Here is a 57,671-nt window from a genome sequence, read left to right on the forward strand (position 1 = left end):
CTGGTTGATACTTTAGAAGAACACTTCAAATTAGAAGTCGAATATCACACGGAGTCTTTCGATTTCGCTTAATTTGGTTGTTTTCATTTAATACCAAACAAAAAGGTGCGAAAACGCACCTTTTCTCTTGTTAATTCCCTATTTGATTGTTAAAACATCCTCTCTTTATTTGTTTTTCACTTCAGAAGACATCATGACAACGAATCAACAAAATGCAGTTGTTTCACAACCACAAACTGTCGTTGTGAAACTGGGTACAAGTGTGCTGACAGGCGGCACTCTGGCACTCGACCGTGCACACATGGTTGAGTTAGCACGCCAGTGTGCTGAGCTTAAAAAACAAGGCCATTCAATCGTAATGGTTTCGTCTGGTGCGATTGCAGCAGGCCGTGAGCATCTTGGTTACCCCGCATTGCCCAACGAGATGGCGAGTAAGCAGTTACTTGCCGCGGTGGGGCAGAGTCGCTTGATTCAAACATGGGAGTCTTTGTTTGGTATTTATGGTATCAAGATCGGCCAAATGCTACTAACCCGTGCCGATTTAGAAGATCGTGAGCGATTCCTTAACGCGCGCGACACTATTAATGCGCTCGTTGCGAACGATATTGTTCCTATCGTAAACGAAAATGATGCCGTTGCGACTAGCGAGATTAAAGTTGGCGATAACGACAACCTTTCCGCTTTGGTAGGCATTTTATGTGGTGCAGATAAGCTCTTGCTTTTAACTGACCAAAAAGGTCTGTTTACTGCTGACCCTCGTAAAGATCCGAACGCAGAGCTTATCAAGGAAGTAAAAACCATCGACGATACGCTGCGTAAAATCGCAGGTGGAAGCGGTACAACATTGGGTACTGGTGGTATGGCAACGAAGCTGCAAGCCGCAGACATCGCTCGCCGCGCAGGTATAGAGGTTATTATTGCTGCTGGTAGTGCGCCGAATGTTATCTTTGACTCTTTAAGTGCTGAACCTCAGGGCACGCGCTTCCTACCTTGCGCTGAAGCCTTAGAGAATCGTAAACGCTGGATTCTAGCGGGACCTGCGGCATCGGGCGACATCGTTATTGATGATGGTGCAGTCAATGCTGTGGTCGGCAAGGGCAGTAGCCTACTTGCTAAAGGGGTCATCAAAGTTAGTGGTGACTTCGCACGAGGCGAAGTGGCGCGTGTAACAAACACTCACGGTAAGTTGGTGGCTCGTGGCATCAGCGCCTACTCAAGTGATGACCTAACTAAAATTACTGGTAAGCACAGTAAAGATATCATCTCTATTTTGGGTCATGATTATGGCTCTGAGGTGATTCACCGCGATGATTTGGTCGTCATTCAGGAATAGAATTAGAGGGAAGCAAAGTGGATTTAACGAATATGGGTAAAGCTGCTAAAGATGCAGCTTTCGAATTAGCGACAGCGTCAACTGCGCAAAAGAACCAAGCATTAGCCATCATCGCTGATGAGCTAGAAGCAAACTCCGCTGCTATTTTGGCGGCAAACGCTAAAGACATCGAACTTGGCCGTGAAGCGGGTTTAACCGATGCGCTGCTCGATCGCCTTTTGCTTAATGAAGAACGATTGACTGCAATTGCGAATGATGTTCGCAACGTCATTAGCTTGAACGATCCTGTAGGCAGCGAAATAGACAGTAAGGTACTGGAAAATGGGATGTCACTGTCTCGTCGTCGCGTGCCGCTTGGTGTCGTAGGCGTAATTTATGAAGCGCGTCCAAACGTAACCATTGATATCGCAGCGTTGTGCTTGAAAACCGGCAACGCAAGCATTTTACGTGGTGGCAAAGAGACCTTTTTCTCGAATATGGAATTAGTGAAGGTTATTCAGTCTGCGCTCGCAAAGGCGAACCTTCCAGCCGCTTCTGTGCAGTACATTGAAAAACCAGATCGTGAGCTTGTTTCTCAATTGCTTAAGTTGGACGATTACGTCGACATGATCATTCCACGCGGTGGTGCTGGCCTACACAAAATGTGTAAAGAAAACAGCACGATTCCGGTGATTATTGGTGGCTTTGGTATCAGCCATATCTTTGTCGACGAATCCGCTGATCTAGAGAAATCCCTGAATGTGGTTGAAAACTCTAAAGTTCAACGTCCATCTGCGTGTAACTCATTAGATACGCTGCTCGTGCATGAAAAAATTGCAGCGCAATTCCTACCAATGATCGTAGAGCGCATGAACGATAAAGTGACCTTCGTGACAGAGCCTAAGGCAAAAGCACTGATGGCTCAAGCAACACAAATTCGCGATGCTGTTGAAGGTGACTTTGATACTGAATGGTTGAGCTACACTCTTGGTGTAAAAGTTGTGTCTGATGTGAAAGATGCCATTGATCATATGCGTGTCCATAACGCGAGCCACTCAGATGCGATCATGACCAATAGTTTGGAAAACTCAGAACTGTTCATCAATTCTGTCGGTTCGGCGGCGGTTTATGTGAATGCTTCAACGCGCTTTACAGACGGTGCGCAATTTGGCCTTGGTGCAGAAGTCGCAGTATCTACGCAAAAGCTACATGCACGCGGTCCGATGGGCTTAGAAGAGCTAACTAGCTACAAGTGGGTTGGTAAAGCGAACTACTTAGCACGCAGTTAACACATTCGACGAGATCTTGAGTGAAAAAGGGGCCTTTGCGCCCCTTTTTGTTTTGTCTAACATACCAATTCCGCTACACTACATGAGCTTTTATTTCGGTTTGAAAGCGTTATACCCAAATAGCTTTAATAGAGTCCGTATAACCATGAACGCGTGGTTATCCGTGATTGCTCATGAGGTTATTTTGGTATAGATATGGAGGTGATATGCATTGTCCTTTTTGTTCCGAGAACGATACCAAAGTTATTGATTCCCGCTTAGTGGCTGATGGCCATCAAGTTCGACGTCGCCGTCAGTGCTTGGCGTGTAGCGAGCGTTTCACTACGTTTGAAAGCGCAGAGTTAGTGATGCCTAAAGTGATCAAATCGAATGGCAACCGTGAACCATTTGATGAAGATAAAATGGTTGGCGGTATTCAACGCGCTTTAGAGAAACGCCCAGTGAGTGCCGATTCTATAGAGTTAGCGATCAGTATGATCAAATCACAACTGCGTGCGACGGGTGAGCGAGAGGTTCCGAGTGAAATGATTGGTAATTTAGTCATGGACCAGCTCAAAGAGCTCGATAAGGTGGCTTACATTCGTTTCGCTTCCGTTTACCGCAGCTTTGAAGATATTCGCGAATTTGGCGAAGAGATTGCCCGCCTAGAAGACTGAGTAGCTCATGACTCAACACACTCCTGAAAGAGCGTTTTCTGATTTAGATTTCGCCATGATGTCACGAGCTATTAAGTTAGCGAAACGTGGCATTTACACCACCGCCCCTAATCCAAATGTAGGGTGTGTCATCGTTCGTGATGAAGAAATTGTCGGTGAAGGCTATCACCATCGTGCTGGTGAGCCGCATGCCGAAGTGCACGCGATGCGCATGGCGGGTGAAAAAGCAGCTGGTGCAACCGCTTATGTGACGCTAGAACCTTGCTCTCATTACGGCCGTACACCGCCATGTGCCGAAGGGCTGATTAAAGCCAAAGTGGCACGTGTGGTTTGCGCCATGGTAGACCCAAACCCGAAAGTTGCAGGTCGCGGCATCCAGATGTTACGTGATGCCGGAATTGAAGTACAAATCGGCTTGTTAGAGCAAGATGCCCTTGCCCTTAACCCTGGTTTTATAAAGTACATGCGCACAGGCATGCCGTTTGTTCAATTAAAAATGGCAGCCAGTTTGGATGGGCAAAGCGCACTCAATAATGGTCAGAGCCAATGGATCACCTCCCCAGCGGCCCGCCAAGATGTGCAGCGTTATCGAGCAATGAGTGGTGGCATTCTTTCTACTAGCAAAACGGTGATTGATGACAATGCATCACTCAACGTGCGCTGGGATGACTTACCTAATAGTGTTCAAGCGCAGTATTTACAAGAAGAGCTTCGTCAACCAGTACGTGTAATCTTAGATCGTCAGAACCATTTAACTGATGCGCTCAAGCTGTTCCATACCGATGGAGAGCGAGTTATTGTTCGCTCTGATGGAGACTGTATCCCTCTATTGGACAGCGCTGACCAAATTGACTTATCAACGACATTAAAACGTATCTCTGATGAGCACCATATCAATCACTTATGGGTTGAAGCTGGAGCTACGCTAGCGAGTGCGATGATAAAGGCTAACCTTGTAGATGAGCTCATTGTTTACCTTGCGCCAAAACTCATGGGCAGCGATGGTCGGGGGCTTATCGGTGCTTTAGGGTTAAGCGCTATGGCTGACGTCATAGATTTAAACATTACAGACGTTCGTATGGTTGGGGTAGACATTCGCATCACCGCCACCATAAAACGCAATGAAATTAGATAAGAAATAGTATGTTTACAGGAATAGTAGAAGCAGTTGGCAAGTTAGCTGCGATTACGCCGAAGGGCGAAGACATCACCGTCACGGTTGAAACGGGTACGCTTGATATGTCAGACGTTAAGTTAGGCGATAGCATTGCGACCAATGGTGTTTGCTTAACGGTAGTTGACTTCGGAAGCCACTATTACAGTGCTGATCTGTCATTAGAAACCTTGAAGAAAACTGGGTTTGCTGATTACCAAGTAGGCGATAAGGTGAATCTAGAAAAAGCCATGTTGCCAACAACGCGATTGGGTGGACATATCGTTTCTGGCCATGTCGATGGGGTTGGTGAAATTGTCGAACGCAATTCAGTTGGCCGTGCGATAGAGTTTTGGGTTGCAATGCCTGCGGAAATTAGCAAGTACGTTGCAGAGAAAGGCTCGATTACTGTTGATGGTATTAGCCTAACCGTCAACGACTTACGTAAAAATGCTTTTAAGCTGACGATCGTTCCTCATACGAGTGAAGAAACTACGATTGACCAGTTTCAAGTGGGGCGCAAAGTCAACTTAGAAGTTGATGTACTTGCGCGTTATATGGAGCGTTTACTGCAAGGACAACAAGAAGATAAGGCCGAGTCTCGTATCACGATGGACTTTTTACAGCAAAACGGTTTTGCATAAGTCTTGGGAGTGGCTGCGTGAGGCATGCGATAAAGAGCAGACTCACAGAACACCGCGAGATTCATTGACTTGCTTGATGCAAAGCTCAAACTATTGACCTAACTAGCATTCACTGCAACGTAATTTTTCATTGCTGTCGCAATAACAAATTTAGAATAACGGGATAACAGACTATGCCAATCAGTACGCCACAAGAAATTATTGATGATATTCGCGCAGGCAAAATGGTCATTCTAATGGATGATGAAGACCGCGAGAATGAAGGTGACTTGATCATGGCTGCCGAGCATATTACGCCGGAAGCCATCAACTTTATGGCAACCTATGGCCGTGGCCTGATTTGTTTAACCATGACCAAAGATCGTTGCGAAAGTCTAGGTCTGCCACCAATGGTGCAAGACAATAATGCGCAATACACCACCAACTTTACTGTTTCGATTGAGGCAGCAGAAGGGGTAACGACGGGTATTTCAGCCGCAGATCGCGCACGTACCGTTCAAGCAGCAGTCGCGCCAAACGCTAAAGCTGCGGATTTGGTGCAGCCTGGTCACATCTTCCCTCTCGCAGCTCAAGACGGCGGTGTACTGACTCGTGCAGGTCACACTGAAGCTGGCTGTGATTTGGCTCGTCTTGCTGGTTTAGAGCCAGCATCGGTGATTGTTGAGATCTTAAATGACGACGGCACGATGGCTCGTCGCCCAGATCTAGAGATCTTTGCAGAGAAGCACGGTATTAAATTGGGCACTATTGCCGACCTAATAGAGTACCGCAATAACACTGAGACAACGATTGAACGTGTGGCAGAGTGCAAGTTACCGACAGAGTTTGGCGAGTTCACGTTAGTCACGTACAAAGACACCATTGATAACCAAGTGCACTACGCAATGTGCAAGGGCGATTTGAAAGAAAAAGCGCCACTGGTTCGCGTTCATCTTCAAGACGTTTTTACCGACTTACTACGTAGCGATCGTAATGCAGAGCGCAGCTGGACACTAGATAAGGCAATGAAACGCATTGGTGAAGAAGGCGGTGTGCTGGTTGTTCTTGGCCATGAAGAATCGACCGATCTACTTATTCATCGCGTGAAGATGTTCGAAGCGCAAGACAAAGGTGAAGCCCCAACGCTTGCTAAAAAACAAGGCACGTCTCGCCGTGTTGGCGTTGGTTCACAGATTCTTGCGGATCTCGGTGTACATGATATGCGCCTTCTGTCATCGACCAACAAAAAGTACCACGCGTTAGGTGGTTTTGGTCTGAACGTTGTTGAGTACGTCTGCGAGTAACAACCGAACAATAAGTTCCTAGTCTTTGACGTGCTTAACTCGTCAATGGCTAGGAACCGGTGATTTGCCTCCAATTTCCATTAGATATTGCTCACAAATTTGTGCTAGAATCCGGCGATTCTCACTTGATGAACATATTTCACTTATAAATAGAGTTAAAGGAAAGCTTATGAAAGTGATCGAGGGTGGCTTCCCAGCGCCAAATGCAAAAATTGCTATCGTTATTTCTCGTTTCAACAGTTTTATTAACGAAAGCCTACTTTCTGGTGCGATCGATACACTAAAGCGTCACGGACAAGTAAGCGAAGACAACATCACGGTTGTGCGTTGTCCAGGTGCCGTAGAACTACCTCTAGTAGCTCAGCGTGTTGCTAAAACTGGCAAATTCGACGCTATTGTTTCTCTAGGGTCTGTTATTCGCGGTGGAACGCCTCACTTTGACTATGTTTGTAGTGAAATGAACAAAGGTCTAGCACAAGTGTCTATGGAATTCAGCATTCCAGTAGCATTTGGTGTTTTGACTGTTGATACGATCGATCAAGCGATTGAACGCGCAGGAACCAAGGCTGGTAATAAAGGTGCAGAGGCTGCACTAAGCGCACTTGAAATGATTAATGTACTATCTGAAATTGATTCCTAATGGGGGCCAGTGTGAAACCAGCCGCACGTCGTAACGCACGTCAATTCGCTCTACAGGCGATCTACTCATGGCAAATTACTAAAGAGAATGTTGCCAAGATTGAAGAACAGTTTTTGTCTGGCGACAAATACGATGAAGAAGAACTTCATGCATCTGAGCCAGCGCTTGCTGCTCCAGAGACAGACGTAGCTTACTTCCGTGAACTATTAAGCGGTGTTGTACTTAGCCACGCTGAGCTAGATAGCAAAATTCGTCCATACATCTCTCGTCCTATGCAGGATTTAGATATGATGGAACTTGCTCTTCTTCGCCTTGCTATGTACGAGATGACTCGTCGCGAAGATGTTCCTTACAAAGTTGTTATCAATGAAGCGATTGAACTTGCAAAAGTTTTCGCAGCAGAAGATAGCCACAAGTTTGTGAATGGTGTACTTGATAAAGCAGCACCTCACATTCGTAAGAAATAACGATTTCTTCAATGAAAAGGTCAGCACATGCTGACCTTTTTTGTATCAAAAGCTTTTACATCAAAAAGTAAGTGAATTATGTCTGGTGAATTTAATCTGATAGACAAGTACTTCGTCGGTCGTCAGAGCCAACGTAAAGATGTCCATCTAGCCGCTGGTGATGATTGTGCTTTGGTCAAAGCGCCAGCTAATGTTCAGATTGCGATTAGCACGGATACATTGGTAGCTGGAACGCATTTCTTAGCCGACGCGAACCCAGCATGGGTCGCACACAAAGCATTGGCTTCTAACATCAGTGATTTGGCGGCGATGGGCGCAACGCCTGCGTGGGTGAGCTTTGCATTAACGATGCCTGAGCCAGATGAAGAATGGCTTGCTCCTTTCTGTGATGCATTTTTCGAACTGGCTGATTACTATGGTATTCAGTTAATAGGCGGTGATACCACCAAAGGGCCATTGTGTCTGACACTCACGGTGCAAGGTTTTGTACCTGAAGACAAAGCGCTCACGCGATCCGGCGCAAAGCCTGGGGATTGGGTGTATGTGACGGGAAACCTTGGCGATGCAAAAGCTGGCTTGGATGTGATTCTAGATGACTCTCTGCGCAGCAGAGCCGGCGCGGAAGCACTAGAGCGAGCTCATTACCTTAGTTCTCCGCGTGTGCTTGCTGGACAAGCTCTTGTTGGCTTAGCCTCTTCTGCGATAGATATTTCAGATGGTTTAATCTCTGATATTAAGCACATTTTACAGCGATCTCAGGTTGGGGTGAGTATTGATGTCTCTCAGCTACCGATCTCTTCAGAATTAGTCCAGTTTTTAGATGATAAGATCAGCGCGCAGCAGTATGCTTTAGCAAGTGGCGAAGAATACGAGTTGTGTTTTACCGTGCCGGAGCAAAATCGAGGCTCGTTACAAAGCGCTTTGTCTCATACTGGCTGTAAGGTCACATGTATTGGTCAAATCCGACCAAATGGAACCTTCGAGCTGCATGATAACAATCAACCACTTGATTGGGACTTAAGTGGCTTCGACCACTTTAAATGATCTGAGCTAAGCTCTAGCCAAGAGCCTGTTACTATTGAGTAACTCGCAGGCATGACGATTGAAACCAAACTAGCAGTATAGGTTTAAGGATATGACCAACCCTCTTTCTCTGATTTCATTAAAGAACCCGTGGCATCTATTGGCGACGGGTTTTGGCAGTGGATTATCCCCGTTTATCCCTGGAACAATGGGCACACTGGCGGCCGTGCCTTTCTTTTTGTTGTTGGCACAATTACCATTTACGGCGTATGTCATTGTTGTTCTGATTTCGTGTGTGATCGGCATTCAAATATGCCAAGTGACGTCTGCAGACATGAAAGTTCATGATCATGGTTCAATCGTATGGGATGAGTTTGCAGGCTTTTGGATTACGATGAGCATTGTACCTGCACTGAATATTCCACTCACTGAATGGAAGTGGTTGATCACTGGCTTCATCTTATTCCGTTTTTTCGATATGGTAAAACCTTGGCCAATTGGGTGGCTAGATAAGCGAGTTCACGGTGGGCTGGGTATTATGGTTGATGATATCGTGGCGGGAGTTATGGCCGGTGTTGCCCTGTTTCTAGTCGCAAAATATGCGGGCTGGATGAATTAAACGTTGACCGTAAAAAAAGGGATGCTATGAGCATCCCTTTTTACATTCTATTTTGCTAAATAATCCAAGATGGATTTTTCAATTCCTTTTGCATCGAGACCAAGCTCTTCATGCAGTTCATCTTGTGTTCCCTGATGAATAAACTCATCTGGTAAACCTAGGTTCAACACAGGTTTAATGATTTTATCTTTCATCATGAACTCAACGACACCAGCACCAGCACCACCCGCGATAACATTTTCTTCTAACGTCACGAGCACGTCATGATCTGCGGCTAGTTGACGAATCAATGCCTCATCGAGCGGCTTCACAAAGCGCATATCAGCAACAGTGGCGTTAAGGTATTCTGCAGCTTCTAGTGCGTTACCCAAGAAAGTACCAAAGTTCAGAATAGCAACTTTTTCACCTTGGCGAACCATGCGCCCTTTACCGATTTCTAACGCCGTAAACTCAGTTTCGATTTCTACGCCCATGCCGCTACCACGAGGGTATCGAACCGCACTCGGGCCAGAATGCTTATGGCCAGTGTAAAGCATTTGTCGGCACTCGTTTTCGTCACTTGGCGCCATGATCACCATGTTCGGAATACAGCGCATAAAGCTCAAATCGAACGCACCTTGGTGAGTTTGACCATCTGCGCCAACGAGACCTGCGCGGTCGATCGCAAACATTACTGGTAAATCCATGATCGCGATATCGTGGATCAGCTGGTCATAACCACGTTGCAAGAAAGTCGAATAGATAGCAACGATTGGATGATCGCCCGCAATTGCCATGCCTGTTGCCAGTGTCACAGCGTGCTGCTCAGCAATCGCCACATCAAAGTATTGGTCTGGGTACTCTTTTGAGAAACGCACCATACCCGAGCCTTCGCGCATTGCTGGCGTAATTGCCATTAGCTTAGGATCTTGGGCCGCCATGTCACATAAAAAGTCACCGAAGATCTTTGAGTAAGTTGGCTTACCGCCACTGCTCTTCGGCAGACAATTATGCGTTGGATCGAATTTAGGAACACCATGGTAGCCGATAGGATCTTTCTCGGCAGGCTCATAACCTTTGCCTTTCTTGGTCATGATGTGTAGGAACTGAGGACCTTTGAGCTCACGCATATTTTTCAGCGTTTTGACGAGTTCATTGACGTCGTGTCCATCAATCGGGCCAATGTAATTAAAGCCGAACTCTTCGAACAGAGTACCAGGCACTACCATGCCTTTTAGGTGCTCTTCCGTACGGCGAACCAACTCTTTAATAGGTGGGACACCAGACAGCACTTTCTTGCCGCCTTCACGGATAGAAGTGTACAAGCTGCCAGAAAGTACTTTCGCAAGGTGGTTATTCAGGGCGCCGACGTTTTCTGAAATCGACATTTCGTTGTCGTTCAAAATCACCAACATATCAGGATGAACGTCGCCAGCGTGGTTCATGGCTTCGAATGCCATGCCTGCTGTAATTGCGCCATCACCAATCACACTGACGATTTTGCGACCTTTACCTTCTTTTTGTGCGCTGATGGCCATGCCAAGACCTGCACTAATCGATGTCGAAGAGTGGCCGACAGATAAGGTGTCATATTCACTTTCTTCACGCCAAGGGAAAGGGTGTAGACCATCCTTTTGGCGAATTGTTGGCATTTTATCGCGACGTCCGGTGAGGATTTTATGCGGGTAAGCCTGATGACCAACATCCCAGATCAATTTGTCGATAGGGGTGTTGTAAACATAATGCAGAGCGACAGTTAGCTCCACGGTGCCTAAGCCAGACGCTAAGTGTCCGCTAGATTGGCTCACTGAATTTAGCAGATACGTTCGCAGTTCATCACACAGATTTGGTAATGTTTCTTTCGGAAGAAGACGTAATTCTTCCGGTGTATTTGCTAACGCCAGTGTTGGGTACTTTGAAATATCAAGAGTCATATAAATGCGCGCTTATAGTGTTAATTTTTGCGCTCGATGACATATCGGGCGAACTCTTCGAGTAACTGAGTATTGTATGGGATAGCTTCCAATGCTTGAAGTGCTTCCTGTAACAGAGTGTGAGCTTTCTCTATGGCTCCCTCTAAACCCAGCAGGGAAGGATAAGTGCTCTTATTCAGACCTTGGTCGGAACCTTGAGGCTTACCCAGTGTTTCTGTGTCACTGATGATATCAAGAATATCGTCTTGAACCTGAAACGCCAAACCAATTGCTTTTGAGTAGCGCTCCAAGTGAGGTAGAACCTCGATACCTTTCTCACCAGCAGCTAATGCACCTAATTTTACCGCACAATCAATCAGAGCTCCGGTTTTTTTACGGTGTATCTCTTCCATTTCTTCAAGAGAAACTTGGCGATTTTCCGCGCCTAAATCTAAGGCTTGCCCTACACACATGCCGCTGGCACCAGAGGAATGCGCTAAGGCTTTGATCATATTGATGCGTTGAGCTTCTGCCGCCGGGCTTAATTGACCATCAGCAATAATAGTGAAGGCAAGGGTTTGTAGTGCATCACCTGTCAGTATTGCGGTTGCTTCATCAAACTTAATATGACAAGTTGGTTGACCTCGACGCAGTTCATCATCGTCCATGGCTGGCAGATCATCATGAATGAGTGAGTAGGCATGTATACATTCGATAGCAGCGGCGGGGGTGTCTAAGTCTTCAGGTTTACAGCCGAGCATTTGACCTGTGATGTAAACAAGAAAAGGGCGAACGCGTTTTCCACCTAGCAAAAGGCCGTATTTCATTGCTTGAATCAATGGCTGCTCTTGATATGGAAGCTGATCGAGCCACAAATTCAATTGCTGATTGTTTCTTTGTTGAAAAGACGTCAATGTCTGTTGCATCACATTGCTCACTACTGATTGTTATTCTGAATCTGGTTTGAAGTCACTCAGTGGTGCTTCATCATCTTCACTAAGAAGAATACTCACGCGCTGTTCGGCGTCGCTTAATTTAGTTTGGCCTGCACGAGCTAAGGCAATGCCTCGTTCAAACTTACGCAGGGCATCATCTAGAGCAAGATCGCCATTTTCTAATTGATCAACCAAGCTATCAAGCTCTTCAATGGTTGCTTCAAAGGTCATGTTTTCTGGTTTCTTGACCGCCATCTTTTTTCTGCCTTAATCAAGCCTCGGGTAAGATGCACGAAAGTTACCTTAGCCTAGTAACTTGGTCAAATTTAACCTTATATAATTGTCACAAAATTAGCGTTCAACGAGTCTAAGCGGTGAAACCCCATATTTTGGTTGAGGTTGTTAGGTGTAATTTGTGATCCATTAGCTAAGATTTTTCTAAAAATTCTGCGCGAGTTGTCGATACAGGTAATAATCCGCCCAATGGCAGTATTTGAGTATAGCGTGAGGAGTGCTTTGTGGATTTAGCAACCCTATTAGGTTTGATTGGTGGTTTTGCATTCGTCATTATGGCGATGGTGCTTGGTGGCAGCATCGGCATGTTTGTCGATGTCACGTCGATCCTTATTGTCGTTGGTGGCTCAATATTCGTCGTGTTGATGAAGTTCACAATGGGACAGTTTTTTGGTGCGACAAAGATTGCTGGCAAAGCCTTCATGTTTAAAGCGGATGAACCCGAAGACCTGATCGCAAAAATTGTGGAAATGGCCGACGCGGCGCGTAAAGGTGGTTTTCTTGCTCTTGAAGAGATGGAAATAAACAACACATTCATGCAGAAAGGCATTGATCTACTGGTTGATGGCCATGATGCCGACGTTGTGAGAGCGGCACTCAAAAAAGACATCGCGCTTACGGATGAACGACATACGCAAGGGACTGGCGTATTTCGCGCCTTTGGCGACGTTGCTCCTGCGATGGGAATGATTGGCACCTTGGTTGGTCTTGTTGCGATGCTTTCAAACATGGATGACCCTAAAGCGATTGGACCAGCAATGGCCGTTGCACTCTTGACCACATTGTATGGCGCGATCCTGTCCAATATGGTGTTTTTCCCTATTGCGGATAAGCTTTCTCTTCGCCGTGACCAAGAAACGCTAAATCGCCGTTTGATCATGGATGGCGTATTAGCGATTCAAGATGGCCAAAACCCACGAGTGATCGATAGTTACTTGAAGAACTACCTCAATGAAGGTAAACGTGCCCTTGAGATTGACGAGTAACTTGGAGAGTCGTGATGGATGATGAAGATAACAAATGCGATTGTCCGCCACCTGGCCTCCCGTTATGGATGGGGACATTCGCAGACTTGATGTCGCTACTGATGTGTTTCTTTGTTCTTCTGCTCTCGTTTTCTGAGATGGATGTACTGAAGTTCAAACAAATTGCAGGATCAATGAAATTTGCCTTCGGTGTGCAAAATCAGCTTGAAGTGAAAGACATTCCCAAAGGCACTAGCATTATTGCCCAAGAGTTTCGACCGGGTCGGCCGGAACCAACTCCGATTGATGTCATCATGCAGCAAACCATGGACATCACTCAGCAGACGCTCGAATTTCATGAAGGGGAGTCTGATCGAGCTGGTGGCACAAAACGTGATGAAGGCAAGTTAACGGGTGGGCAATCGCCAGAAACGTCAACTCAAAACAATGAATCTGCTGAAGCGGACATGCAGCAACAGCAATCTAAAGAGATGTCGCAAGAGATGGAAACCTTGATGGAAAGCATCAAGAAAGCCTTAGAGCGAGAGATTGAACAAGGCGCCATTGAAGTTGAAAACCTCGGTCAGCAGATTGTTATACGTATGCGTGAAAAAGGTGCATTCCCAGAAGGTTCGGCCTTCTTGCAGCCTAAGTTTCGTCCTTTAGTTCGTCAGATTGCAGAGCTAGTAAAAGACGTGCCAGGCATTGTTCGAGTATCTGGCCATACAGACAATCGACCGCTAGACTCGGAACTTTATCGTTCTAACTGGGATCTCTCTTCTCAGCGTGCAGTATCAGTCGCGCAAGAGATGGAGAAAGTGAGAGGCTTCTCTCATCAACGTTTGAGAGTGCGGGGTATGGCGGATACGGAGCCCTTGCTACCGAATGATTCTGATGAAAATCGTGCGCTTAACCGACGGGTTGAAATCAGCATTATGCAAGGCGAGCCTCTCTACAGTGAAGAAGTGCCAGTAATTCAATAACTAGGCTTTAGTTTTAAGTCAGTAAAGAGATAAGAAAGCGAGCAGATTGCTCGCTTTTTTTGTTTTTCCAATCCGCTTGGGTGTATAATCTTGCGCCTTAAAAGTGAGCTCAGACTACTTTTTGTGACTGAAACGCGGTTTTACTGCGTATGAAGTATTGAAGTTGAGTGTCACTCTTTGTTGATTGCGAAACTAACCTGCGAATTAGACTATGAAATTTATTGTAAAGCCCCATCCAGAAATTTTTGTAAAAAGTGAATCTGTGCGTAAGCGCTTCACAAAGATTTTAGAGTGCAACATTCGTAACATCATTAAGAGCCGCACGGAGTCTGTCGCGGTATTTAACCGTCGTGATCACATTGAAGTGACCTCTGAGAGTAACGAATTCCACGCTGAAGTTCTTGAGGTTTTGACTCATACACCAGGCATTCACCACGTACTGGAAGTGAAGCAAACTGAATTTAAAGACTTGCACGATATCTTCGAGCAAGTGCTAGAACTCAACCGTGCTGCACTCGAAAATAAAACCTTTGTTGTACGTGCGAAGCGTCGTGGCAAGCATGACTTTACCTCCATTGAACTAGAGCGTTATGTAGGCGGTGGTTTAAATCAAGCGATTGAAAGCGCTAGTGTTAAGCTACGAAACCCAGACGTGACGATCAAGGTGGAAGTCTCGAACGACAAGCTAAACCAAGTATTGTCTCGTCATAAAGGCCTAGGTGGTTTCCCACTGGGTACGCAAGAGGACGTGTTAAGCCTGATCTCGGGTGGTTTCGACTCTGGTGTTTCAAGCTATCTTCATATCAAGCGTGGTTCAAAAGTACATTACTGCTTCTTTAACTTAGGTGGTCCAGCACACGAAATCGGCGTTAAGCAGGTTTCTCACTACCTATGGAACAAATACGGTTCTTCAGCAAAAGTACGTTTTATCTCAGTTGATTTCGAACCTGTGGTTGCGGAAATCCTAGAGAAAGTCGATGACGGCCAAATGGGCGTGATCTTGAAGCGTATGTTTATGCGTGCAGCAGGCATGATCGCTCAGAAGATGAAGATCGAAGCATTGGTAACAGGTGAAGCGCTAGGTCAAGTATCGAGCCAAACGCTAACCAATCTACGCCATATCGACAACGTAACTGACACGCTGATTCTGCGTCCACTTATCAACTGGGATAAAGAAGACATCATCAATCTAGCACGTGAAATCGGCACAGAAGATTTCGCAAAGACAATGCCAGAATACTGTGGTGTTATCTCTAAGAAGCCAACCGTGAAAGCGGTGAAAGGCAAGCTAGAAGCTGAAGAAGAGAAATTCGACTTTAGTATCCTTGAGCAAGTGGTTCAAGAAGCTCGCATGATGGACATTCGTGATATCGCGAAAGAGTCTGAGCAAGCCGCACCAGAAGTAGAGCAAGTTCAAGCGGTAGAAGAGCACGCGGTTGTGCTAGATATTCGTAGTCCTGAAGAGGAAGACGATAACCCACTTGAAATCGAAGGTGTGGATGTGAAACATATCCCTTTCTACAAGCTGGGTACACAGTTTGGTGACTTAGACCAGTCTAAGACATACTTACTTTACTGTGACCGCGGTGTGATGAGCCGTCTGCAAGCGCTTTACTTGCAAGAGCAAGGCTTCAGCAACGTAAAAGTTTACCGTCCATAGCTGACTGATAAAATACGTTAAAAGGCGCAAATTGAGACATCAATTTGCGCCTTTTTTGTTTTTGATCGCGTTACAGACAACCATTACTTAGCATAATGTTGAGGCTTATCGCAAAGCCATACACTTTGTGTTGATATAACGATAATTAATCCGAAAGAAGAGTAATAAAGTGATATTGCTGCCAGATATGCGGATGAGATTTTTGATAGATAAAAAAACACCGCCTAATTTAGGCGGTGTAACAAATTTGACAGACAGGTCAAAAATAAATACAGGAAGTATATGTTTTGTCACAGGGAGTGTGGACAAAACATTATGGTAGAAATCTACCTAACTCGAAATACGAGTTTGCAAACACAACATCGCAACAACGAAGCCAATTGATTTCCAAAGAAATCAAGCCGTTCAGGCCCGTGTTGCGGGGTGAAATATAGAATTTATCTGGCTGTTCGACAACGGACATTTTATAATGTTTCAGATTAAAAAAACTAATCCTATTAGAGGTCCCATATGTCTCGCAGATTGCCTCCATTAAATTCGCTTCGAGTCTTCGAAGCGGCTGCTCGTCATCTCAGTTTTACACGAGCAGCAGAAGAGTTATTTGTTACTCAAGCCGCGGTCAGTCACCAGATTAAAGCGCTTGAAGAGTTCTTATCATTGAAGCTCTTCCGTCGACGTAATCGTTCTTTGTTGTTAACAGAAGAAGGCCAAAGTTACTTTCTCGATATCAAAGATATTTTCACCTCGATTGCGGAAGCGACAGATAAGGTGTTGGAACGTAGCGAAAAAGGGGCATTGACGATTAGCCTACCGCCGAGTTTTGCTATCCAATGGCTTGTACCTCGTTTGGCCGATTTTAATGCTCAAGAGCCCGATATCGATGTACGTATTAAAGCCGTAGATATGGATGAAGGCTCACTGACTGATGATGTTGATGTGGCGATCTACTATGGCCGTGGGAACTGGCCAGGTTTGCGAGCAGATAAATTGTACCAAGAGTTTTTGATCCCACTTTGTTCACCTTCATTACTTTTGGGTAACAAACCATTAGAATCTTTAAGTGACCTCAAATTACATACTTTGTTACACGATACTTCGCGTAAAGACTGGAAGCAGTTTGCTCGTCATTACAACATTGAAGGCATCAACGTAAACCACGGTCCTATTTTTAGTCACTCAACGATGGTGCTACAGGCTGCTGCGCACGGTCAGGGGGTCGCGCTCGGTAACAACGTACTCGCCAAACCTGAAATGGAAGCCGGGCGACTCATTGCACCATTCGACGAGGTGTTGATATCTAAGAATGCATTCTATGTGGTGTGTCATGAACAGCAGGCAGATATGGGCCGAATCGCAACGTTTAGAGATTGGATGTTAGCAACCGCGAGAAAAGAACAAGAGGAAGTATTGGATGAATCACTGGATAGCTGAGGGACCTGAAAACGGACCGCTGTTTATTTTTGCTCACGGCGCAGGTGCGGGGATGGAGCATGACTTCATGACAGCGGTCGCCAAAGGATTAGTGGAGCAAGGTATTCGTGTAGTGCGTTTTAATTTCCCTTACATGGTGAAACGTTCGGAAGATGGCAAAAAGCGTCCGCCCGATCGAGCGCCAAAGTTGCTCGAAGCATACAGCGAAGTGATCGCTCACTTTACTTCTTCTCCCGTGGTTATTGGTGGTAAGTCAATGGGCGGTCGTATGTCGAGCTTGTTGGCTGAAAATGAGCTGGTGGCGGGCATTGCCTGTTTAGGGTTTCCATTTCACCCGCCGGGAAAGCCAGAGAAATACAAAGGCGAGCACTTAGCAACCATTGAGAAACCTACGCTGATTCTGCAAGGGGAACGAGACACCTTTGGTAAGCGTGAGGAATTCGATGATTTCGTCCTTTCGTCACAAGTAACGGTGAGCTTTTTACCTGATGGTGACCACAGCTTCAAACCGCGCAAGATCTCAGGTCATACTGAAGTGGGTAACATTGCACTCGTGATAGAGCAGTTAGCGGCGTTTATAAAAGAGGTGTACAGTGAAAAGTAAGTGGTTACTCTCATTCTCTGGTTTTTCTGGGCTGCTTTCGGTCGCTCTTGGAGCATTTGCTGCTCATGGGCTAAAAGCGACACTGGCCCCTTATTTGCTCGGTGTATTTGAGACCGGAGTTCTGTATCAATTTATTCACACGTTGGCGATTGTGTTTTGTGCCATTCTGCTTCTGCTCAATTTGGGACAAAAAGCACAAAAATATTTTTTCATTGCGGCGATTTGCTTTATTATCGGCATCTTTTGTTTTAGCGGCAGTCTTTACGCGCTGGCGCTGACGGGCATTAAGTGGTTTGGGCCAATTACTCCTGTGGGAGGATTACTGTTCATGATTGGTTGGTGTCTGTTCTTTTTTGCTGCGTTCAATATCAAAGAGGTCTCCAAGTGAAACAACTAATGCTCTATTGCCGTTCTGGCTTTGAGAAAGAGTGTGCTGGTGAAATTCAGGACAAAGCGACACAGTTGGAAGTGTATGGCTTCCCTCGTGTGAAGAGAAACTCAGGTTATGTTGTCTTCGAGTGTTACCAAGATGGAGATGCCGACAAACTTGCGAGAGGTTTAGACTTTAAGTCTTTAATTTTTGCTCGACAAATGTTTGCGGTAGCAGCTGAGTTTCAATCGTTGCCAAGTGATGACCGCATTAGTCCAATTTTGAATGAACTAGCAGACATTGAAGCATTCCCTCGTTGTGGTGATTTGAGAATTGAAACGCCAGATACAAATGAAGCGAAAGAGCTACTGAAATTCTGCCGTAAGTTTACCGTCCCAATGCGTCAAGCGTTGCGCGGCAAAGGCTTAATGCTGAACAAAGATAACGCGAAAAAACCAGTACTGCACATTTGCTTTGTTGAGCCTGGCCACTGTTACGTTGGTTACTCTTACACTGACAACAACTCACAGTTCTTCATGGGTATCCCTCGCCTTAAATTCCCAGCAGACGCTCCAAGTCGTTCAACACTTAAACTGGAAGAAGCATTTCATGTCTTTATTCCACGTGAAGAGTGGGATGAGCGTTTAGCACCAGGTATGTGGGGTGTGGATTTAGGTGCATGTCCAGGCGGTTGGACGTACCAATTAGTGAAGCGCTCAATGTTCGTTCACTGCGTTGATAACGGCATGATGGCAGACAGTTTGATGGAAACTGGCCAGATCAAACACCATATGGTGGATGGCTTTAAGTTCGAACCAGACCGCAAGAACGTAACATGGATTGTTTGTGACATGGTGGAAAAGCCAGCTCGTGTTGCTCACCTGATGGGACAGTGGCTGTTAAAAGGTTGGGCAAAAGAGGCTATCTTTAACCTTAAGCTGCCAATGAAAGGGCGTTATGACGAAGTGCTGCAAGACCTTGAAAATCTGAAGCAGTTCCTCATTGATAATAAGGTAAAGTTCAAGCTACAAGCTAAACATTTGTATCATGATCGTGAAGAGATCACGATTCATATCCAATGTCTGTCGAATATTTCACCTTACTAACTTTATTCCCCGAGTCTTTTGGGAATAGTGATTAGAATAGAAAAAGCGCCTTCAAATGGCGCTTTTTTAATATCTGCCGGATTTCATGGTGTGAAACTACCATCGGACACTACTCCGCTTTGTTTGGCCCTAAAAAGCGAATATCTTGCAAGTTAAAGCCTAGTTCTATATCGCACTTTAAAGCGGCGACGCGTTTACATAAACGAGCAGACTCAATGTGCTCATCCAATTTTTTACGGTATTTCGGTACGAGATCTTCACTAGCGTAGGCAGCTTCAATACTCTCAAACTGAGTGAGAATCTCTTTCGCTGCTTTCGGGCCAATTCCAGGTACGCCCGGAACCTGGCTAGAGCTTATCCCTGTCAATCCCCAGTAATCCGCTAGTTGACTTGGTTTTACGCCGAACTCTTTTTCGATAAATGGTTCATCTAACCAACGATGTTGGAAATAATCACGGATTTGTAGGGTAGGGGAAAGTAGCTGGCAGTAACCTTTGTCAGTCGAAACGATGGTGACTTTTTCACCATGGCTGGCCACTTTCGTTGCGAGTGTAGCAACCAAATCATCTGCTTCATCGCCTTCAGACAGCAATGAATCAATACCTTGCTCCCACCACGCTTGTTGAATCGCATCTAACCCTTGCAGTAGTGGCAGAGGCATTGGTTTTCGGTTTTGCTTATAGTCAGGGAGAATTTCAGCGCGCCAACCTCTGTCTTGTTCGTGGTGATCAAAAACTGCGATGATGTGTGTCGGGTTGGCCTCTGACAGAATGCGAGTGAGGGTTCTTTGCGTTGTGGTTATGGTTCTTGCTATGTCGGTTGGATCTGGTTGTGCTGAGTGCACTCGGCGGATCAGGTTTAGGGCATCAATGATAACAAGATGAATAGACATAATGACTTAGCAATAAAAAAGGGGCGTAATGCCCCTAGTGTAACGAATGCTAGCCTGACTATCGACCACCAATTTCCGGGTGAGCGATTCGATAACACGGTTCGTAGTCTGAACCGCCAGGTAATTTCATTCGGTGCTGTTCGACAAAGTCTTTTAGCAACTTATCGAGTTTTTTCATGAGGACTGCGTCGCCATGAATGGTGAAAGGCCCTCTACGTTCTATTTCTCGAATGCCTTCAGCCTTTACGTTACCTGCCACTATGCCAGAGAAGGCTTGACGCAAGTTGGCCGCTAAAACTTGCGGTTCTTGATCTAGGCTTAAATCCAATTGTTCCATCGACTCATGAGTAGGCTCGAATGGCAGTTGGAAGTTTGGCTCAATTTTCAATGACCAGTTAAAGCTGTACGCATCGCCTTTCTCTTTTCGGTGAAGGCGTACCGAGTCCATGGAGCGTTTCATAATACGAGCGACTTCTGCCGGGTCGTCAATGATGATCTCGTAGTGCTTTTGCCCTTCCTCACCAAGTGTGTCGCGAATGAACTCATCAATAGAGCGGAAGTACTCTTCACTCTCTTTTGGTCCTGTTAATACGATAGGCATTGGTTGATCGGCGTTATCCGGGTGCATCATGATGCCAAGAATGTACAGTAGCTCTTCCGCTGTGCCCGGGCCTCCTGGGAAAATAACGATACCATGAGCCATACGGACGAAAGCTTCCAAGCGCTTTTCGATGTCGGGCATGATGACCAGTTCATTTACTATTGGGTTTGGTGGCTCGGCAGCAATAATCGAGGGTTCGGTTAAACCAAGATAACGTTGCTGAGTATAACGTTGCTTTGCGTGCCCAATTGCTGCACCTTTCATCGGCCCTTCCATTGCACCAGGGCCGCAACCTGTACAGATGTTAAGTTCACGCAGACCCAGTTCGTTACCCACTTCACGTGTGTACTGATACTCCACTCCATTGATAGAGTGACCACCCCAACATACGACAAGATTCGGTGCGATACCTGGAGTTAATGCTCTGGCATTACGAAGAATGCCGAACACGAGGTTCGTAATGTGAATTGGGTTAGTAAGGTTGAGCCGCTGGGCGTCTGCCAAATGCATGTTTACGTAAACGATATCACGCAATACGGAGAACAGATGTTCTTGGATACCTTTAATTATTTCGCCGTCAACAAAAGCGTGCTCTGGCGGATTAGTCAGCTCAAGCTTAATACCACGCTCACGACGCACGACGTTGACATCAAACGATTGGTATTTATCGAGCAGTTCTTTCGAGTTATCGGTATGGCTACCGGAGTTCAACACCGCTAATGTGCAATTACGGTACAGCTGATAAAGTTCACTAGAGGCTGTGTTCTTTAAGCGCTCTACTTCTAGTTGAGATAGCAAGTCCATGCTACCAGCGGGGCTTATATGGGTAATCATAACGCCTCCTTGTGTTGCATTAATTTGAGGGAAAGTACCAACTTACCTTTTTGGTGTTATACGTATGGTTTGATGAAAGGTAGTTGGCCGATTTGGTTTTATGGTTATCAACTCCCAAGCAACCTCAAGATGATACATTTGCCTTTTATAAATACATCATCTTGAAGTGACTTGGGTTTTTACAGCTTAGCAGACTAAAAGGGAAGAAATGTGATAACTCGTTGAAAATGGGTGGTTATAAAGCGTAGATTGCACCAAATTTGGTTTGTTTGCTCGCTTTTTGTACGAATTCTAGCTCCAGTTAAGCTGGTTTGTTCCACGTTTTTTAGCGTCCGCAAGCATCTTGCCAAGACGATCGAGCACATACTCTGGCGTATCGGACTCTTTGAAAGACGTCGATACAGCAGCTAAGGTAATCATGATATTTTGCTCACGGAACTTAAAGGGTAATTGGCTAATATCACGCTGGATATGCTTAATCAGATCCAGTGTGTATTCTTCAGATTGTTCCGGGACGAGTAGAATGAACTCCTCGCCACCAAAGCGAGCCACTGTTTCCGTTTCTGATACGCGCTTGTTAATAGTACGAGCGATAATCTTCAGCGCTTTATCGCCAGCCGTATAACCATAGCTATCATTCACCGCTTTGAAATTGTCTACATCAAACAGCACAACACGAAGGTTTTGCTGAGAGCGAATCCAACGGCGATACTCTAGCTCTAGTCGATCGTTAAATGCAGTGCGGTTATAAACTTTAGTCAGCGGGTCGAGCAACATACGCTGAGCTTGGTCATCTAAGCGTCGACGATAATCTTGCGTAGTTTCAAATACCGCTTCGAGTTGGTTCTTACTGTAACTTAACCGTTCTTGCAGCGCTTGCTCTCGCTCTTCCGTCATTTTCAGTCGCTCTGTCAGCGACGCCATTTTTTCGAGAAGAGGCGTGATTTCTTTTTTCACAACCGCGATATCTTGAGCTTGATTAAGTGACTTTTGGCTTAATTCAACCAAGCTGTTCATTTCTGTGTTGAGCTCTTGGCGGTGTTCAAAGTAGGTATGATGCTGGTCGACGTTCTGATGAACGGTTTTTAGGTTACTTGCGAGAGAAGTGTTCAGCTGATCAAGGAATTGGCTAGACGCCTCGCGCTCGAACTTTGTTGCTTCGACAACCAATTTCAGCGTTGAGAGCGTAAGCTCAATGAGAGACTCGGCACTCACGCCAAGGAGCAACTTAGCGCGAATATCCAGCAATCTATCGCCTGATTCTCCCTCGAAATCCAGCTCTGTAATAGTATGTTGGAGGTCGCTGGCTAAGCACTCAAGCTGAGATCTGTCGGGATTGTTTTCAAATTCACTAAGATGTAGACGTGAATTAGACGTGATGATTTTCAGAGCGCGTTCGTAAATACTCAGTAGCTTAGTGGCTTGATCAGCTTTATTGCTGGCGTGAACTTCAGAGAAACTCATCAGGTTCCGTAGTTCACGTTTTAACTGCGCAGGTAAGCCCGTGACACGTTGCAGTGTTTCACCACTGTGCTTGATTTGTTCGTCAAGGTAACCGTTCTGTTTATCCATCGTCTTCGACTGCTGTTTGAGCATCCTCTCTAATACCGCTAAACGCGGGATAAGAGTGCTGATATCTTTTTGATGTTGCAGCTCTTGTTGGATTTCAAATAGGTAGTTGGATACCTGAGTATTCGAACCCTGGCAAGCTGAAGACAATGATGCCACAACGCGTTTAAGAACTTGTTGTTCACGTTTGAATTTGAGTGAAGTATCACGATGAGTCAGTCTGAGTTGGTCAAGTTGACAACTCAGCTGATGCAGCTGCGACTGAATATCGGATTCCAAGATTCCCATGAAGTGACTACGGTTAAGTCCATGTACTACTGACAATTATCTGATAATAACAAAAAACTTTATAGCGTCATTAGTTATTACGTTCAACAGGCGTTTAATTATCCATTTTTTAATATTTTCTTGATGTCGTCCTCATTCTTGTAGGACGAATGGATCTTGATCAGGCCTTGGCTAATGGCATGTTGACAGGCAGTTCTTATGTTACCTGTTGCAAAGCTAGCAGCAGGCGCATTATCGATGGCTTTTAAGAACACCCAGTGGCTTTGCTTATCCTTCAAGCTGACTTCTCGTGCTATGTGAGTCGCAAGCAACAACAGATCGAGTAATTCCTCATCGTTAATTGCAGTGTAGGCTCGGGGTAAGAACGGATAATCACTGATGCCCATACGAATAATACGATTGACGTTGTGCTGCTGTGCGAACTCATCCACCCAAGTCTGGAATTTTTCGAACATGACTTCGGCAGAAGCATCACGGTCAGCGTTCGGTTCTATGTAGAGTAAGTTCGCATCTGAGAAATGGTAAAGACGCGACGGTTTTTCTATTTTTTCCGCAAGGAAGTCGCCAAATGCACGTTCTAGTTCTAGACCTGCCTTATAGCCGTTATGGACGTACATGCTTCGTAAGAATGGCAAATCGATCATAACAAAGCGTAGGCGATCATTAAGTGGTTCGTGGATCAATTCACCCATTTGCCATTGCTCGAAAGTTTCGCTCGACTTTTTCAATGAGCGAGACAGCTTAACGTTCAGCATACGCAAGTTACGTAAACGAGAGCGAGAGTGGGTGAAGAGGTCGTTACGCAGTTTTTCGATTTCACTTGCTTGGCGCTGCATAATGACACCGCGGCGCATAATGAACAAAAACATGACCAATACAGTAATAAACAATGCAAATGAGATTTTCTGGAATTTACGATGCTCTCTTTCCACTTGCTCTAAGCGTTCTGATTGACCGATGTAATGGATGGTTTGTTCGGCAAATTCTTTTTGCTGACGGAACGCATCTTCACTGATTTGGTTAAGCTGCTTTTGTTCTAGACGAACGAGGTTGGTGTATTTTTTATAAGCTTGCAGAGAAAGTTTGTATTCGCCTGCCTGCTCGTAACCCAACCCAAGTAAACGGTATGACTGCTGCTTAATGAAGTTGTTATTTTCAGGTGACTTTTCAGCAAGCGCTAACGCCAGCTTTGCATTAGTAATGACGTCTTTACTGTCATTTTGATGATAAGCCAGACCTGACTGAAGCAGGGCAGCCTTTGCTTCAAGCTTAGGAATATTGGTGTATTCTAAAAGCTCTTTAGAGCGGTCTAAGTACTGCTCTGCTAGCGCGTAGTTATAGAGTTGTAGGTAGGTAGCCGCCAAGCTTAAGCGAATCTTAATGATTCTATTGATGTTCTTACTGGTACTTTCATGGTCAAGCACGTTGAAGTAATGCACTAACGCAAGGTTAAACTTACCCTGATAAAAGTAGATGTCGCCCATTTGCTCTAGGACGTCCGCTAGGATCGGAGAGCTAGGGTAGGAGTCATAAAAATCTGCGGCTTGAGATAAGTATTCGATCGCTTTGTCGTACACTCGTCGCTCCTGGAAGAGCCTAGCCAAAAGGCGATTCACTTTTGCTAATCTTGCACCACTGTTACTTTCAATAGATTGCCAATAACCGTATAGCAGTTCTGACAAAGCCAAATTGTACTTCTTGCTATTGAGGTAAAACTCGCCGACGGCAGTGTAGTAGTCGATCAAGGCTAACTCAGAGCGGCTATCGTCAAGCATGGTCTTTGCTTCAGAGTACAAGTTTTCCGCTTTAATGATATCGCCACTATGTGAAGCGAGGAGTGCTCTTTGCATCACTAGTCGGTAGCGAACGCTGTCGGTGCGTTGTAATACGGCATCGGCTTCATCGAGCTGTTGTTCAATTTGGTTAAGCGTGTCTTCCGCTTTTGAGTAGTTTTCGTCGTACATCCAAATCATTTGGTTGCGCATCAGCTGTAGATCTAAGTCCATGTACGGCAATTGATATTCTTGCGCTAAGCGTTCCGCTTTATTTAGGTGCTCGATAGCCGAACGAACATTACCCATGGCGTAATCTGCCTGAGCGATAATCTTGTGCGCTTCGATGGTGCTGCTTGGTGTGCGAACGCTACGATCTGTTTCGTCGCGAGACATGGCTGAAGGGCTGTCACTTTCTTTGCGTTCTGTTAGCTCACGCTGTGACAAATAGTTGGTTGCCGCTTGTTTTGCTTGTGATGGCTCTATTTCCGCCAATTGTTGTGCTTCGTTGAGTAACGCGGACGATAAAATGGTTGCATGAAGTGGCTGTACAAACAGCAAGCAAAGAAAGCCAATCAACTTGAATAGACGCGAACTGTCCCAAAACATCCTTTCGTTCCCTCGAACTGTTTTTAGATATGGCGATAACGGCGAAAAGCCTCAATTAGCCGTTTAAATGCGGGTTGAAGCCATTTGATATAGTAACATGCTTGGACAATAAAAACGTCCGGCAACCCTTTAGATTGCCGAACTTATTTCTGTTGCCTATGCGCTTACTGACGAGCCATACGGTGATTGTGAGCTGGCTTATCTTGTTCCGTTGAGCGGTAAGGGTTGATATCCAAGCCTCCACGGCGCGTATAGCGGGCAAATACGGTCAGTTTGCTTGGTTGGCAGTATTTCATTAGATCCGTAAAAATACGCTCTACACACTGTTCGTGGAACTCATTGTGCTCGCGGAAAGACACTAAGTAACGTAACAGCTTCTCACGATCTATTTTTGCGCCTTGGTAGCGAATTTCTACACTGCCCCAGTCGGGTTGGTTAGTGATCAAACAGTTTGATTTCAATAGGTGGCTATGTAGCACCTCTTCAACTTGTACTTCACCTGCTGCACCTTCAAGCAAATCGGCATCGAAATCGTAACTGGTGATGTTAATGTCTTGGTCATCAATACATTCACCGTCCATTGTTACGATAGGTTGATTGGTATAGTGGGTCACTGGATTCACCTCAACCAGCACCTTTTCACCTGCGCATTCAGAAAGGTCTTGTGTTAAACGCTCAGTCACTTCTTCCCAGCTTGCAAAGCGGGTTTGGTTGTAGCTGTTTAAGTACAGTTTGAAAGACTTCGATTCAATCAAGTTTGCGCTGGTGGCTGGAATGTATACTTCGCCAACGGCCACTTGTGGTAAACCTTTACTATTTAACCAAGACAGTTCATACAGCGTCCAAATATCGTGCCCCATGAAAGGCAGAGTATCGCCTAACTGAAGGTCATCTCGGTTCAGGCTGCGAGGGACTGGTTGCAGCAAGCTTGGGTCATACTGGTTCGCATACTCGGTCGTTTTACCTAGTGTTAGGCCAGCAAGCTCTTTAGCGTCAGAATATTTGCTCATACTTTGTGGTCGTTTTCGATTAGAATGGCGAGAATTTTACTGAATCCGCTGGTCAATTGCCATCCGGCAAGTACGGCTATCTGATAAATAAGGAATGAGGAGACCTTCATGACCCAAAACGTTACTCAGGCGCTACAAGAGTTCAGCCTGCGCTACCAACAAGCTTGGCAAGCTAAGCACAATGAGTTGCCAAGCAGTGAAGAGCTTGCAGATCTTGTTTCTCCTTGTGTCGAAGAGAAGCGTGATGGAGAGGTGCTTTGGAAAGCGGTCGCACGTGATGAAATGGCCGATTTCACCAATGTGGAAAATGCGATTGAGTTGTCACTACAAGATGATGTTAAAGCCTTTTATGGTTCTCAATACTGCGCCGATATGGAGGCAACTTGGCAAGGTAATTCGTTGACGCTGCTGCAAGTGTGGAGCGATGACGATTTCGTGCGTCTACAAGAAAATATTCTTGGTCATTTGGTGACTCAGCGCCGCTTGAAACTTAAACCAACAGTATTTATCGCAGCGACAGATGAGGAAATGGATGTGATTTCTATTTGTAACCTCACTGGCAATGTGATTCTAGAGCGTTTGGGCACCTCTAAACGTGATGTATTGGCAGATTCATTGGTTGAGTTCTTGAATAAGTTAGAGGCTGCCGTCTAAGTATGTATGTTGTTGAGTTGCAGTTTGAGTGTTTTGATAACACCACCGTCAGCGCGGTAGACAAAGCCATTAATGGCTTGATGGATGCTCTGCGTTACAACGGCCAAGTATTAGGTCGTGAATTCCCGATAGTGATGGGAGAAGGTGAATTTTTCGTTCGTGTTGTTTGCCCAGAACAAGACAGCTTGCATCCACGTTATTACTCAGATTTCGTCAAAGTGTGCATGAACCGTTTGTCGGATGCGTCTTTGCTTGCTCCGAAAATGCGTATGCTGGGGCGTGATTTGAATTCAGAACAAGCAGCCGAAGAAGAGACACCTAGCTGGCAAGTGTTGTACACGACTTATGTTCATACGTGTTCGCCTTTGCGAAGTGGTGAAACCCTGTTGCCAATTCCTTTGTATCGTAATGAGCCAACACTTAATGGAGACCATAAAGCCGTCATTAAGTGGCAGACTGAGTGGCAAGCTTGTGATGAAATCCAAATGGCAGGGGGTTGCCGAGCGGAACATGCGGCGCTGCACGAAATTTGCGATGTGGATAGTGTGCTGTTTCGCCGAGGTTGGGACTTACGTGGCCGTATCGAATACATCACGAAGATCCCTACGTACTATTACCAGTATCGTGTCGGTGGTCAGTCGCTGGAGAGCGAGAAAGCGCGCAAGTGTCCAAAATGCGATGGCGAGTGGCTACTCGATGAGCCACTACATGACATATTTCATTTTAAGTGTGATGACTGCCGAATCGTGTCGAATATCTCTTGGGACCATCTTAAGTAGCGAATTGAAGCTACTTAAATGGGTAGATAGACAAATAGAAAGGGCTGATGTTTTCACATCAGCCCTTTTGTGTTTAGAACGTTTATGTTTAGAACGTTGTTTTCAGTCATGTTTTGAAAGGTGGGATTACCAACCTTTCACAACACCGCCTTTGAACAGCTCTTTTGCCGCTTCGTAAACTTCTTCCGTTTGGTAAGCTTTTACGAAGTTTTGTACGTTTTGCGCATTAACATTTTCTTCGCGAGCGACAATTAGGTTTACGTATGGTGAGTCTTTATCTTCAACGAACACGCCGTCACGCTCTGGCGATAGGTCGATAGAGCTTGCGTAAGTGGTGTTGATGATTGATAGCGTTACGTCATCCAGTGAACGTGGAAGCTGTGGGGCTTCTAGTTCAATGATTTCGATATTTTTAGGGTTGCCTACGATGTCACGTACTGTAGCGAGTAGACCAACGCCATCACGTAGCGTAATCAAACCTTGTTGCTCAAGAAGCAGTAGTGAGCGACCTAGGTTCGTTGGGTCGTTTGGTACTGCGATGCGTGCGCCATCTTGAATTTCATCAATTGATTTTACTTGCTTTGAGTAACCAGCAATAGGGTAAACGAATGAGTTACCCGCGATAGCCAGTTTGTAGCCGCGGTCTTTCACTTGTTGGTCTAGGTATGGTTTGTGCTGGAACGCATTCGCGTCTACTGAACCATCATCCAGAGCGGCGTTTGGTGTTACGTAATCGGTAAATGTTACTAGCTCAACGTCTAGGTTGTATTTCTCTTTTGCTACTTTAGCGGCAACTTCGGCTACTTGTGCTTCAGCACCAGCAATAACGCCAACTTTTACTTTGTTTACGTCTACTTCTTTGTCGCCGCAACCCGCTAGAGCAAGAGCAGAGGCGGCCGTTGCTACAGTCAAAAGACCTTTAAGGCTAAATTTCATCTTTATCTCCTTATAATTTGTATTTTTGATGCTTATCTGTGGTCTACACGGCGCACCACTGCGTCGCCGATAGACTGAATAATCTGTACTAGAACAATCAACATCACGACAGTCACGGCCATGATAGTTACATCGTAGCGGTGGAAACCGTAACGAATGGCTACGTCACCTAGGCCGCCGCCGCCTACCGTACCCGCCATAGCTGAGTAGCTAACGAGAGTGACCAAGGTAATCGTTACTGAGTTAACAATAGTCGGCATTGCTTCAGGTAGTAGAACTTTTGTGATGATCTGTGTTGGTGTCGCCCCCATTGACTGCGCTGCTTCCACCAAGCCTGTCGGTACTTCTAATAAAGCACCTTCAATAAGACGAGCGACAAAAGGAATGGCGCCAATAGTCAGTGGGACGATTGCTGCGGTTGTACCGATAAAGGTTCCAACTAGCATTTTTGTCACTGGAATAATCGCAACCATCAGTACGAGGAATGGCACAGAACGACCAATGTTAACGATAGCGCCTAAGCCGCTATTTAGTTTGGTGTTTTCAAGTAGGCCGCCTTTCTTAGTAATATGGAGGATTACGCCTAATGGAATACCCACAGCAAAGCCGACTAATCCGGCAACCGCAACCATGTAAAGCGTTTCCCACGTTGCACCTAAAAGTAGTTTGCTGTTTAAGCTCAGCCATTCAGAAATCGTATTAAAGGACATAACCAAGTACCTCTACTTTTACGTTGTGCTTACGCAGGTATTCAAGAGCTGCGTTGTCATCTTCTTCGTTACCAAATAGCTCTGCGACCATCATGCCGAATTTCACGCCACCAGCGTAATCAAGGTCGGAACTCAAAATACTCACATCAATATTGTATTTACGAGAAATTTGCGACATTAACGGTGCATCGACGGTTGCGCCAGTAAACTCTAAGCGAACCAACGGGTAGCTGCCATCAACACGCTCTGCTTGCAGACGAGCTTGGTAATCTTCAGGAATGGAAAGATCCAGCGTTGAGCGAATGAATTGGTGCGCTAGCTCTGTCTTAGGGTGCGCAAAAATATCGCCAACGGTGCCTTTTTCCACCAGCTCACCACCACCGATGATTGCTACTTCGTGACAGATACTTTTTACGACTTCCATTTCGTGAGTGATAAGTAAAATCGTGATGTTGAGTTTGCGGTTGATCTCTTTCAATAACTCAAGGATAGATTGAGTTGTTGCCGGGTCGAGCGCACTAGTGGCCTCATCACAAAGCAGCACGCTAGGATCGGATGCCAATGCACGAGCAATTGCCACACGCTGTTTTTGTCCGCCACTTAAGTTAGATGGGTAGCTCTCGTGTTTGTCGGCTAAGCCCACAAGCTTTAGCAACTCAGTTACTTTTGTTGTGATTTGCGATTTGTCTTTACCTGCCAGTTCTAGTGGCAGTGCTACATTATCAAACACAGTACGAGACGAAAGCAGGTTAAAGTGCTGGAAGATCATGCCAATGTTACGGCGTGTTTCGACTAGTTGTTTTTTGCTGAGTTTGGTTAGATCCACACCATCAACGATGATGGAACCAGAGGTCGGCGCTTCTAACATGTTGACACAGCGGATCAGCGTACTTTTACCAGCACCTGATGAACCGATAACACCAAAGATGGTGCCTTTGTCGATGTGTAAGTTAATGTCTTTCAGGGCAAGGATTTCCTTACTGCCTTGGTAGAACACTTTATTGACGTTTTTTATTTCTATCATGTTTCAACCTGCCCAAAGATACGGGGAACTTCGCTGTCAAAAACGGCCTTTGACAGAACTTAATGTTGAGCTTTATCTCAATTTTCAGTTGATGCTATGGGTTAAGCAGAATGAAGTCAATAGATATTTTTACGTCTAGACGTCTAAATGTATGGATGTTCTGTTTTGAAACGAAGATGTATAGATAACAAGCAGGAGGTAGACGGCGGGGCACCCTCAGATTTACCGATTCTTGCCCAACAAATCAACCGTTTTGTCGAGGCCTAGAATGAATTAGATAGTGTTGAAGTTTATAAGGTATGTAATAATCTGATTAAACCGAGTTAATAGAGAAATACGTTTTGGCAAAACCTGCTGTTTTTATCGATCGTGATGGCGTGATAAACGTTGACCACGGCTACGTTCATGACGAACATGATTTTGAGTACATTGATGGTGTATTTGAAGCGACGAAAGCGCTAAAAGATAAAGGCTACCTTCTAGTGTTAGTGACGAATCAATCGGGCATCGCACGCGGTAAATTCAGTGAAGACCGTTTCTTGTCTCTGACTCAATGGATGGATTGGAACTTTGCTGATAATGGTGTTGAGTTCGATGGTATCTATTACTGTCCACATCATCCAGAACATGGCATTGGCGAGTACAAGCAAGATTGTGCGTGCCGTAAGCCAAAACCAGGCATGTTCATTTCTGCGCGTGACTTCTTGAAGATCGACATGGAGAAATCTGTGATGATCGGCGATAAAGCTGAAGACATGATGGCAGCAGAAGCGGCAGGCGTTGGCACTAAGATTTTGGTTCGCACTGGTAAGCCAGTAACGGAACAGGGCGAAGCCATTGCAACGGTAGTATTAGATAGCATTGCAGATGTGCCTGCGTACTTAAACAAGTAATCTTCATTACTGACTGAGATAAGGGAAGCCACTGCTTCCCTTTTGTTTGATTCCTTCTTTTAGTCTGAACACTTATGAGCAAAAAACTCACCATTCTTGATATCGCAAAATTGGCAGGCGTGGGCAAATCGACAGTAAGCCGTGTGCTTACTAACGATCCAAAAGTGAAACCCCAAACGCGAGAGAAGGTTGAGCAAATTATTCGTGAATCTGGTTATGTGCCGTCCAAATCTGCGCAATCAATGCGTGGCGGCAGCCAAAAAGTTATTGGGGTTATCATCTCCCGTTTAGATTCACCATCAGAAAATCGCGCCGTTGGTACCATGCTCAATGCTTTGTATTCCGCTGGTTATGATGCGGTGATCATGGAAAGCCAATTCGATCGCGATAAAACCAATGAGCATTTGGATGTGCTTAAACGTCGCAACGTCGATGGGGTGATCGTGTTTGGTTTTACTGGATGTGATGAGCGAGCATTGGCGGAGTGGGGTAATCGTATCGTCGTGATCGCGATGGACACGCAAATGGTTTCTTCGATCAACTACGACAACCAAGGTGTGATAGACATGGCTTTGTCTCATCTTGAGCAGCAATCTTTATCTCGCATTGCTTATATTGGTGTTGACCCTGAAGACAAAACCACTGGCTTAGCTCGTCTAAATGCTTATAAAGCTTGGTGTCAACGCAAACAAATTACACCTTGTTTCCAGACGGGTAAGTTGAGCCATGAAAGTGCTTATCAGTTGGTAGACAAAGTCCTTCAATCTGACACTCAGGCCATCGTGTGCGCCAGTGACACCATCGCGTTGGGCGTGATTAAGCGTCTTCAAGAGTTAGGACGTGAAGACGTGGTTGTGACAGGTGTTGGAGGTAATGAATTGCTCTCTTTCCTTTTCCCTAAAGTATTTAGTGTCGACCCAGGTTATACCCTTGCAGGTGAGAAGTCCGCTAACATGCTGATCAATCAATTAAATGGCGATGAGGAAGTGGTTCACTTTACTCAACAGCCTATCGTTTATTGACCCACACTAAAACGATCTGCTCTAAAATTATACTGTGATCACTCTCAATTAATGGGACTGTTCCCATTTTGTTTTTTGTCTTCGAATGGCAATATTAAAATTAAGAAATGGGAATGTTCCCATTTATAAAAACAAAATGATGAATCGAATGTATCCAATACAGGGTGGACAAAGTTATGAGTAAGATTGCGCGTAAAGACGTGGAGCGTCTTATTGAGCTGGTCGGGGGGCCGGACAATATTGCCAGTGTAAGTCACTGTTTAACTCGCTTGCGTTTTGTTCTAAATGATACGGACAAAGCAGATACGAAACAGTTAGAAGCATTACCGATGGTGAAGGGCTGTTTTACCAACGCAGGCCAGTTCCAAGTGGTTATCGGTACTGAAGTGGATGAAGTTTACAAGGTACTGATCGGACTGACGGGTAAAAGTGAAGCCAGCAAAGACGAAGCGAAGAACGCTGCTCGTCAAAACATGAATATCGTTGAGCGTGGTATTTCCCACCTTGCAGAAATCTTTGTACCACTGCTACCAGCGATCATCACTGGTGGTCTGATCCTTGGTTTCCGTAATGTGATTGGCGACATCAAGATGTTTGATGGTCAAACGCTAACGGAAATCAGCCAGTTTTGGGCAACGGTACACTCTTTCTTATGGCTGATTGGTGAGGCGATCTTCTTCTTCCTACCGGTTGGCGTGTGTTGGTCGACAGTGAAAAAGCTCGGCGGTACTCCGATTCTGGGTATCACGCTTGGTGTGACATTGGTTTCGCCGCAGTTGATGAACGCCTACCTGATTGGTAAGCAAGTACCTGAAGTGTGGGACTTTGGCTTATTCGCCATCGAGAAAGTGGGCTATCAGGCGCAAGTGATTCCAGCAATGCTTGCTGGTATGGCTCTGGCGTTTATTGAAACCAACTTAAAACGCATCATTCCGTCTTACCTTTACCTAGTGGTCGTGCCGTTTGTCTCAATCATTGTGTCTGTGATTCTTGCGCACTCTATCATTGGTCCATTCGGTCGTATGTTGGGTGACGGCGTTGCTTTCGCAGCAAAAGCAGCCATGACGGGTGACTTCGCAATGATTGGCTCAACCATCTTCGGCTTCCTATACGCGCCATTGGTCATTACTGGTATTCACCACACTACCAACGCGGTAGACCTTCAACTGATGCAAGAGCTAGGCGGTACGCCAATTTGGCCTCTGATTGCACTTTCAAACATTGCTCAAGCGTCTGCGGTCGTCGGCATCATTATCATCAGTAAAAAACACGGCGAGCGTGATATCTCAGTGCCTGCGGCTATCTCTGCTTACCTTGGCGTGACTGAACCGGCGATGTACGGCATCAACTTGAAATACAAGTTCCCAATGCTGAGCGCGATGATCGGTAGTGCGTGTGCTGCTGCTATTTGCGGTAGTGCGGGCGTAATGGCGAACGGTATCGGTGTGGGCGGTTTGCCGGGCATCTTGTCTATCCAACCGCAGTTCTGGGGCATTTTTGCTTTGGCTATGTTAGTCGCAATGCTGGTACCTGCTGCATTAACGTTAATTCTTTATAAGCGTGCACAAGCCAAAGGTGAGCTTGAGCCTGCAAACGCGTAATTCTATTTGAGGCAGTGACTTGGCTGCCTCCTCCTATTTTTCTTTTCAAATTTTAAGTTTCCGATTACTGGTAAGTGAGTGTTAGAAATGGCTATGACCAAGCATGATGAGAGCTGGTGGAAAACCGCAACCATCTATCAAATTTACCCAAAAAGCTTTTGTGACAGTGGCAGTAAAGGCACGGGCGACATCAAAGGGATCATTTCTAAGCTGGATTATCTTAAGCATCTTGGTGTGGATGCGATTTGGCTGACGCCGGTTTACCAATCACCAATGATCGACAACGGTTATGACATATCCGATTACTACTCGATCAACCCTGAGTTCGGCACTATGGAAGATTTCGATACTTTGCTAGCAGAAGCGCATCAGTTGGGTATTCGTATCATCATGGACATTGTAGTGAACCACACGTCGACAGAACACAAGTGGTTCCAATCCGCACTGGGTGATAAAAACAGCCCATACCGTGATTACTACATCTGGAAAGATCCGGTAGATGGTGCTGAACCAAACAACTGGCAATCAAAGTTTGGTGGCAACGCTTGGGCGCTGGATGAAAAAACAGGCCAGTACTATTTGCACCTTTTTGCTAAAGAGCAAGCGGACTTAAACTGGGAAAACCCAGTAGTGCGTGAAGAAGTGAAAGAAGTCATCAGCTTCTGGGCAGACAAAGGTGTCGATGGTTTCCGTCTCGACGTTATCAACCTGATTTCCAAGCAGCAAGATTTTCCAAGTGACGATATTGGTGATGGTCGTCGTTTCTACACGGATGGTCCACGTGTGCACGAATACCTTCAAGAGATTAGCGAATCTGTGTTTCAAAAATACGGCAGCGTGACGGTGGGTGAAATGTCTTCCACTACGCTAGAGCACTGCCAGCAATATTCTTCGCTAGACGGCAAAGAGCTATCCATGGTGTTCAACTTCCATCATCTGAAAGTCGATTATCCAAATGGTGAAAAATGGACCAAAGCGCCGTTTGATTTCATTCAGTTAAAACAGATCTTCAATCATTGGCAAACGGGCTTAAATGGCAAAGGGTGGGGGGCGCTGTTCTGGTGTAACCACGACCAGCCACGCGTTGTGAGCCGATTAGGTAACGACGAGCAATACCGTGTTGAATCTGCCAAGATGCTTGCGGCATCAGTGCACATGATGCAAGGCACACCTTATGTTTACCAGGGGGAAGAGATCGGCATGACCAACCCGGGTTATACCGAAATCAGCCAATATCGTGATGTTGAAAGTACTAACATGTACGACATCATGGTCAACCGTGATGGTGTATCTCATGACGATATGATGGCGATCTTGGCACAGAAGTCGCGTGATAACTCACGTACACCAATGCAATGGAACAGTGCAAAACACGCGGGCTTTACTGAGGGCACGCCGTGGCTTGAAGTGGCGCAGAATTACTCTGAAATCAATGCTGAAGCTGCGGTTGCCGATTTGAACTCGGTGTTCTACTTTTACAAGCGTCTGATTGAACTGCGTAAACAGGTTCCAGTCATCACCGATGGCCGTTACGAGGACCTGCTGCCAGAGCACAAACGTATTTTCGCTTACGCTCGTCAGAACGATAAGCAAACGCTGCTGTGTATCAATAACTACTACGCTGAAGAGGTGGAATGCGTTCTGCCAGAATGTTTTGATATGAGTAAGGCGAAAAACTTGCTATCTAACTATCAAAACTCAGCGAGCGCAGTCGCGTCAAACCATCAAGTGTTACGACCTTACGAAACTCGTATTTTATTGATAGAAGAATAAACTCGGGTGTCATCACCCCTAAGATTGATGTTCGAGATGAAGGCTTTGGTGTGCTCCCCAAAGCCTTCTTTTATTGAGATATCTATAAAAAATGCGAGCTTATTTTGTTTCAATCGCTGTTAGCTGCACTTTCTCTTCGTTGATTTGTACTTGTTGTACTTTCAGCAGTTCAATTTGTTCTATCAGACCTAAGCTCGGATTAAACCAACGTTCTGCCGAAGTGGCGAACTCCATTGAGTCCATATCATCACAGTTTAGGTTGTAGATGTTCTCTTCCATCAGGTATGCCGCTTCAATTTTCTTGCCTGAGATCGAGAACGCTTTACGCATACCAGTCTCTCGGATTTGCTGTTGCCAAACCACTTGGCAAGATGCTGTCATAGGAAGGTTTTGTACCCACTCATGATCTTCAAAACGGTCTAGAAGGTTGTGAACTGCGTAGCCTGTAAGAGTGGTTTGCAGAGACATAGTTTCTTCACCGATGTCAATATTCGGGCTTTTCTCTTTTACGTCGTCACCGTTTAGGCGGAAAATCGGACTGCTGTGCATAAGCATGGCAATAAACTGATGACCAATGAAATAAGCGTCAGTGATTTCATGAAGTGCACCATCTGATCCTGCAAAGTAAAGCGTATTGCTCTCTTCGTCGTCGTTGTACTGCTCGTCTGAATAGTAGAACTGTTCGGCGCCGTAGTTCACCAAGTCATTAACCAATTGGACCATTGCCTCGCTGTTTGGGATTTGTGCCAATGCTGCCAATATTTGCTCGCTATCCATCGCTTGGAAGCTCAGTTTCATGTCGCCCTCTGGTTGGCCATCCAAGCTAAACGAATAGCTCAATTGTGTGTTTGGTACAGGAGCGAAGATTGAGTTGTGAATCGAGACGTCGAAACTTTCTTGAGGCATTTTGTTTGGATTCGCACTGCCAGAAGACGAACCTCCGCCACAGCCGTAAAGAGCCAGAGTTGCTGCTGCGATAAGCGTCATTTTGTTTAGCATGGTTTACATTCCTGATTGATAAGGCCGTTTCATGTTGGGCCGTTGCTTGAATGCGAGCATGCTAAGTTCAGTGAGAGAAAAAGGGCAAAAAACAAAAGCTAACAGGGGTTAATGAAAGCTTAATTTTATATTTATGTCTTTGTTTTGTTTGGAGTTATTTCGTTGGCTACGTTAGTGCAATACTCGTTAATGAGCGCTTTCCATCGGCTTATGATTTCTTGATCGGTCACACTAACATGCAACGTTTTCCACGGTTGGAGGCAAGTCTCTTTTGATTCAGATTGAGAAAGACGCTCAAACAAGGTTTCGGAAGGTAAAACGCGCAGCAGCGCCACCAGTGATTCCATGTAGTTGAGACGGAACTGTTCAAGTTTGTTCTGCTTATAAGCAATGTGAGACACAAAGGTATAAATCAGTGCGTTTTGGATACGTGAGTCGCCATCTGGTGTCGTTAACAGAGCTTTTGCCCTGTCTAAGTTACCTAATTTGAAATGCAATAGACCTAACCAGAGGCTCAGCTCATCTGGCAAAACATCAAACGACGATTGTACTTGAGTTAAATACGCTTCCAGCTTTTGATGTTCGTGCTCGTATAAGGCGAGATGTCTTGCCGTTGTTATAGCCGCAAACTCATCAGATTGTCGGAGAGGTTGGCTAGAAAAGGCATTCTCGAATAACATTTTTTTGTGAATATCCGAAAGCTGCCACGTACTTGCCGAAGGTGCAGGCAGATTGAAGTATTGCGCGACATCCGAGTGCATTTGGAAAATATCCGATTGTAAGTCAGATAAACGCAGTGTGTACTCATTGCGAAACGCTAGCTTGCCCGTCGCAGGATAAATAAGGTTCATCTGCGCTTTCAAGATGCCCTGTTTTGTGCCGTCTTTTAACTCGATATTGAGCTCGTAGTCGCTGGTCTGCATGTTTCGTGCGCCAGGGAAATATGGCGCATGACCGATAGGATCAAGAAAGTAACTGGGAGCATCTTGGTTGGCGATGTCGGTGTATGGATATTCGACCTGTTGTTGCAGCAAGATGGCTTTGACCAGTATGCGGTATTTTCGCGCCTGAGAGCCGATTGAATCGACACGGTTGAGTAGTAGCTCGACTTTGGGAATCAGTAGTTGATGACGTGTTTGTTGTGTTGAGATTTCTTGGCGTTGCCATAACAAGCTTGCGAGCGTCACGCTACAAACTGCAAGTATGGCACACAAGCTATAAGCAAAAATCAGCTTGAAGTTCTTATTCCTCGCAACCTGAGTTGGGATAACGCGTCGATGGCTTTTCGCTGGTGGCACCAAACGAATATTGGCAGGGTTAAGAAAGTAGCCTTTGCGGGGGTAAGTGACTAAAAGCTTAGCGGCATCGTATTCGGGTAAGTACTGCTGTAGCAGGGCACGTAAGGTGCTAATGCGGTTCGTGAGCACATTCTTAGAGATGAACTTGCTCTGCCAAATGGTTTCAATAATGGTGTCAGCAGAGAGTGGGTGGCCAACGCTTGTTAACAGCAGTTCTAATAATTCAATGGTGCGAGGTTCAAGATCAATCGCGATAACATCTTGATGAAGGGTCTGTGTCTTCGGGTTATAGATCAGCTCTCCAATCGCAATATAACTGTGAGTCTGTTTAGCTTGTTGCAGAAAGTCGCGCATACCGTACCGATCTATTTGGAAATCGCGAAGTATTATATAGCGATTGGAGCGCGAAATCTTATAAATCGCGCTTCAATCATTATCAAAAATTTATGAACCGTAGGTCACGGAATAGCGGTGCGGTTTGTGGTTCATCGCTAACACGAGATTGAGTGCAAACGCCCCCAAAATTGAAAGGCCAATCACTTCTGGTGTGACAAAGAAGAATGAAGCAAACAGGATACATGCATCGATTGCCATTTGGCTTTTGCCAACTGAAATGCCAAATTTGTCTTGGATAAACAAACACAGCACGTTAAAGCCACCCAAGCTGGAGCGATGTCGGAATAGGATCAGCATACCGAGCCCCATTAAAAGCCCGCCTGCGACGGCGCAATAAACTTCATTTACCGATTCGAGCGAGATTAGCAAATAAAGATGATCGGCAAAGATAGAAACCAACGCGCCAGAAATGGCACTATTAATGGCGAAATGACGGCCGAAGCGTTTCCATGCTAGTAAGTAAAAAGGACTGTTTGCTAAAAAGTACAGCACACCAAAGGTAAAAGGTGTAAATTGGCTAATAAGCAGAGCCAATCCAGTCGTGCCTCCCGTTAGAAGGCTCGCGGATTGGAGAAAGAAAACGCCTTGAGCTACTAAAAAGGTACCCGTGAGAATCGCTATCCAGTCTTCTTTTAATGAGTGTTTTTCCATCAATATTGCAGTCATTAGTGATAAATAAGGCGTGCATAGTAGTAAAAAGATGATCTTTTCGGTAGCTAGAGGGTAAAATTTACGGTAAACCTATGTAATTGCTGTTTTACAGGGTGTAAAGCACAAATTTGACAGGCAATAGATTGTCGTTATGCGATTGCAATGCTGGCATGATAAACATTGCTTGTCATCATGAAAAAACTGCATGAGAAAAATTGTAAATTTCTCTTTATGACCTAAATCAAATTATGTAGAATGCGCGCCATTAGGGTGACGAAAACGTTTGCGTCGGGTCATTCAACAGTTTTTTTGCAACTTTCAGTACTAATCTGAGTCAGGAGATACAGATGCTTAAGCGTGATATGAACATCGCAGATTACGATGCGGAACTGTTCGCAGCTATCCAGGAAGAAACTCTTCGCCAGGAAGAACACATTGAACTTATCGCTTCTGAAAACTACACAAGCCCACGTGTAATGGAAGCGCAAGGTTCTCAGCTAACGAACAAATACGCTGAAGGCTACCCAGGTAAGCGTTACTACGGCGGTTGTGAGTACGTAGATAAAGCTGAAGCACTAGCAATTGAGCGTGCATGCCAACTATTTGGTTGTGAGTACGCTAACGTACAGCCTCACTCAGGTTCTCAAGCAAACAGCGCAGTTTACATGGCGCTTCTTAACCCTGGCGATACAGTTTTAGGCATGAGCCTAGCGCACGGTGGTCACCTAACTCACGGTTCACCAGTAAACTTCTCTGGTAAGCACTACAACGTTATCCCTTACGGTATCGATGAAGCTGGTCAAATCAACTACGACGAGATGGAACAGCTAGCACTTGAACACAAACCTAAGATGATCATCGGTGGTTTCTCTGCTTACTCGCAAATCGTTGATTGGAAACGCATGCGTGAAATCGCTGACAAAGCAGGTGCTTACTTATTTGTTGATATGGCGCACGTAGCTGGTCTTATCGCCGCCGGTGAATACCCAACACCAGTACCGCATGCTCACGTGGTAACAACAACGACGCACAAAACACTAGCAGGTCCTCGCGGTGGTCTTATCTTGTCAAATGCTGGCGAAGATATGTACAAGAAACTGAACTCAGCAGTGTTCCCTGGTGGTCAAGGTGGCCCTCTAATGCACGTTATCGCTGGTAAAGCAGTAGCGTTCAAAGAAGCGATGGAGCCAGAGTTCAAAGCTTATCAAGCTCGCGTAGTGAAAAACGCAAAAGCAATGGTTGGTCAGTTCCAAGAGCGTGGCTACAAAATCGTATCTAATGGTACAGAAAACCACTTGTTCCTTGTTGACCTAATCGACAAAGATATCACTGGTAAAGACGCAGACGCGGCACTAGGTGCAGCAAACATCACTGTAAACAAGAACTCAGTACCAAATGACCCACGCAGCCCATTCGTAACGTCTGGTATCCGTGTAGGTACGCCAGCGATCACTCGCCGTGGCTTCACTGAAGAAGATGCAAAAGAGCTAGCAAACTGGATGTGTGACGTTCTAGATAACATCGGCAACGAAGAAGTTATCGAAGCGACAAAACAGAAAGTGCTAGAAATTTGTAAGCGTCTACCGGTTTACGCCTAACTGCTTTTCATAGAGTGAGTCGATTTCGGTGTCGAACATACTCATTTGCTCGCGCAAACTCCGTGTGTTCTTCTAGAACTCGACTCATCTATTTTGAAAGTTCACCCAATTTAAAGGTCCTCATTTGAGGGCCTTTTTGTTTTTCTAGCGTATGGTAGTATCAGCTCAGAGTACTTTGAAAGCAGATTCCTGATATCGCTTAGGCTCTTCGGAATGACGAGCTTTGGTTTCAGAGAGGCAAGTTGTTATATGTGGACGCTTGAGAGTATTTGAGTGGAAAACGAAAGTGATGATTAGACTCTGAAGATACTTTGAATTTACTCAAGAGCCCAACGTCGTCATTCCCTACAAGCGAGGAACGAGCGGGATAGGGAATCTATTGTTGTCACTGTTGTTTAGAGTGCACTGAAACGAGATTCCTGATATCGCCTAGGCTTTTCGGAATTACGAGCTTTGGTTTCTGATGTGGACGCTTGGGAGTATTTGAGTGGAAAACGAAAGAGGTTATTAGGCTTTGAATATACTTTTGATTTGCTCAGGAGCCCAACGTCGTCATTCCCTACAAGCGAGGGACGAGCGGGATAGGGAATCTCTTTTTTCACTGTTGTTTAGAGTGCGCTGAAATGAGATTCCTGATATCGCTTAGGTTCTCTGAATGACGCGCTTTTGATTTGGGGAGATAGGCTCGTTATCAGAGCGACAGTAGTTTAGATTCAGCAGAGACAAAAAAGGTTGGCACTGAGCCAACCTTTCTTTTCAAAACAAGCGAGTGCTTATTTAATCTCAATACCTTGAGCCTGCATATCGGCATGGTAAGAAGAGCGAACAAATGGACCACACGCTGCGTGGGTGAAGCCAAGTTCTAGTGCGATCTCTTTTAGCTCGTCAAACTCTGAAGGTGGAACGTAACGTTCTACTGGCAAGTGGTGACGGCTTGGCGCTAAATACTGGCCTAGAGTCAGCATCGTTACGCCGTGTGCGCGTAGATCTTTCAGTACTTCGATGATTTCTTCTTTGGTTTCACCAAGACCCATCATCAAACCAGACTTGGTCGGTACATCTGGATGCTGCTCTTTGAACTTCTTAAGGAGCTCAAGTGACCATTTGTAGTTCGCACCTGGGCGAGCTTTACGGTAAAGACGTGGCGCGGTTTCTAAGTTGTGGTTGAAGACATCTGGCGGATTGTCTTTCATTAGATCAAGCGCTACATCCATGCGACCACGGAAGTCAGGAACCAGTGTTTCAATCTTAATATGCGGGTTTAACGCACGGATCTCGCGGTTACAATCGGCAAAGTGTTGTGCACCGCCGTCACGCAGATCGTCACGGTCAACAGAAGTGATTACTACGTATTTCAGCTTCATATCGGCAATGGTTTTCGCCAGTTTTTGAGGCTCTTCTGCTTCCGGTGGTAATGGGCGGCCATGAGCAACGTCACAGAAAGGACAACGACGAGTACAAATAGCACCTAAGATCATGAAGGTTGCTGTACCGTGGTTAAAACATTCCGCTAGGTTCGGGCAAGATGCTTCTTCACATACGGAGTGAAGTTTATTCTTACGCATCGCCGCTTTGATGTCTTGAATTCGTTGGCTGTCGGCTGGTAGCTTGATCTTCATCCAATCAGGCTTACGTAGCACTTCTTTCTGCTCTGTAGGCATGTTCTTTACGGGAATCAATGCCATTTTATCGGCGTCACGATATTTAACGCCTTTTTCCATCTGGATTGGTTTGCTCATGCTTTATTACCTTGAGAAGGTGCTTCTGTGCTGAATTCTACTTGCTCATAATCGAGCAAAGTAACGAGTTCTTCTATTAATTGTTTTTCTACGGCTTCTACATTGTCTGGGCCGCCAAATTGGCTGACCTGAACCATTTCCATACCTTCATAACCACAAGGGTTAATACGCAGAAACGGTGTTAAATCCATATTTACGTTCAAGGCTAAACCATGAAACGAGCATCCTTTACGAATGCGTAAACCGAGAGAGCATATTTTCTTACCGGCAACGTAGACACCTGGTGCGTCAGGTCGCGCGGCTGAGTCAATATTGTATGCTTTTAGCGTGTTGATCACGAGGTTCTCGATTGTGGTAACGAGATCTCGTACACCTAATTTTTTGCGGCGTAGGTTGATCAAGAAGTAGGCGACCAACTGACCAGGGCCATGATACGTAACCTGGCCTCCGCGATCACTTTGTACAACAGGAATATCGCCAGTGTTAATCAAGTGCTCAGCTTTACCTGCCTGTCCTTGCGTAAATACTGGGTTATGTTCTACCAACCAGACTTCATCACGGGTTTCTTCTGTGCGTTGGTCGGTGAACTCATGCATCGCCTTCCATACAGGCTCATAGTCTTGGCGGCCAAGTCGTTTTACAACAAGTTGGTGTTGCATGGGAATTCCTGTTGCTAATATATAAAGTTTTTGGATTATAAACCGGATAACCCTGATGCTCTACCGCTGCGTAACAGATTTTTAACTGAAAGCGATGTAAAGCCTCGTTATCTCTTTGATAAATAAAAAGAAAGCAGCCAAGGCTGCTTTCAAAAAAAATTTAATATATCAAAAAATTATAGAACCATGCGTACGATGTCAATTTCACCTAACTCTTTGTACAGTGTCTCAACCTGCTCGATAGAGGTTGCAGTAATGTTGATTGACACAGAGTGGTAGTTGCCCTTAGCACTTGGTTTAACGGTCGGGCTGTAGTCACCTGGAGCATGGCGCTGAATAACTTCAAGAACAAGCTCTGGAAGTTCAGGCTTTGCATGACCCATTACCTTGTAAGTAAATGAACAAGGGAACTCAAGCAGGTCTTTTAATTTTGCATCAGAGTTGATGGTTAGCATATCGATAACTCCAGTAGATATTCGTTGCGGTGCGAAATAGTACAGTCAAATTAGGGGGAACTCAAGACGAGGAGCTCAAACTTAAAAAGCCGCCCATTCAGGCGGCTTTGCGAATAAGTTTGCTACTCTAACGTTCTTTTTAGAAGAAGCTCTTGAATAACAATACGATGTAATCCCACATGCGGCTAAATAGACTACCTTGCTCTACGGTTTCTAGTGCCATTAGTGGGTACTCGGCAATATCTTCACCATCGATCTGATAGTATAGCTTACCAACTACATCACCTTTATTAATTGGGGCTTCTAGCTCTTTTTCAAGGACGAAGCTTGCTTTTAAGTTTTTCGCTTCACCACGCGGTAGTGTTACGTAAGTATCTTGGTCAAGACCCAGTGCTACGGTGTCTTTGTTACCCATCCACACTTTTTCTTCTACGAACGTTTCACCTGCTTTGTGCGGTGCCACTGTTTCGAAGAAACGGAAGCCGTAGCTTAGCAGCTTTTTGCTTTCTGACTTACGAGCATTGGCATCTTTAGTACCCATAACGACCGCAACCAAGCGCATTTGACCTTCAGTTGCTGAACTTACTAGGCTGTAACCCGCATTACTTGTGTGACCCGTTTTGATGCCGTCAACGTTCATGCTCTTATCCCAAAGTAGACCGTTACGGTTGTATTGGGTGATGCCGTTGTAAGTAAATTTCTTCTCTGAGTATACTCGGTACTCATTTGGTACGTCACGGATAAGTGCTTTACCTAGCAGTGCCATGTCGTATGGTGTTGAGTACAATTCTGCGTTATCTAAGCCATGAACGTTGGCAAAGTGCGAGTTAGTCATACCCAATGTGTTGGCCCAAGCGTTCATTAGGTCAACAAACGCATCTTCTGAACCTGCAATATGTTCTGCCATCGCAACACAGGCATCGTTACCTGACTGGACGATGATACCTCGGTTCAGGTCACGTACTTTAACTGTTGTGCCTACTTCAATGAACATCTTTGATGAATCAGGGAAGTTTTTCGCCCACGCATTTTTACTGATGGTGACATCATCATCTTCTGAGATATTACCACGCGCTAGCTCTTGGCCGATTACATAGCTGGTCATCATCTTAGTCAGACTAGCTGGAGACAATTTTGTGTTCATCTCTTTCTCTGCCAGTACTTTACCTGAATGGTAATCCATCAGCACGTAGCCCTTCGCCGCGATTTGAGGGGCATCTGGAACAACGATAGGTGATGCAAGAGCAGATTGAGCGAAAGTTGCAGAAAGGGCAACCGAAGAAACGAGAATAGATTTCACAAACTTATTTTTATTCATGGTAATTCAAATTTTTGGGTTAACTGCAGACATCTTATCAGAATCCCTAGTTATGTAAGAGGGGGATCAAAGAGAAATTCATGACACGAGGTCATTTGGCAGTGTTGTGTTTTTTAATAAATGCAGACGAATAGCCGAGCAACTTTACTTTATCTAATGTGGCTTGCGTCAGGGAATAGTCAGTAAATGGCCCTAACAACAAGCGATAAGACTCTTTCGCACTCTCTAGGAAAGTTTCTGTATCCAACTTTTGACCAAGCTCGGTACCTAAAGTTCGCGCGCGTTCTTCATTTTTTGATGATGCCACTTGAATAACGTACCTAGGGTGCGCTTCTAATGACTTTTTGTCCGTGGGCTGATTGATACTGATCACTTCAATTTCCACGTTCGCGGTGCCTGTTTTTATGACATCTAACTTGTGCGCGGCGGCATAGCTTAAATCAATGATACGACCATCGTGAAAAGGACCTCGGTCATTAACTCGTACTACGGTGGTTTTGCCGTTGTCAGTATTGGTAACTTTTACGTAACTTGGTAACGGTAGCGTTTTATGCGCTGCCGTCATTGAGTACATGTCATAGATTTCGCCATTAGAAGTCAAATGACCTTGGAATTTTTTCCCATACCAAGATGCGCGGCCTTTTTCTTTAAAGCCTTTCGCATTGCGAACTATTTTGTAGTCTTTGCCACGCAAGTGGTAATCTTTGTTCCCACCTAGGCTGTACGGTTCATATTTAGGATGCGCATCCTCGATGTGTTCGACTGAAAGCGGTGTATCCGGTGCAACATCGGATTCGAGTTCGTAACGGCCTTCTTGTTCTTTTTGGCTAGTTGATGAACAGCCTGCCAAAATAAGAGCAGAGAAAACCAAGGAATATAAAGCGCGTTTTTGCATGTCTAGGTCGCCTTAGAGAATGCTTTTCGGTGCGTATGAATCGACATCAGAATACCAAAACCAGCCATCAAGGTTACCATTGATGTGCCGCCATAACTGATGAGTGGCAACGGTACACCTACTACAGGTAGGATGCCACTTACCATGCCAATATTTACAAAAATATACACGAAGAAGCTGAGTACAATACTGCCTGCCATCATTCGTCCAAATGCGGTTTGCGCTTGGCTGGCGAGATATAAACCTCGTCCAATAATAAATAGATAGATGGCTAAAAGGCAAAGGAAGCCAATCATACCCCATTCTTCAGCAATTACTGCAAAGATAAAGTCAGTGTGTCGTTCAGGAAGAAATTCTAGTTGTGACTGCGTACCTTGCAACCAACCTTTGCCGGAAATACCGCCGGAGCCAATCGCAATTTTACTCTGAATAATGTGGTAGCCCGCTCCTAGCGGATCAGACTCCGGGTTAAATAGAGTACGAACTCGCACTTTTTGATACTCTCGCATCAAGAAAAACCACAGAATTGGAATGAAACCACCTAATGCAATCGCAGCACCAGCAATTATTTTCCAGCTAATGCCGGCGAGGAAGATAACAAAAATACCGGAAGCCGCGATCAGGATTGAGGTACCTAAGTCAGGCTGTTTTGCAATGAGAATGGTTGGTAAGCAGACCATAATCAGTGCAACAATGAGTGTTCTTAGCGTTGGTGGGAGGGGCTGTCTACCAACATAGCGAGCTACCATTAATGGCACCGCGAGCTTCAATAGCTCTGACGGTTGAAAGCGCACAAAACCGAGGTTAAGCCAACGCTGCGCGCCTTTCGATGCTTCACCGAAAAACAGCACGCCGAAAAGCAGTATAACGCCACCAACGAACATCAAAGGTGCCAAGCTTTCGTAAGTTCGTGGAGAAAGCTGTGCAAGGACGAGCATCACAACGAGTGAAAGCACCATTCGCATGGCTTGGCGATCCATCATCAGTAAACTTTGGCCACTGGCGCTGTACATGATCACCAGGCCAAACCCCATCAGGGCCAGTATGCCAAGTAGGAGTGGTAAGTCGATATGGAAGCGTTCAAACAGGGCGCGATTTTTACCTGTAGAGGGATCCATCTTCATTACTGTTTTACCTCTTTCTTCGCATTGTTTTCAGGCTCAATTTCTTCTGGACCAAGAACGACTCGGTCAAAAATTTTCCTTACTACTGGGGCACCGTTACTAGAACCACCACCGGCATTTTCTAGTACTACAGTGACGACCACTTTAGGATCATCAAATGGTGCAAAGCCAGTAAATAACGCATGGTCACGTAAGTGCTCGGCGATCTCATCGGCGTTGTACTCTTCGTTTTCACCCAGACCGAAGACCTGTGCAGTACCTGATTTACCCGCTGTTTCATAATTCATTTTGTAGAATGAGCGACGAGCTGTTCCGCGCGTGCCATGGTTTACCCGACGCATGCCTTCTTTCGCCATATCCCAGTACTTTTTAGGCACATTCTTGATTGGTGGGTAAGTCACGTATTCTGTCGTTTGCTGCTCTTCGAAGTCGTTACCATTTTCTATCGTCGCTTTGAGCAAGTGAGGTGCGATCACTTCTCCCTCGTTTACTAATACGGAGGTTGCTTTGGCGATTTGCATTGGTGTTGCTGTCCAATATCCTTGGCCGATACCTACAGGGATCGTATCACCTTTATACCATGGGGTTTTATGGCGAGACATTTTCCAGTCACGAGTCGGCATATTCGCCTTACTTTCTTCGTAGATATCAATGCCAGTGTAATCACCAAAACCGAACATCATCATCCAATTCGAAATACGGTCAATACCCATGTCATAAGCGATTTGATAGTAGAAGGTATCAACAGACTCTTCGATCGACTTAATGATATCGACGCGCCCGTGCCCCCAACGCAACCAGTCACGAAACGGGCGTGTGTTGGAGTTTGGTATGCGCCAATAACCAGGGTCATTTCGTGTGGTGTTAGGTGTGACGACACCTTCTTGCAGCGCGGCTACCGCCATAAATGGTTTGATGGTAGACGCAGGAGGGTAAATGCCAAGTGTAGTGCGGTTGACCAAAGGACGGTTTTTATCGTTCAAAAGGGCGCGATAGTCTTTACCTGAGATTCCGTGCACGAACGAGTTAGGATCGTAGCTAGGGCTCGAAACCATAGCCAGTACGCCGTTGTCTCTAGGATCGATTACTACAGCACTGCCTCGGCGGCCGTCCAATAATTGGTGTACGTACAACTGCAAGTTGATATCAAGGTTTAAAACGATGTCTTTTCCGGGTACAGGTGGAACGTACTTTAAGGTACGAATTACTCGGCCGCGGCTGTTTACCTCGACTTCTTGATATCCGGCTGTACCGTGTAAGAGGTCTTCGTAGTATTTTTCAATACCCAGCTTACCAATGTCGCGAGTGGCTTGATAGTTTGCGTCTTTTTCTTCTCGGATCAGGCGCTGCATGTCGCGATCATTGATTCGAGAAACGTAACCAATCACGTGGGTTAAGACTTCGCTGAAAGGGTAGTAGCGCTTTAAGGTCGCACTTATTTCCACACCTGGAAAGCGGTACTGATTGACGGAGAATACCGCTACTTGTTTTTCGTTCAGTTGGGTCAGCAGTGGGACCGATTTAAATCGACGAGTCCGTTTACGCTCGTGGTGGAAACGTTCAATCTGGTCTGGTGTAATTTCCAGAATAGTTTGTAATTCTTGGATGGTTGCATCAATGTCTTTAATTTTTTCTGGGGTCAGTTCTAAGTTAAAGACGGGACGGTTCTCTGCCAGTAAAACGCCATTTCGGTCATAAATTAGACCTCGGTTAGGCGCGATAGGCACCACTTTGATGCGGTTATCGTTCGAGCGGGTTTGATAGTCTTGAAACTGGTTCACCTGAATGTTGTACATGTTGGCAACCAGAGCTCCCATCAAGACAACAATGCCGATAAAAGCAACAATAGCGCGGCTGGCAAACAGACGCGCTTCGGCTTGATAATCTCGGATTTGACTGCGTCGTTTACGAATCATTAACGCTTGGCTCTAAAGTTAAACAACGATTATTCGCGATGATAAGGGTGGTTAGCGGTGATGCTCCACGCTCGGTACAAGCTTTCTGCCATTACGATACGCACTAGAGGGTGGGGTAGCGTTAAGGCAGACAATGACCAGCTTTGGTCTGCTGCAGCTTTGCATGCAGGAGCGAGTCCTTCAGGACCGCCGATTAATATTGATACATCACGGCCATCTAATTTCCAAGCTTCTAACTGCTCAGCGAGTTGAGGAGTGTCCCATTTTTTACCTGGGATATCTAACGTGACGATACGGTTGCCTTTTGGTACCGCCGCGAGCATCGCTTCTCCTTCTTTTTGCAGGATGCGAGCGATATCGGCATTCTTACCACGCTTACCAGCAGAGATTTCAATCAACTCCAACGGCATATCATGCGGGAAACGGCGACGATATTCTTGAAAGCCTTCCTCAACCCATTTTGGCATTTTTGTGCCAACAGCAATTAGTTGAATTTTCAAAAGATTAACCCCAGAGTTTTTCTAGCTGGTAGAGTTCGCGGTGCTCTTCTTGCATCACGTGAAGCATGGCGTCGCCCATATCTAGGACTACCCATTCACCTTCGTTTTCACCTTCCATTCCTAGTGGCTCAAGACCGGCTTTTTTCACTTCTGTTGCAACATGGTCAGCGATGGATGAAACGTGGCGTTTGGATGTACCAGTACAGATGATCATGTAATCTGTCACGCTTGATTTATCTTCCACATTTAGGACGATAATGTCTTCCGCTTTCATGTCGTCGGCTTTATCAGCTAAAAAGTCTTTCAGTTCTTCGCGAAGCACTCGGTTTTCCTCGGTTTGTCTCTTATCTCTAAAGTGTTTTACATTCTTGCTTGCAAAACAGGTCGCGCACTATATCACGCTTTGATTTTTAAATTGCCAGCTTAATATCAGGAGAGCAGGTTTCTAAGCTCAACTGATGAATAGTTGGCCATACAGACTCGTCATACTGAGTTTTGGCTTTTATCTCGGCTTGAGCCAACAAGGAGAGCAATGCACAAATACGACTCGCTGATAAGCGGGTCAGTGCTGCGTTATAGAGTGGACGCTTGTTTTGCCAAACTCGATATTTCTCAAATACCTGGTTCATTCCCATTTGAGTTAAGTCTTGATGCATATTTAAAAGTTGGCTCAACTCTTTTTGTACACTTCGAATCAAGATCACGGTCTCAACCCCTTCCGCCTCAAGTTGGCGAAGAATACGTTGTGCACGGTTTGCTTTACCTGCCAGTAAGGCGTCGATCCAGTTAAAGGTAGTGAAGTGATTATGGCGACTTAGGGCTTCCTCTAAACGTATGATGGTCAGCTCACCATCCGGATAGAGTAGGGCCAATTTCTCTAAGCTTTGTGTCAATGCAAATAGGTTACCTTCATGCCATTGAGCCAACATTTGCAGTGATTGCTGATCGGGTTTTAGTCCCAACGTGCGGCAACGTGTCTGAATGAACATAGGTAGGCGTTGAAGGTCTGGCGACAAGCAGCTTACCCAATCGCCTTTTGAGCTTAATGCTTTGAACCATTTCGCATTTTCTTGGGCTTTGGTCAGTTTGCTACCAACAATGACGAGCATGATGTCATCATGAAGCATATCACACAGTGTTTGCAGCTCTTTGCTGACGGCGGTTGTTACGCCACTTTCAGGAATTTCAAGCTCAATCAATTGACGGTTTGAAAACAGGCTCATCGCTTGGAAACAGTCGTAAACTTGGTTCCAGTCGATGCTAGCATCCACCGCAAAACGGTGTTTTTCCTCAAAACCTTGCTGAAACGCTGCCTTTTGGATTGCTTGGCGGCTTTCTTGAATCAGTAACGGCTCATTACCAAAGATTAAGTAAACCTGTTTAACTTGTTTAGTTAAATGATCCGTTAGCTTATCGGCATAAATTCGCATAGTGACTAAGAGTTTTTGTTCGCTGGCTCAGAGATTTGTCCTGCTTCATATTCGGCACGAATACGGCCCAACTGGCGCATCATCTGTTTTGCAGCTTGCAAGCGCATCTCGTCTTCAATTACGTCACGCTCAACAGATTTTGCAAGTGCGGTCAACGGGTTGTCTAGGTAGTTGCGGTTTACTGTTGTCGTAAAGTTTTTAGAACCATAGCCAGGAATTGTCACACGGTATTTTACTACGTATGTCAGCTCTTTTTCTGCTGCACGGCTATTTTGATAAAGCGATAGTGTACGCTCATCGATTGTCGCTTCCGTCAAATGAAGGTTGGGTACCGTCGATGATGGTTGAACAAGTTCAACTTTGTTCAGTTCGAGTTGAGAGCGAACATAGCGAGTTAATTCACTGTATTCATCGTAGCTGGAGAAAGACATAGTGTGCAGCTCTTCCGGTACGGAATACTTGCCGCGAAGGTGAAAACCACAGGCAGAAAGAAGCCCCGCTAATACCAATACCACTGGTAGTTTAATCAAAGAGAAAAAGCGCATTGATTGTATTCATCCTAAATTGAAGGGGTTATTTACCTTAAACCACTCATGTGAATGGTTTGAGGTAAATAAACAGGGTAGAAAACTACCCTGTTTAATGACTCTTGGTTAACAAATAAGTTCGCTAAACAGAGACAAATTGACAGCTGCGATTAGTTTGCAACGATGTTCAGCAGTTTACCTGGAACGTAAATAACTTTACGAATAGTCAGGCCATCAGTGAACTTAACCACGTTTTCGTCGTTTAGACCAAGCTGTTCGATATCGTCTTTAGAGATATCAGCTGGGACTGTTAGCTTCGCACGTAGCTTACCGTTAACTTGAACAACGATAGTTTTTTCGTCTTCAACTAGCGCTTTTTCGTCAAACGTCGGCCATGCCGCGTTATCAATGTCTGTTTCACCTAGTGCTGCCCATAGCTCGTATGAGATATGCGGAGTGATAGGGTAAAGCATGACAACAATAGCTTTCAGTGCTTCGTCAAGGATTGCACGATCTTGCGCAGATTCTTGAGGCGCTTTCGCTAGTTTGTTCATCAGCTCCATGATCGCTGCGATCGCGGTGTTGAATGTTTGACGACGAGCGATATCGTCCGTCACTTTCGCGATAGTCTTGTGAACGTCGCGGCGAAGTGCTTTTTGATCACCAGAAAGCGCTGAGGTATCTACTGCTTCTGCTGCACCTTTCGCTGTGTGCTCTTTCACTAGTTTCCAAACACGTTTTAGGAAGCGGTTCGCACCTTCTACGCCAGACTCTTGCCATTCAAGTGTCATGTCCGCTGGAGACGCGAACATCATGAATAGACGTACTGTGTCAGCGCCGTACTTGTCTACCATTTCTTGAGGGTCGATACCGTTGTTCTTAGACTTAGACATCTTGATCATGCCTGAGTGCGTTACATCACGACCTTCAGTGTCTTTAGCAGAAGTAATGCGACCTTTACCATCACGTTCAACGGCTACGTCTGTTGGAGCTACCCACTCTTTGCCGCCTTTCTCGTTCTCGAAGTAGAACGCATCAGCCAGTACCATGCCTTGACACAGTAGTTGCTTGAACGGTTCGTCAGAAGTTACGTAACCCGCATCGCGCAGTAGTTTGTGGAAGAAGCGTGAGTACAGTAGGTGCATACAAGCGTGCTCGATACCACCGATGTATTGATCTACTGGTAGCCAGTAGTTTGCTTTTTCTGGGTCTAGGATGTCGTCCGCTTGTGGTGAACAGTAACGCGCGTAGTACCAAGAAGATTCCATGAACGTATCGAACGTATCTGTCTCACGTAGAGCAGGTTCGCCGTTAAAGGTTGTCTTCGCCCACTCTTTGTCTGCTTTGATTGGGCTAGTGACGCCGTCCATTACCACGTCTTCTGGAAGAATCACTGGTAGTTGGTCAGCAGGTACTGGGTGAACTTCACCGTCTTCAGTCGTTACCATTGGGATTGGTGCGCCCCAGTAACGTTGACGAGATACACCCCAGTCGCGTAGACGGAAGTTTACAGTCTTAGTGCCTTTGCCCTCTGCTTCTAGCTTCGCTGCGATTGCGTCGAATGCCGCTTGGAATTCTAGGCCATCGAATTCACCTGAATCGAACAGTACACCTTTCTCAGTGTATGCTGCTTCAGAGATGTCTAGCTCGCTGCCATCAGCAGGCTTGATAACTGGCACGATGTCTAGACCGTACTTCGTTGCGAACTCGTAGTCACGTTGGTCGTGCGCAGGTACAGCCATTACCGCGCCTGTACCGTAGTCCATCAGAACGAAGTTTGCTACGTATACTGGTACTTCGCGGCCGTTCAATGGATGAATAGCAGTAAGGCCAGTTGCCATACCTTTCTTCTCCATTGTCGCTAGCTCAGCTTCTGCAACCTTGTTGTTCTTACATTCGTCGATAAACGCTGCAAGCTCTGGATTGTTCTCTGCTGCAAGAGCTGCAAGAGGGTGGCCGGCTGCGATACCCACGTAAGTCACACCCATTAGCGTATCTGGACGTGTTGTGTAAACTTCTAGGTCTTGTTGACCCTTAACTTCAAACTTCAGTTCAACACCTTCAGAACGACCAATCCAGTTGCGCTGCATGGTTTTCACCATTTCAGGCCAACCTTCAAGCTTGTCTAAGTCGTCTAGTAGCTCTTGAGCGTACTCAGTGATTTTGATGAACCATTGAGGGATTTCTTTTTGCTCTACAGGCGTATCACAACGCCAGCAACAACCGTCTTCAACCTGCTCGTTTGCAAGAACAGTTTGGTCGTTAGGACACCAGTTAACAGAAGAAGTCTTTTTGTAAACTAAACCTTTCTCGTAAAGTTTAGTGAAGAACTCTTGTTCCCAGCGGTAGTACTCCGGTGTACATGTTGCGAATTCACGGTTCCAATCGTAACCAAAGCCTAGAAGCTTAAGTTGGTTCTTCATGTATTCGATGTTTTCGTAAGTCCAAGGTGCTGGCGCAGTTTTGTTTTTTACTGCTGCGTTTTCTGCAGGTAGACCGAATGCGTCCCAACCGATTGGTTGCATCACGTTTTTACCTTGTAGGCGTTGGAAACGAGATACTACATCACCGATAGTGTAGTTGCGCACGTGACCCATGTGCAGTCGACCACTTGGGTATGGGAACATGGACAGACAGTAGAATTTTTCTTTATTTGGGTCTTCACTTACAACAAAGGTTTTGTTGTCATCCCAGTGCTTTTGAACTTTTTGTTCAATATCTTGTGGGTTGTATTGTTCTTGCATCGATGGTATCCGTTATCTTGGAATTTGTGAGTTCGGTTAGAACAGACTTAAATAGATCGTCATAGAATACCTAAAGCTAGGGATCACAACAATAGCCAATCTGTACCCATGCGCCCTTAAGTGACGCAGGTAGGAGAAAGATGGAGGTCAGTTATGCCTAAACGTAAAACAGGTTATGAGGAAATGCTCGAGGATGTGATTGAAACCTTGAAGCACAGTCCGGAAGAAGTTAACAAAGCGATTGAGACGTCGGGCAAAGTGGTGGATGCTGCTAATGACTTGACCAAAGATGAATTGGCTTTAATCAAAGCGTACCTTAAAGCAGACTTAAAAGAGTTTTCAGAGAGTTACGAGGATAGCAAAAGCGGTCCGTTTTACTTAACGATTGCGGATTCGATATGGCAAGGGCTGTTAGAGATTACAGACCGAACTAAAGTTGAGTGGGTTGAGTTGTTCGATGACTTAGAGCATCAAGGGCTATATGAAGCAGGAGAGGTGATAGGCTTAGGCACTTTAGTTTGTGATGAGTGTGGTCACAAGACAACGTATAACCACCCAACAGTAATCATTCCGTGTATTAAGTGTGGTCACAAAGGCTTTACTCGTCAGTCATTAAAGCCATAAATGGCGAGTAACGACTGTATAATGCAATGAATAAAAAAGAGGCTTAGTCGCCTCTTTTTTGTCTTTTCTACTTTCAAGCTGTTATCAGCTCTGTTTTCTTCTTAAACCGAAAGCCAGCGCTAAACTTAACCCTACCCAAATATACAATGGCCAAGTACCAACGATTCGATATGGCGTTTTCCCATCGGTTGGGGTGAGCTCTGCGCGCAGTACTGCAGTTTCAAACTGCGGAACTTGCTCAACGATTTTACCCTTGTGATCGGTTACCGCTGTTAATCCATTGTTAGTCGAGCGGATGAGCGGTTTGCCCAACTCTAAGGCACGCATACGGGCGATCTCCATATGCTGAAGAGGGCCGATAGAGTGACCAAACCATGCATCGTTTGAAAGCGTTAGAATGAAGTCTGTTTCGTCAGTCACATTTTGACGCACTTGCTCATTAAAGATGATCTCATAGCAAAGCGCTGGTGCCATGTGCATGCCATTCGCAACGATGTTTGGCTGTACAAAAGCCCCACGGCTAAACGATGACATCGGTAGGTTAAAGAATGGCGCTAATGGGCGCAAAATATCTTCAAATGGTACAAACTCACCAAACGGTAGTAGGTGATGCTTATGGTAACGTTCGCTTAAATCGAAGCTGTAGTCACCGTATGGTGTGATGCCGAGGGACAGAATACTGTTGTAGAACTGTCGATCTTCAGCTTGGTTGACGACACCGGTGATGATTGCGCTGTTATTCATTTTTGCAGCGCTGTCGATATTGCTCAAAAATGAAGGCACTTCAATTTCAAAAGCGGGAATTGCTGCTTCTGGCCAAACGATAATGTCAGCGTCCCAGTTTTCACGAGTTAAGTCAGCATATTTCATGATGGTTGGCCAGCGTTGACTTGGTAGCCACTTTAGGTTTTGGTCTACGTTACCTTGAATCAGTGCGAGCTTAGTCGTGTCTTCTGGTCGGGGTGTTACCCAATCGTAGTTGCGAATCCCAAAGCCAGTACTGAGTAATACCGCAGGGATAATCACCATCAGCCACTGCTTATGAATCCATGCATAGGCTAACGCCCCTGCGCTGATAAGGATAAATAGAGTAAGCAGTTCTACGCCGCCAATTGGTGCAAAGCTTGCGAGTGGAGCATCTATCTGGCTATAGCCTAGCCATAACCAAGGGAAGCCGGTCATCACCCAACCACGCAACCAATCACTTATCAGCCATAAAGCAGGTGCAGCGAGAAGTGCTTTTGTGAGCGTAAATTGAGGAAACAGCTTGTTGTTGAGCCAAGCAAATAAGCCTGAATAAACAGCCAAGTAGGCAACAAGTAAGCCCATTAAAAATAAATTGGCAATGAGCGGCATACCGCCAAAACCGGAGATACTGACGTAAACCCAGCTAACGCCAGTTGCAAATTGACCTAACCCCCAAGCATAACCAATCCATAGTGCGCGTTTCGGAGTTTGGTTAGCAAGAAGAATCAGTAGAATTGCAGGGCTAAGAATGGCAATAGGCCACAGCTGGTAAGGAGCGAAAGCGAGTGTAGTAGAGGCGCCAACAAAAGCGGCCACTAAGGGCCGCTTAAGGCGATGAAAGAGTTCATTCATCATTGTAATTTCTGAGATTCCCAATGGGTATCGCGTTACTCTTGAGTGGCTTCAACCAGGGTTTCTTCGTCTGGGATCGTCACTTGGAGTTGAATGACACGACGGTTATCGGCAGCGGTGACTTTGAAGTTGTAGCCTTCAATTTCAACCAGTTCACCACGAGAAGGTAAGTGACCAAAGGCAGTCATGACCATACCACCAACGGTATCAACTTCCTCATCGCTGAAGTTGGTTCCGAATGTCTCATTAAACTCTTCGATGGTTGTCAGCGCTCTGACAGCAAACGTATGCTTGCTCAGCTTACGAATGTCCGTCTCTTCACTTTCATCGAATTCATCTTCAATATCCCCGACGATTTCCTCAAGGATATCTTCAATGGTCACAAGACCAGAAACACCACCGAATTCATCGACAACAATGGCCATATGATAACGTTCTTCACGGAATTCTTTCAGCAGTCGATCAACGCGTTTACTTTCCGGTACTACAACCGCTGGTCGAATGACTTCTTCGATATCAAATGGATTACTGCCTGAGCCTAAGTATTTAAGTAAGTCCTTCGCTAGAAGTATGCCTTCCACATGGTCTTTATCTTCGCTGATCACAGGGTAGCGAGAGTGTTGAGCATCGGTAATCAAAGCAACCAAGGTATCAAGGTCGTGAGTACGCTCAACGGTAACCATTTGCGAACGCGGGATCATAATGTCACGCACACGCATTTCGGAGATTTCCATAACACCTTCGAGCATATCGCGAGTGTCATGGTCAATCAGGTCGTTAACTTCAGAGTCGCGGATAACATCCACAAGCTCTTGGCGATCTTTTGGTTCGCCCTGAAATAGTTGACCTAGACGTTCAAAGAAGGACTTTCTACTCGGACCTTCTGCCTTTTCTTTCTTATCTTCG

At 45.5% G+C, this 57,671-nt stretch carries 54 protein-coding genes (2 of these 54 running past the window's edge); 26 read left to right on the forward strand and 28 right to left on the reverse strand.

Annotation, left to right across the window (positions count from 1 at the left end; translation table 11 throughout):
• From crl to pgpA, 11 genes are all read left to right on the forward strand, one after another.
• Nucleotides 1-72, forward strand: partial view of a sigma factor-binding protein Crl gene (crl, locus tag KI742_RS16865; RefSeq protein WP_005381584.1) — the 3' end only. Its footprint begins 318 nt before the window's first position; only the last 72 of its 390 coding nucleotides appear in the window; its start codon lies off the left edge, out of view; it ends in the stop codon at nt 70-72.
• Nucleotides 73-193: 121 nt separating this feature from the next.
• Entirely contained in the window at nt 194-1,333 is a 1,140-nt protein-coding gene (gene proB, locus KI742_RS16870; RefSeq protein WP_137281755.1) for a glutamate 5-kinase, read from the forward strand.
• A gap of 17 nt (nt 1,334-1,350) precedes the next feature.
• A complete protein-coding gene (locus tag KI742_RS16875) occupies nt 1,351-2,601 on the forward strand; it encodes a glutamate-5-semialdehyde dehydrogenase (protein ID WP_104978847.1) in 1,251 nt (416 codons plus the stop codon).
• A gap of 206 nt (nt 2,602-2,807) precedes the next feature.
• Complete coding sequence (gene nrdR, locus KI742_RS16880) at nt 2,808-3,257, forward strand: transcriptional regulator NrdR (protein WP_005381578.1); 450 nt, start codon at nt 2,808-2,810, stop codon at nt 3,255-3,257.
• 7 nt (nt 3,258-3,264) lie between these two features.
• A complete protein-coding gene (gene ribD / locus KI742_RS16885) occupies nt 3,265-4,392 on the forward strand; it encodes a bifunctional diaminohydroxyphosphoribosylaminopyrimidine deaminase/5-amino-6-(5-phosphoribosylamino)uracil reductase RibD (protein WP_285385684.1) in 1,128 nt (375 codons plus the stop codon).
• 8 nt (nt 4,393-4,400) lie between these two features.
• The gene (locus KI742_RS16890; protein ID WP_005383626.1) at nt 4,401-5,054 is read left to right on the forward strand and encodes a riboflavin synthase; all 654 of its coding nucleotides are present in this window, start codon (nt 4,401-4,403) and stop codon (nt 5,052-5,054) included.
• A gap of 173 nt (nt 5,055-5,227) precedes the next feature.
• Nucleotides 5,228-6,337: a bifunctional 3,4-dihydroxy-2-butanone-4-phosphate synthase/GTP cyclohydrolase II gene (ribBA, locus tag KI742_RS16895; RefSeq protein WP_005381573.1), complete on the forward strand. Its 1,110-nt coding sequence runs from the start codon at nt 5,228-5,230 to the stop codon at nt 6,335-6,337.
• A gap of 169 nt (nt 6,338-6,506) precedes the next feature.
• Nucleotides 6,507-6,977 carry a 6,7-dimethyl-8-ribityllumazine synthase gene (gene ribE / locus KI742_RS16900; protein ID WP_005381572.1) on the forward strand — a complete coding sequence of 157 codons (471 nt, stop codon included), beginning with the start codon at nt 6,507-6,509 and terminating at the stop codon, nt 6,975-6,977.
• A complete protein-coding gene (gene nusB / locus KI742_RS16905) occupies nt 6,977-7,444 on the forward strand; it encodes a transcription antitermination factor NusB (protein WP_005381571.1) in 468 nt (155 codons plus the stop codon). Before ribE ends, nusB begins: the two co-directional genes overlap by 1 nt.
• A 78-nt stretch (nt 7,445-7,522) precedes the next feature.
• Complete coding sequence (gene thiL, locus KI742_RS16910) at nt 7,523-8,488, forward strand: thiamine-phosphate kinase (protein WP_005381570.1); 966 nt, start codon at nt 7,523-7,525, stop codon at nt 8,486-8,488.
• Nucleotides 8,489-8,579: 91 nt separating this feature from the next.
• Nucleotides 8,580-9,086, forward strand: a complete 507-nt coding sequence (gene pgpA, locus KI742_RS16915; protein WP_031780838.1) for a phosphatidylglycerophosphatase A — start codon at nt 8,580-8,582, stop codon at nt 9,084-9,086.
• A 47-nt stretch (nt 9,087-9,133) separates the two neighbouring features.
• Here pgpA and dxs read toward each other — a convergent pair whose 3' ends face one another.
• The 3 genes from dxs to xseB are packed head-to-tail and all read right to left on the reverse strand — an operon-like array spanning nt 9,134 to nt 12,168.
• Nucleotides 9,134-10,999 (reverse strand): 1-deoxy-D-xylulose-5-phosphate synthase, encoded by a 1,866-nt coding sequence (dxs, locus tag KI742_RS16920; RefSeq protein WP_005383623.1) that lies wholly within the window; start codon nt 10,997-10,999, stop codon nt 9,134-9,136.
• A gap of 20 nt (nt 11,000-11,019) precedes the next feature.
• A complete protein-coding gene (gene ispA, locus KI742_RS16925) occupies nt 11,020-11,904 on the reverse strand; it encodes a (2E,6E)-farnesyl diphosphate synthase (protein ID WP_005383621.1) in 885 nt (294 codons plus the stop codon).
• Nucleotides 11,905-11,925: 21 nt separating this feature from the next.
• On the reverse strand, nt 11,926-12,168 hold the full coding sequence (gene xseB / locus KI742_RS16930; RefSeq protein WP_005381566.1) for an exodeoxyribonuclease VII small subunit: 243 nt from the start codon (nt 12,166-12,168) through the stop codon (nt 11,926-11,928).
• 263 nt (nt 12,169-12,431) lie between these two features.
• Between xseB and pomA the strand changes: the two genes are divergently transcribed.
• The 7 genes from pomA (at nt 12,432) to rlmM (ending at nt 19,326) form a co-directional block, all read left to right on the forward strand.
• Nucleotides 12,432-13,193, forward strand: a complete 762-nt coding sequence (gene pomA / locus KI742_RS16935) for a flagellar motor protein PomA (protein ID WP_005381564.1) — start codon at nt 12,432-12,434, stop codon at nt 13,191-13,193.
• A 14-nt stretch (nt 13,194-13,207) separates the two neighbouring features.
• A complete protein-coding gene (locus KI742_RS16940) occupies nt 13,208-14,155 on the forward strand; it encodes a flagellar motor protein MotB (RefSeq protein WP_042521210.1) in 948 nt (315 codons plus the stop codon).
• A gap of 211 nt (nt 14,156-14,366) precedes the next feature.
• Entirely contained in the window at nt 14,367-15,815 is a 1,449-nt protein-coding gene (gene thiI, locus KI742_RS16945) for a tRNA uracil 4-sulfurtransferase ThiI (RefSeq protein WP_005383617.1), read from the forward strand.
• 510 nt (nt 15,816-16,325) lie between these two features.
• Nucleotides 16,326-17,246, forward strand: a complete 921-nt coding sequence (locus tag KI742_RS16950) for a transcriptional regulator GcvA (protein ID WP_005383616.1) — start codon at nt 16,326-16,328, stop codon at nt 17,244-17,246.
• Entirely contained in the window at nt 17,227-17,850 is a 624-nt protein-coding gene (locus KI742_RS16955) for an alpha/beta fold hydrolase (protein WP_154204797.1), read from the forward strand. The genes KI742_RS16950 and KI742_RS16955 overlap by 20 nt, the downstream gene beginning before the upstream one ends.
• Nucleotides 17,840-18,238, forward strand: coding sequence for a DUF423 domain-containing protein (locus KI742_RS16960; protein ID WP_154204796.1), 399 nt, complete (start codon nt 17,840-17,842; stop codon nt 18,236-18,238). The genes KI742_RS16955 and KI742_RS16960 overlap by 11 nt, the downstream gene beginning before the upstream one ends.
• Nucleotides 18,235-19,326 (forward strand): 23S rRNA (cytidine(2498)-2'-O)-methyltransferase RlmM, encoded by a 1,092-nt coding sequence (gene rlmM, locus KI742_RS16965; protein WP_017820611.1) that lies wholly within the window; start codon nt 18,235-18,237, stop codon nt 19,324-19,326. Before KI742_RS16960 ends, rlmM begins: the two co-directional genes overlap by 4 nt.
• Nucleotides 19,327-19,435: 109 nt before the next feature.
• Here the strand turns inward: rlmM and xni are convergent, their stop codons facing one another.
• The 5 genes from xni to queF all read right to left on the reverse strand — a co-directional run bounded on the left by xni (nt 19,436) and on the right by queF (nt 26,901).
• Nucleotides 19,436-20,218, reverse strand: a complete 783-nt coding sequence (gene xni / locus KI742_RS16970) for a flap endonuclease Xni (protein WP_005381982.1) — start codon at nt 20,216-20,218, stop codon at nt 19,436-19,438.
• A gap of 58 nt (nt 20,219-20,276) precedes the next feature.
• Nucleotides 20,277-21,653: a nucleotide 5'-monophosphate nucleosidase PpnN gene (ppnN, locus tag KI742_RS16975; protein WP_005383611.1), complete on the reverse strand. Its 1,377-nt coding sequence runs from the start codon at nt 21,651-21,653 to the stop codon at nt 20,277-20,279.
• A gap of 291 nt (nt 21,654-21,944) precedes the next feature.
• Entirely contained in the window at nt 21,945-23,510 is a 1,566-nt protein-coding gene (locus tag KI742_RS16980; RefSeq protein ID WP_005381978.1) for a diguanylate cyclase, read from the reverse strand.
• A gap of 98 nt (nt 23,511-23,608) precedes the next feature.
• Nucleotides 23,609-25,891 carry a hypothetical protein gene (locus KI742_RS16985; protein WP_017635678.1) on the reverse strand — a complete coding sequence of 761 codons (2,283 nt, stop codon included), beginning with the start codon at nt 25,889-25,891 and terminating at the stop codon, nt 23,609-23,611.
• A gap of 164 nt (nt 25,892-26,055) precedes the next feature.
• A complete protein-coding gene (gene queF / locus KI742_RS16990; RefSeq protein ID WP_005383608.1) occupies nt 26,056-26,901 on the reverse strand; it encodes an NADPH-dependent 7-cyano-7-deazaguanine reductase QueF in 846 nt (281 codons plus the stop codon).
• Between the two features lie 108 nt (nt 26,902-27,009).
• Here queF and syd point away from each other — a divergent pair, with 108 nt between their 5' ends.
• Nucleotides 27,010-27,555: a SecY-interacting protein gene (syd, locus tag KI742_RS16995; protein ID WP_213874897.1), complete on the forward strand. Its 546-nt coding sequence runs from the start codon at nt 27,010-27,012 to the stop codon at nt 27,553-27,555.
• Between the two features lie 2 nt (nt 27,556-27,557).
• Complete coding sequence (locus KI742_RS17000) at nt 27,558-28,334, forward strand: Zn-ribbon-containing protein (protein WP_285385678.1); 777 nt, start codon at nt 27,558-27,560, stop codon at nt 28,332-28,334.
• Nucleotides 28,335-28,460: 126 nt separating this feature from the next.
• On the opposite strand, the gene KI742_RS17005 is transcribed toward KI742_RS17000, so the two are convergent.
• The 3 genes from KI742_RS17005 to metN are packed head-to-tail and all read right to left on the reverse strand — an operon-like array spanning nt 28,461 to nt 31,004.
• A complete protein-coding gene (locus KI742_RS17005; protein ID WP_005381966.1) occupies nt 28,461-29,270 on the reverse strand; it encodes a MetQ/NlpA family lipoprotein in 810 nt (269 codons plus the stop codon).
• A gap of 32 nt (nt 29,271-29,302) precedes the next feature.
• Entirely contained in the window at nt 29,303-29,980 is a 678-nt protein-coding gene (locus KI742_RS17010) for a methionine ABC transporter permease (RefSeq protein ID WP_005383604.1), read from the reverse strand.
• Entirely contained in the window at nt 29,970-31,004 is a 1,035-nt protein-coding gene (metN, locus tag KI742_RS17015) for a methionine ABC transporter ATP-binding protein MetN (protein WP_005381962.1), read from the reverse strand. Before metN ends, KI742_RS17010 begins: the two co-directional genes overlap by 11 nt.
• 341 nt (nt 31,005-31,345) lie before the next feature.
• Between metN and gmhB the strand changes: the two genes are divergently transcribed.
• From gmhB to treC, 4 genes are all read left to right on the forward strand, one after another.
• Entirely contained in the window at nt 31,346-31,897 is a 552-nt protein-coding gene (gene gmhB / locus KI742_RS17020; protein WP_005383603.1) for a D-glycero-beta-D-manno-heptose 1,7-bisphosphate 7-phosphatase, read from the forward strand.
• Nucleotides 31,898-31,971: 74 nt separating this feature from the next.
• Nucleotides 31,972-32,919, forward strand: a complete 948-nt coding sequence (treR, locus tag KI742_RS17025) for a trehalose operon repressor TreR (protein ID WP_033905853.1) — start codon at nt 31,972-31,974, stop codon at nt 32,917-32,919.
• Nucleotides 32,920-33,095: 176 nt separating this feature from the next.
• Nucleotides 33,096-34,520: a PTS trehalose transporter subunit IIBC gene (gene treB / locus KI742_RS17030; protein ID WP_005381959.1), complete on the forward strand. Its 1,425-nt coding sequence runs from the start codon at nt 33,096-33,098 to the stop codon at nt 34,518-34,520.
• Nucleotides 34,521-34,607: 87 nt separating this feature from the next.
• Complete coding sequence (treC, locus tag KI742_RS17035) at nt 34,608-36,293, forward strand: alpha,alpha-phosphotrehalase (RefSeq protein WP_115385788.1); 1,686 nt, start codon at nt 34,608-34,610, stop codon at nt 36,291-36,293.
• Between the two features lie 99 nt (nt 36,294-36,392).
• On the opposite strand, the gene KI742_RS17040 is transcribed toward treC, so the two are convergent.
• The 3 genes from KI742_RS17040 to KI742_RS17050 form a co-directional block, all read right to left on the reverse strand.
• Complete coding sequence (locus KI742_RS17040) at nt 36,393-37,292, reverse strand: hypothetical protein (protein ID WP_064369036.1); 900 nt, start codon at nt 37,290-37,292, stop codon at nt 36,393-36,395.
• A gap of 131 nt (nt 37,293-37,423) precedes the next feature.
• On the reverse strand, nt 37,424-38,944 hold the full coding sequence (locus tag KI742_RS17045) for a winged helix-turn-helix domain-containing protein (protein WP_017821759.1): 1,521 nt from the start codon (nt 38,942-38,944) through the stop codon (nt 37,424-37,426).
• A gap of 90 nt (nt 38,945-39,034) precedes the next feature.
• Complete coding sequence (locus tag KI742_RS17050; protein ID WP_025768905.1) at nt 39,035-39,637, reverse strand: YitT family protein; 603 nt, start codon at nt 39,635-39,637, stop codon at nt 39,035-39,037.
• Between the two features lie 347 nt (nt 39,638-39,984).
• On the opposite strand from KI742_RS17050, the gene glyA reads away from it, so the two are divergent.
• Nucleotides 39,985-41,235 carry a serine hydroxymethyltransferase gene (glyA, locus tag KI742_RS17055; protein ID WP_005381985.1) on the forward strand — a complete coding sequence of 417 codons (1,251 nt, stop codon included), beginning with the start codon at nt 39,985-39,987 and terminating at the stop codon, nt 41,233-41,235.
• 773 nt (nt 41,236-42,008) lie between these two features.
• Here glyA and lipA read toward each other — a convergent pair.
• The 12 genes from lipA to leuS form a co-directional block, all read right to left on the reverse strand.
• Nucleotides 42,009-42,974: a lipoyl synthase gene (gene lipA / locus KI742_RS17060; protein WP_046874298.1), complete on the reverse strand. Its 966-nt coding sequence runs from the start codon at nt 42,972-42,974 to the stop codon at nt 42,009-42,011.
• Nucleotides 42,971-43,633, reverse strand: coding sequence for a lipoyl(octanoyl) transferase LipB (gene lipB / locus KI742_RS17065; RefSeq protein WP_005384137.1), 663 nt, complete (start codon nt 43,631-43,633; stop codon nt 42,971-42,973). The genes lipA and lipB overlap by 4 nt, the downstream gene beginning before the upstream one ends.
• Nucleotides 43,634-43,809: 176 nt before the next feature.
• Nucleotides 43,810-44,088 (reverse strand): DUF493 family protein YbeD, encoded by a 279-nt coding sequence (gene ybeD / locus KI742_RS17070; protein WP_005384135.1) that lies wholly within the window; start codon nt 44,086-44,088, stop codon nt 43,810-43,812.
• 139 nt (nt 44,089-44,227) lie between these two features.
• Nucleotides 44,228-45,406, reverse strand: a complete 1,179-nt coding sequence (locus KI742_RS17075; protein ID WP_005384132.1) for a serine hydrolase — start codon at nt 45,404-45,406, stop codon at nt 44,228-44,230.
• Nucleotides 45,407-45,497: 91 nt separating this feature from the next.
• Nucleotides 45,498-46,301, reverse strand: coding sequence for a septal ring lytic transglycosylase RlpA family protein (locus KI742_RS17080; protein WP_005384131.1), 804 nt, complete (start codon nt 46,299-46,301; stop codon nt 45,498-45,500).
• 2 nt (nt 46,302-46,303) lie between these two features.
• Nucleotides 46,304-47,425 (reverse strand): rod shape-determining protein RodA, encoded by a 1,122-nt coding sequence (gene rodA / locus KI742_RS17085; RefSeq protein ID WP_005384128.1) that lies wholly within the window; start codon nt 47,423-47,425, stop codon nt 46,304-46,306.
• On the reverse strand, nt 47,425-49,341 hold the full coding sequence (mrdA, locus tag KI742_RS17090; RefSeq protein WP_005384126.1) for a penicillin-binding protein 2: 1,917 nt from the start codon (nt 49,339-49,341) through the stop codon (nt 47,425-47,427). Before mrdA ends, rodA begins: the two co-directional genes overlap by 1 nt.
• 29 nt (nt 49,342-49,370) lie before the next feature.
• Complete coding sequence (gene rlmH, locus KI742_RS17095) at nt 49,371-49,841, reverse strand: 23S rRNA (pseudouridine(1915)-N(3))-methyltransferase RlmH (RefSeq protein ID WP_017821762.1); 471 nt, start codon at nt 49,839-49,841, stop codon at nt 49,371-49,373.
• Nucleotides 49,842-49,845: 4 nt separating this feature from the next.
• On the reverse strand, nt 49,846-50,163 hold the full coding sequence (gene rsfS, locus KI742_RS17100; RefSeq protein WP_005373015.1) for a ribosome silencing factor: 318 nt from the start codon (nt 50,161-50,163) through the stop codon (nt 49,846-49,848).
• Between the two features lie 88 nt (nt 50,164-50,251).
• Nucleotides 50,252-51,271: a DNA polymerase III subunit delta gene (gene holA, locus KI742_RS17105; RefSeq protein ID WP_005384123.1), complete on the reverse strand. Its 1,020-nt coding sequence runs from the start codon at nt 51,269-51,271 to the stop codon at nt 50,252-50,254.
• Nucleotides 51,272-51,276: 5 nt separating this feature from the next.
• On the reverse strand, nt 51,277-51,816 hold the full coding sequence (lptE, locus tag KI742_RS17110; protein WP_285385675.1) for an LPS assembly lipoprotein LptE: 540 nt from the start codon (nt 51,814-51,816) through the stop codon (nt 51,277-51,279).
• 152 nt (nt 51,817-51,968) lie between these two features.
• A complete protein-coding gene (gene leuS / locus KI742_RS17115; protein WP_005384121.1) occupies nt 51,969-54,542 on the reverse strand; it encodes a leucine--tRNA ligase in 2,574 nt (857 codons plus the stop codon).
• A gap of 153 nt (nt 54,543-54,695) precedes the next feature.
• Between leuS and KI742_RS17120 the strand changes: the two genes are divergently transcribed.
• Nucleotides 54,696-55,166 (forward strand): zinc ribbon-containing protein, encoded by a 471-nt coding sequence (locus KI742_RS17120; RefSeq protein ID WP_005373024.1) that lies wholly within the window; start codon nt 54,696-54,698, stop codon nt 55,164-55,166.
• 84 nt (nt 55,167-55,250) lie between these two features.
• Here the strand turns inward: KI742_RS17120 and lnt are convergent, their stop codons facing one another.
• Nucleotides 55,251-56,768 (reverse strand): apolipoprotein N-acyltransferase, encoded by a 1,518-nt coding sequence (lnt, locus tag KI742_RS17125; RefSeq protein ID WP_005384119.1) that lies wholly within the window; start codon nt 56,766-56,768, stop codon nt 55,251-55,253.
• Between the two features lie 32 nt (nt 56,769-56,800).
• Nucleotides 56,801-57,671, reverse strand: partial view of a CNNM family magnesium/cobalt transport protein CorC gene (corC, locus tag KI742_RS17130; RefSeq protein WP_005384118.1) — the 3' portion only. The gene runs 29 nt beyond the window's last position; 871 of the gene's 900 nt are visible here — the last part of the coding sequence; its start codon lies off the right edge, out of view; it ends in the stop codon at nt 56,801-56,803.

The organism is Vibrio sp. D417a, from assembly GCF_030248595.1.
Classification (GTDB): domain Bacteria; phylum Pseudomonadota; class Gammaproteobacteria; order Enterobacterales; family Vibrionaceae; genus Vibrio; species Vibrio alginolyticus.

Coding starts and splice junctions, on each gene's coding strand:
- proB (WP_137281755.1), top strand. CDS start 194: ATGACAACGAATCAACAAAATGCAGTTGTTTCACAACCACAAACTGTC.
- nrdR (WP_005381578.1), top strand. CDS start 2,808: ATGCATTGTCCTTTTTGTTCCGAGAACGATACCAAAGTTATTGATTCC.
- ribD (WP_285385684.1), top strand. CDS start 3,265: ATGACTCAACACACTCCTGAAAGAGCGTTTTCTGATTTAGATTTCGCC.
- KI742_RS16890 (WP_005383626.1), top strand. CDS start 4,401: ATGTTTACAGGAATAGTAGAAGCAGTTGGCAAGTTAGCTGCGATTACG.
- ribBA (WP_005381573.1), top strand. CDS start 5,228: ATGCCAATCAGTACGCCACAAGAAATTATTGATGATATTCGCGCAGGC.
- ribE (WP_005381572.1), top strand. CDS start 6,507: ATGAAAGTGATCGAGGGTGGCTTCCCAGCGCCAAATGCAAAAATTGCT.
- nusB (WP_005381571.1), top strand. CDS start 6,977: ATGGGGGCCAGTGTGAAACCAGCCGCACGTCGTAACGCACGTCAATTC.
- thiL (WP_005381570.1), top strand. CDS start 7,523: ATGTCTGGTGAATTTAATCTGATAGACAAGTACTTCGTCGGTCGTCAG.
- pgpA (WP_031780838.1), top strand. CDS start 8,580: ATGACCAACCCTCTTTCTCTGATTTCATTAAAGAACCCGTGGCATCTA.
- dxs (WP_005383623.1), bottom strand. CDS start 10,999: ATGACTCTTGATATTTCAAAGTACCCAACACTGGCGTTAGCAAATACA.
- ispA (WP_005383621.1), bottom strand. CDS start 11,904: ATGCAACAGACATTGACGTCTTTTCAACAAAGAAACAATCAGCAATTG.
- xseB (WP_005381566.1), bottom strand. CDS start 12,168: ATGGCGGTCAAGAAACCAGAAAACATGACCTTTGAAGCAACCATTGAA.
- KI742_RS16940 (WP_042521210.1), top strand. CDS start 13,208: ATGGATGATGAAGATAACAAATGCGATTGTCCGCCACCTGGCCTCCCG.
- thiI (WP_005383617.1), top strand. CDS start 14,367: ATGAAATTTATTGTAAAGCCCCATCCAGAAATTTTTGTAAAAAGTGAA.
- KI742_RS16950 (WP_005383616.1), top strand. CDS start 16,326: ATGTCTCGCAGATTGCCTCCATTAAATTCGCTTCGAGTCTTCGAAGCG.
- KI742_RS16955 (WP_154204797.1), top strand. CDS start 17,227: ATGAATCACTGGATAGCTGAGGGACCTGAAAACGGACCGCTGTTTATT.
- xni (WP_005381982.1), bottom strand. CDS start 20,218: ATGTCTATTCATCTTGTTATCATTGATGCCCTAAACCTGATCCGCCGA.
- ppnN (WP_005383611.1), bottom strand. CDS start 21,653: ATGATTACCCATATAAGCCCCGCTGGTAGCATGGACTTGCTATCTCAA.
- KI742_RS16980 (WP_005381978.1), bottom strand. CDS start 23,510: ATGGGAATCTTGGAATCCGATATTCAGTCGCAGCTGCATCAGCTGAGT.
- KI742_RS16985 (WP_017635678.1), bottom strand. CDS start 25,891: ATGTTTTGGGACAGTTCGCGTCTATTCAAGTTGATTGGCTTTCTTTGC.
- queF (WP_005383608.1), bottom strand. CDS start 26,901: ATGAGCAAATATTCTGACGCTAAAGAGCTTGCTGGCCTAACACTAGGT.
- syd (WP_213874897.1), top strand. CDS start 27,010: ATGACCCAAAACGTTACTCAGGCGCTACAAGAGTTCAGCCTGCGCTAC.
- KI742_RS17000 (WP_285385678.1), top strand. CDS start 27,558: ATGTATGTTGTTGAGTTGCAGTTTGAGTGTTTTGATAACACCACCGTC.
- KI742_RS17005 (WP_005381966.1), bottom strand. CDS start 29,270: ATGAAATTTAGCCTTAAAGGTCTTTTGACTGTAGCAACGGCCGCCTCT.
- KI742_RS17010 (WP_005383604.1), bottom strand. CDS start 29,980: ATGTCCTTTAATACGATTTCTGAATGGCTGAGCTTAAACAGCAAACTA.
- metN (WP_005381962.1), bottom strand. CDS start 31,004: ATGATAGAAATAAAAAACGTCAATAAAGTGTTCTACCAAGGCAGTAAG.
- treR (WP_033905853.1), top strand. CDS start 31,972: ATGAGCAAAAAACTCACCATTCTTGATATCGCAAAATTGGCAGGCGTG.
- treB (WP_005381959.1), top strand. CDS start 33,096: ATGAGTAAGATTGCGCGTAAAGACGTGGAGCGTCTTATTGAGCTGGTC.
- treC (WP_115385788.1), top strand. CDS start 34,608: ATGGCTATGACCAAGCATGATGAGAGCTGGTGGAAAACCGCAACCATC.
- KI742_RS17040 (WP_064369036.1), bottom strand. CDS start 37,292: ATGCTAAACAAAATGACGCTTATCGCAGCAGCAACTCTGGCTCTTTAC.
- KI742_RS17045 (WP_017821759.1), bottom strand. CDS start 38,944: ATGCGCGACTTTCTGCAACAAGCTAAACAGACTCACAGTTATATTGCG.
- KI742_RS17050 (WP_025768905.1), bottom strand. CDS start 39,637: ATGGAAAAACACTCATTAAAAGAAGACTGGATAGCGATTCTCACGGGT.
- glyA (WP_005381985.1), top strand. CDS start 39,985: ATGCTTAAGCGTGATATGAACATCGCAGATTACGATGCGGAACTGTTC.
- lipA (WP_046874298.1), bottom strand. CDS start 42,974: ATGAGCAAACCAATCCAGATGGAAAAAGGCGTTAAATATCGTGACGCC.
- lipB (WP_005384137.1), bottom strand. CDS start 43,633: ATGCAACACCAACTTGTTGTAAAACGACTTGGCCGCCAAGACTATGAG.
- ybeD (WP_005384135.1), bottom strand. CDS start 44,088: ATGCTAACCATCAACTCTGATGCAAAATTAAAAGACCTGCTTGAGTTC.
- KI742_RS17075 (WP_005384132.1), bottom strand. CDS start 45,406: ATGAATAAAAATAAGTTTGTGAAATCTATTCTCGTTTCTTCGGTTGCC.
- KI742_RS17080 (WP_005384131.1), bottom strand. CDS start 46,301: ATGCAAAAACGCGCTTTATATTCCTTGGTTTTCTCTGCTCTTATTTTG.
- rodA (WP_005384128.1), bottom strand. CDS start 47,425: ATGAAGATGGATCCCTCTACAGGTAAAAATCGCGCCCTGTTTGAACGC.
- mrdA (WP_005384126.1), bottom strand. CDS start 49,341: ATGATTCGTAAACGACGCAGTCAAATCCGAGATTATCAAGCCGAAGCG.
- holA (WP_005384123.1), bottom strand. CDS start 51,271: ATGCGAATTTATGCCGATAAGCTAACGGATCATTTAACTAAACAAGTT.
- lptE (WP_285385675.1), bottom strand. CDS start 51,816: ATGCGCTTTTTCTCTTTGATTAAACTACCAGTGGTATTGGTATTAGCG.
- leuS (WP_005384121.1), bottom strand. CDS start 54,542: ATGCAAGAACAATACAACCCACAAGATATTGAACAAAAAGTTCAAAAG.
- KI742_RS17120 (WP_005373024.1), top strand. CDS start 54,696: ATGCCTAAACGTAAAACAGGTTATGAGGAAATGCTCGAGGATGTGATT.
- lnt (WP_005384119.1), bottom strand. CDS start 56,768: ATGATGAATGAACTCTTTCATCGCCTTAAGCGGCCCTTAGTGGCCGCT.